Genomic DNA, 55,971 nt, shown 5'->3' with positions numbered 1-55,971 from the left:
CCCAATCCGTTCTATCAGATCTACGAAGGCGCGGCCCTGCTGGGTGGCGCCCAGCCGTACTACGTGCCCAGCGTGCCGTCGCGCAACTTCGCGGTGGACTGGGACAGCGTGCCGGAAGACGTCTGGGCCCGCACGCAGCTCATCTTCGTCTGCTCGCCCGGCAACCCGACCGGCGCCGTGATGCCGCTGGACGAGTGGAAAAATCTGTTCGAACTGAGCGACCGCCACGGCTTTGTGATCGCGTCCGACGAGTGTTACTCCGAAATCTACTTCCGCGACGAACCGCCGCTGGGCGGGCTGGAAGCGGCCGTGAAGCTCGGACGCACCGATTTCAAAAACCTCATGATGTTCACCAGCCTGTCCAAGCGCAGCAACGTGCCCGGGTTGCGCAGCGGTTTTGTGGCCGGCGATGCGGCGCTGATCAAGGCCTTCCTGCTCTACCGCACCTACCACGGCGGCGCCATGAGCCCGGCGGTGCAGGCTGCGAGCGTGGCCGCCTGGGGCGACGAAGACCATGTGATCGACAACCGCCGGCAATACCGAGAGAAGTTTGCCCAGGTCACGCCGCTGCTGGCCTCGGTGATGGAGGTGGCGTTGCCCGACGCGGCCTTCTACCTCTGGGCCGGCGTTCCTGAGGCCTTCAATCACCGGATTCCGGGTCTGAGCGCCGACGAAGCGTTCGCCCGCGAGTTGCTGGCTCAATACAATGTGACGGTTCTGCCCGGCAGCTACCTGGCTCGCGAGGCCCAGGGTGTCAATCCGGGCCGCGGCCGGGTGCGCATGGCCCTGGTGGCCGAACCCGCCGAATGCCTGGAAGCCGCCGGCCGCATCGTCGAGTTCCTCTCGCCGCGCGCCTGAGACCCCTTTCCGTTCCATCCCACTCTTTCTGACCGTTCGAGACAACATGACCCAACAACTGCAAACCCTGATCGACAACGCCTGGGACCAGCGCGCCGACCTGTCCCCCGCCTCCGCACCCAAGGAAGTGCTGGACGCCGTGGAACACGTGATCAGCGAACTCAACACCGGCAAGCTGCGCGTGGCCACCCGCGAAGGCGTGGGCCAGTGGACGGTGCACCAGTGGATCAAGAAAGCGGTGCTGCTGTCGTTCCGCCTGAAGGACAACGAGATGATGGGCAGCGGCGACCTGGCCTTTTACGACAAGGTGCCCACCAAGTTCGCCCACCTGAGCGAAGCCGAGATGAAAGCCACCGGCGTGCGCGTGGTGCCGCCGGCCGTGGCCCGCCGCGGCAGCTTCATCGCCAGGGGCGCGATCCTGATGCCCAGCTACGTGAACATCGGCGCCTACGTCGATGAAAACACCATGGTCGACACATGGGCCACCGTCGGCTCCTGCGCCCAGATCGGCAAGAACGTGCACCTGTCCGGCGGCGTCGGCATCGGCGGCGTGCTGGAGCCGCTGCAGGCCGGCCCCACCATCATCGAAGACAACTGCTTCATCGGCGCGCGCTCCGAAGTGGTCGAAGGCGTGGTGATCGAAGAAAACTCGGTGATCTCCATGGGCGTCTACATCGGCCAGAGCACCCCGATCTACGACCGGACGACCGATACCGTGAGTTACGGTCGCGTGCCGTCTGGCTCGGTGGTGATCAGCGGCAGCCTGCCCAAGGACGGCGGCAAGTACAGCCTGTACGCGGCCATCATCGTCAAGCGCGTGGACGCGCAGACGCGATCGAAGACCAGCCTGAACGACTTGTTGAGGGATTGAGTCCCCCCTGCGCCGCTTCGCGTCCCCCCCGGGGGACAACACCTGCGGCCCGGCAAAGCCGGTTCCGCGGTGTTCTGGCCTCAAAGCACGGTCGCCGATGAGATTTTTTTTTGAGTTCTTGAAAGGTCTGGCATGAGCAGCGGAACGATGGAGCGCATCCTGCGCCTGATGGCCGAAAAGAAGGCTTCGGACGTGTACCTGTCGGCGCACGCGCCGGCCATGATCAAGATCAACGGGCAGACGCTGCCGATCAACAGCCAGGTGATGCCTCCGGAGGCGCCGCTGAACCTGCTGTCCGAAATCGTGCCGCCCACGCGCATCGAGGAACTGCGGGAAACCGGTGAGCTCAACATGGCCGTGCCGCTGGAGGGTGTGGGCAATTTCCGCGTCAGTGCGATGCGCCAGCGCAGCACCTACGCTGTGGTCATGCGTTACATCCCGGGCGATGTGCCCTCGCTGGACTCCCTGAACGTGCCGCCCGTGCTGTCGGATCTGGTGATGGAGAAGCGGGGACTGGTGTTGATGGTCGGTGCCACGGGCGCTGGCAAGACCACCACGCTGGCGGCCATGATCGACCTGCGCAACGAACTGAATACCGGCCACATCCTCACCATCGAGGACCCGATCGAATACGTCTACCGCAACAAGAAGTCGGTCGTCAACCAGCGTGAAATCGGCCCCGACACCGCTTCGCTGCAAGTCGGCCTGAAGAACGCGCTGCGCCAGGCGCCCGACGTGATCCTGATCGGTGAGATCCGCGACCGCGAAACCATGTCGGCCGCCATCGCCTACGCGCAGTCGGGACACCTGTGTCTCGCCACGCTGCACGCCAACAACAGCTACCAGGCACTCAACCGCATCCTGAGCTTCTACCCGGTCGAAGTGCGTCCCACCATGCTCGGCGACCTGGCCGCCGCGCTGCGCGCCATCGTCTCGCAGCGCCTGCTGCGCACCCACACGGGCGGCCGTGTGCCCGCCGTGGAGGTGATGCTCAACACCGCCCTGATCGCCGACCTGATCCAGAAAGCCGATTTCTCCGGCGTGCGCGAGGCCATGGAAAAGTCACTGGCCGTGGGCTCGCAGAGCTTCGAGCAGGACCTGGCCCGACTGGTGCGCGACGGCATCGTCTCGCGCAACGAGGGTCTGGCCCACGCCGACTCGCCCAACAACCTGTTGTGGCGCCTGCAGAACGACTTCAACGCTTCCAAGTCCAACCTGGACGCCAAGCCGTCCGATGAGGACCAGAGCGACAACGCCACCTTCACCGAGTTCTCGCTCGACGTCAAATTCTGATGACCGCCACCCTGCGCCTGACCGAAGAACTGATCGCACGCCCCTCGGTCACGCCGCTGGACGAGGGCTGTCAAGCCCTGATCGCCGACCGCCTGCGAGCGCTGGGTTTTGTCTGTGAAACCATCGAAAGCGGCCCGGCCGATTTCCGCGTGACCAACCTCTGGGCCCGCCTGGGCACGGGCCAGCAGCCCACCCTGGTCTGGGCGGGCCACACCGACGTGGTGCCCACCGGTCCGCTGGACGCCTGGGGCAGCGATCCCTTCGTGCCTTCGCACCGCGACGGCAAGCTTTATGGCCGTGGCGCCAGCGACATGAAAACCTCGCTCGCCGCCATGGTGGTGGCCTGCGAAGAATTCCTGGCTTCCAACCCCCAGCCGCCCATCGACATCGCCTTCCTGCTGACCAGCGACGAAGAAGGCCCGGCCAACGACGGCACGGTGATTGTCTGCAACGAACTGCAGCGCCGCGGCGAACGCCTGGACTGGTGCATCGTCGGCGAGCCCACCTCGGTCGAGCGCACGGGCGACATGATCAAGAATGGCCGCCGCGGCACCATGAGCGGCAAACTCACGGTCAAGGGCATCCAGGGCCACATCGCCTACCCGCAACTGGCGAAGAACCCGATCCACATGGTCGCCCCGGCCCTGGCCGAACTCGCCGCGACGGTCTGGGACATGGGCAACGCCTACTTCCCGCCCACCAGCTGGCAGGTGAGCAACATCCACGGTGGCACGGGCGCGAGCAACGTGATCCCCGGCACCGTGGTGATCGACTTCAACTTCCGCTTCTCCACCGAGTCCACACCCGAAGGCCTGCAGCAGCGCGTGGTCGACATCCTGCAGCGCCACGGCCTGCAGACGGGCGCCGACCACGACCTCACCTGGACCATCGGCGGGCGACCGTTTCTGACCCAGCCCGGCACGCTGGTGGACGCCGTGCGCTCCGCCATCCAGACCGAGACCGGCATAGAAACCCAGCTGTCCACCACCGGCGGCACCAGCGACGGCCGTTTCATCGCCCAGATCTGCCCCCAGGTGATCGAACTCGGCCCGCCCAACGCCACCATCCACAAGATCGACGAACACGTGGCCGTGGCCGACATCGAGCCCCTGAAGAACATCTACCGCCGCGTGCTTCACAACCTCGCCCAACAGCAGGCCTGCGCGCGCTGAACCCATGACTCTGCAAGACCTGCTCGCCGGGGCCACGGCACGCCTCGAAGCCGCCCATCTGGCCTATGGCCACGGCACCACCAACGCCCGCGACGAAGCCGCCTGGCTCGTGCTGTGGCAACTTCACCTGCCACTGGACGGCGACCTGGAAGAGATGGCCGAAACGCCCGTCTCTGACGAAGATGCGCTGGCCGTGGCCGAGCTGATCACACGCCGCATTGAGACCCGCCAACCAGCCGCCTACCTCACGCACGAAGCCTGGCTGCAGGGGGTGCCGTTTTATGTGGATCAGCGCGCCATCGTGCCGCGCAGCTTCATTGCGGAGCTGCTCGCCGACGGTGGCTTCGACGCCTGGCTGGGCGAGCACACGATCCATGTGCTGGACCTGTGCACCGGCAACGGCAGTCTCGCCGTGCTGGCAGCCATGGTCTGGCCGCAGGTGCAAGTCACGGGCGCCGATATCTCCACCGATGCGCTGGCCGTGGCCCGCATCAACGTCGACCAGCACGGCCTGAAGGACCGCATCACGCTCATCGAATCCGACGGCCTGGCGGCCTGCCCCGGTCCGTACGACTTGGTGCTGTGCAACCCGCCCTATGTCAACGCACAGAGCATGAATGCGCTGCCCGCCGAATACCGCGCCGAACCCGCGCTGGCACTGGCGGGCGGCGCCGACGGCATGGATTTCATCCGCACCCTCTTGCAAGACCTGCCCTCGCGCCTGTCGCCCCACGGCGTGCTGGTACTCGAAATCGGCAACGAACGCGAACACTTCGAAACCGCGTTCCCGCAGCTTGAAACCGTGTGGCTGTCCACCAGCGCCGGCGACGATCAAGTCCTTCTTCTCACTTCCGATTCCCTTTCGGCGATGGCCCAGCGGCCAGCGCCCCGCCCATGATCACACTGAAAAACCTGGTCCTTCGTCGTGGCACGAAGGTCCTGCTCGATGGCGCTTCCGCCACCATCAACCCCGGCGAAAAAGTCGGCCTCGTGGGTCGCAACGGTGCCGGCAAGTCCAGCCTGTTTGGTCTGCTCAACAAGACGCTGCACGAGGACAAGGGTGACTTCTACGTTCCGGCCCAGTGGCGCATGGCCCAGGTCGCGCAGGACATGCCCGAGACCGACATGCCGGCCACGCAGTTCGTCATCGAAGGCGACGTGACCCTGCTCGCCGCGCAGCAGGAAGTGACCGCATCGGAAGAAAGCAACGACGGCGAGCGCATGGCCCACGCCTACATGGCGCTGCACGATGCGGGCGCGCACGATGCACCGGCCCGCGCGCAGGCGCTCATCCTGGGCCTGGGTTTCCGCACCGACGAGCTCGACAACCCGGTCAACAGTTTTTCGGGCGGCTGGCGCATGCGCCTGCAGCTCGCGCGTGCCCTGATGTGCCCCAGCGACCTGCTGCTGCTCGACGAACCCACCAACCACCTGGATCTGGACGCCCTGGTCTGGCTGGAAGCCTGGCTCAAACGCTACGAGGGCACCATGCTCGTGATCAGCCACGACCGCGAGTTTCTCGACGCGGTGACCGACGTCACCATCCACATCGAGCGCGCCCAGCTCACGCGCTACGGCGGCAACTACAGCAAGTTCGAAGACATGCGCGCCGAGCAGATGGCGCTGCAGGCCACGGCGTATTCCAAGCAACAGGAGAAAGTAGCGCACCTGCAGAAATTCATCGCGCGCTTCAAGGCCAAGGCCAGCAAGGCCAAGCAGGCGCAGAGCCGTGTCAAGGCGCTGGAGCGCATGGAAAAAATCGGCCCGGTGCTGGCCGACGCCGACTTCACCTTCGAGTTCAGCGAACCGCAGAACCTGCCCAACCCCATGCTGGCCATGAACGAGGTGAGCTTTGGCTATCCGCCGCCCGCAGCGGGCGGCGAACCGATCACCATCGTGCGCAACGTCAGCCGCTCGGTGCTGGCCGGGCAGCGCATCGGCATCCTGGGCGCCAACGGCCAGGGCAAGTCCACCGTGGTGAAGACCATCGCGCGCGACCTGAAGGCCATCAGCGGCGAGATCATCGAAGGCAAGGGCCTGAACATCGGCTATTTCGCCCAGCAGGAACTGGACGTGCTGCGCCCGGCCGACACCCCGCTGGAGCACATGATCCGCCTGGTGCGCGAGTGCACGGCGCAAAGCCGCCTGAGTGGCCAGGCCACGCGCGAACAGGACCTGCGCAGCTTTCTGGGCAGTTTCAACTTCACCGGAGACCAGGTGAAGCAGGCGGTCGGCAGCATGAGCGGCGGCGAAAAGGCGCGCCTGGTGCTGTGCATGATCGTCTGGCAGCGCCCCAACCTGCTGCTGCTCGACGAGCCCACCAACCACCTGGACCTCGCAACCCGCGAAGCCTTGTCGATGGCGCTCAACGAGTTCGAAGGCACGGTCATGCTGGTCAGCCACGACCGCGCCCTGCTGCGCGCCGTGTGCGACGAATTCTGGCTGGTCTCGCGCGGCGGCATTGCACCGTTCGACGGTGATCTGGACGACTACCAGCGCTACCTGCTGGACATGGCCAAACAGTCGCGGGAAGCCCAGCGCCAGGAGCAGAAAGACCTGCTGCGGGGCAATGTGGCGGCGCCCGCCGTGGTGGCCGTGACAGTGGCCGCGCCGGCACCATCGGTCAATCGCAGCTCCGAACAGCGCAAGCAGGACTCCCAGCGCCGCCAGCAGCTCACCGAGCAGCTGCGCCCGCTGAAGAAAGAGCTGGAGCAAAACGAAAAACGCACCGCCGCATTGAGCCAGCAGAAAAACCAGCTGGAGGCCCGCCTGAGCCAGCCCGCGAGTCCCAAGGACATGGCCGACGCGGGACGCGAACTGAAAGCGGTGAACGATCAGATTGAAACGCTGGAATTGCGCTGGCTGGAACTCACCGAACAGATCGAAGGCGCCAGCGCCAACGGGTGAGCGCCCCGCGCTCAGTCTGTGACATGCACGTTGCAGTGACGGCGTTCACAGGCAGGTGTGCTGCATGGTGGGAAGGGTGAGAGCGAAAAAGCGGGCTTGGCGCTACAGTGTGATCCCACACCTTGCTCAATCCGACACATCGAAAGGCAGCCCGCCCATGTCCATTCTGATCACACTCTTCATTGGCTTGATCGCAGGCTTCATCGCCCGCGCCATCAAACCCGGCGACGACAACATGGGCTGGATCATGACCGCCTTGCTGGGCGTGGCGGGATCGTTCCTCGCGAGCTATGGTGGCGCAGCGCTGGGGCTTTACGCTCCGGGCCAAGCGGCGGGATTCATTGCCTCGGTGATCGGCGCTTTGATCCTGCTCGTGGTCGTCGGCCTGATCCGGAAGAAATGAGCCATTGACCGGCAAGCGCGCCCCATCCAGGGTGTCGTCTGGGGCACTCGACATCAAACTGTCACCGAACGGGTAACGGGAGCACAAATGAAAAAGCCTGCTACCGAATCAGTAGCAGGCTTTTCAACTCCCGCGAAGGGAATCTGGTGGGACGTGCGGGGGTCGAACCCACGACAAACGGATTAAAAGTCCGCTGCTCTACCAACTGAGCTAACGTCCCAACATTCAAAAAACATCAACGGCGACCGGATGAGAGACCATCCAGATGCCAGCATCTGGTGGGGCGTGAGTGACTCGAACACTCGACCTACGGATTAAGAGTCCGCTGCTCTACCAACTGAGCTAACGCCCCATCTGGCCTTGCAAAGTTGGCTTTTACTACATCGCCAAGCCTCAAATTATAGCGTCATTTTCAACCTATTTTCAAGACTAGCAGGACTTTTTGAATCGCTCGCGATCGCGTTCATCAAAGCACCCGCGGCGGCCATGCCAAAACTGGCCGTCACACTCACCGCCGATCCATAACCGTGGCAATTCAACGATCCGTCTCCCGCGTCGGCCAGTGCGCACGAGGCGTCGGGTGGCGACACGGCTTCGCGGCTGAACACACAGCTCACACCCATGGGGCCGTTGCGTGCGCCGTCATGGTGTTTGCGCAACTGATAACGCAGTTGCGCCAGCAAGGGGTCGTGTGTGGTGAAGGCCAGATCGGCCACCTCCATGGCATGGGCCAGTCGTTTTCCACCCGCGGCTCCCACGGTCACGAAGGGCACGGCCTTTTTCACGGCCCAGGCAGCCAGCACGGACTTGGCCCGCATCTGGTCGCAGGCATCAATGAGGCCAGAGGGCCTCGCCCCAGCTTCAACCATCGTTTCACCCAAAAGTGCAGGCCAGTTCTCAGGCGTCACAAACTCCTCGATCACGTCAACCACACAGGTCGGGTGATACATCGAGATGCGCTCGCGCATGGCCTGTGCCTTGCTTTGTCCCAAGGTGATGTCCAGGGCATGAATCTGGCGGTTGATGTTGGATTCAGACACGTGGTCCAGATCAATCAGGGTGAGGCGCCGCAGACCGCTGCGGGCCAGGGCCTCGACAGACCACGATCCGACACCGCCAATGCCCACCACCACCACATGGGCATCAAAGATGCGTTGGGAGCCCTCTTGCCCGTAGAGTCGGCGCAAGCCACCGAAGCGGCGTTCGAAATCGGGCGTCATGACAGGCTCGCTGCCCTTGTCGTACTCACTCACGTTCCAGCAACCAGAGCTGGAAGCGCACACCGCCAACTGCGCCGAGCACGATGCCCGCTACCGCGATGGCACTGGTGAGACTCAGTGTGGACAGACCCGAAAGACCTTGGCCCACGGTGCAACCCAACGCGGTCACTCCCCCCACGCCCATGCAGAACGCACCACCCATGTGCAGGGCCGTGTCTTGCGTGCTGCGAAAGCCTTCCCAGCGAAAACTGCCATCCAGCCGTGCCTGGGCAAAAGCCCCGACCACCACACCCGCCACCGTGACCACGCCCAGGGTCAGCACGTTGGACTTGTCGCTGAAGAGGATCAGCCAGTCCAGGGCGTAGGCCATCGGTGCTGTGAAGGTCAGGGATTCCATGCGCCCGGTGTTGGTGGCGAGGTAAACCGATTCCAGTGTCTCCGGATGTTCGGCAACAAACGCCATGTGTCCACTGACCCACCACATGGCCGCAATCACAAGCCCCAGGCCCACACCACCCAGCAGGTTGTTGGCGTTGCGAAAATCGGCGTCCATCAGGGCCCAGATGACCAGCCCCCCTCCCAGGATCAATGCAGCCAGCAGACCAGCGTTGCCCGACTCCAGTCCCGCGGCCGCAACGATCCACATCGGCACGGTGCCGCCCGCCCCGATATCAAAGGCCACCAGATCGACGGTGTTGACGCGAAGCACCGCGAGCACGCCGCGCAAGGTCGCGTAGGCGGCAAAGCCCATGACAAAAAACACCACCAAGGACTTCAGGCTACCGGCACCGATGCGCACCAGCGTCTTGCTGCCGCACCCTGAAGCCAGCACCATACCAAAGCCAAACAGGGTTCCACCCACAACCGCAGACAGCCAGATGATCCGGCCTGACCCATAGATGGTCTGACTGGTATCGATCCAGCCCAGCCAGCCCATGGTGTAAAAGCCGATAGACGCCACCCCCACAGCCATGCCCCACATGCGCATGCGCGTCCAGGCGCCCATGTTGATGATGTCGCTGATGGCGCCCATGGTGCAGAACTGGGTGCGCTGGGCAATAAAACCAAACACCGCCGAGACCGCGAATGCGGCCCAGAGCACTTGGGTATGCAGTGTTTGAATATCGGCGATGTCCATCATGGCCGACATTGTAGGAGGAGCCCTCCGGTCACCCGGACTGGAAGGCCATGTCGACAAACCCGCCGCGATCAGCGCAGGCGGGCGAGACGCTCGCGTCCAGCCGCTGCGGCCTCGGACTGGGGATGGGCCTTGATCAGATTTTCCAGCGTGCGCCGTGCGGCCTTGCTGTCCTTGAGTTCGATCTGGCTGTTGGCCATGGCCAGAAGTGCCTCGGGCGTACGGGAATGGTCGGGAAACTGGCTCGCCAAGCGGCGATGACTCTCGATCGACTCCTTATAGGCGCGGTTGGCGTACTGGGCGTTGCCCAGCCAGTACAGAACGGAAGGCGTGTAGCCACTGCTGGGATAGCGACGCAGCAAACCCGCAAACCCCGCAGCAGCTGGTCCAAACTCTGATCGGCGCAGCAACTCCATGGTCGCATCGAAGTCGCGCTTCTCCTCGGGCGAAGCCGTGAACTCGCGGCCATCCAGAGAGACCGGCACTGGCTCCACCTGACGCAAACGGGCATCCACGCCGGCCTGTGCGTCTTTTTGTTGACGCTGAAGCTCTGAAACTTCACGGGCCAGCTGCTCGTTCTGCCCAAGCAGACGCGCAACCTCACCACGCAGCTGTTCGTTCTGGTTGGCCAGCTCCAGCAGACTGCGCTGGGTCGAGGTCTGGCTATCCCTCAACTCCTGGGCCATGCGAGACAATGAGTTGTCGGTCGACTGGCGATGGGTATCGAACTTGTTGCGCAGCTCGATGATGGCTTTGCGCGCCTCATCGTCGTCGAACAACGCATGCGCCTGCAAGGGCCAAAGGCTGCTGATCAGCAAGGCCGCTGCACTCAAGAGCGAGGGAACTGAACGGTTCATCAAGGACATTGGCTCAACGGTAGGTCAGTTCCACCCGCCGGTTCTTGGCGTAGGACTCTTCGTCCATACCCAATGCCGCAGGCTTTTCTTCACCAAAACTCACCGGCTCCATCTGCGACTCGCTCACACCCATCAGGGAGAGCGAGCGCCGCACGGCTTCGGCGCGCTTCTGACCGAGCGCGAGGTTGTACTCGCGTCCACCACGCTCGTCGGTGTGGCCTTCCAGTGCGATCTTGCGGCTGCTGTTGGCCTTCAGGTAACGTGCGTTGGCTTCCAGGGTTGCGGCGTATTCGCCACGCACTTCGAAGCTGTCGTAGTCAAAATACACCACGCGCGCCATGGCTTCGGGTTGCTGCGAATCCATGCCCGGCACCTCGACACCCGACACACCCCGAGGATCCACGCCACTGCCCGTGCCCCCCCCTGCACCAGCCTGCCCGGCCGCACCGCCGGTGCGGTCTTCAACGGGAACATCGTCGAGCTTGACGCTGGATCCGCAGGCAGCCAGGGAGGCAACCACCAGCAGACCCGCGAAGCGGGTCAGCCAAACACGTTGGCCACCTGTTGCGGTCGAATGGGTCGATTTAAGGTTGTTGTTCATGGGTGTATCCCTTTCTGGACAGGTTTGAATGGTTGAATGATGGCGCAGATCTGAAACAGTTCGCCGTCAGCGGGTGAATGGGCCCCATTCGGGCTCCCGAATGTCTCCCCCTGCGCTGGCAAGGCGGGTCTTGATGCGACCATCCACCGTGCTGGTCATGAGGGCCTCCTGTCCGCGTTCGCGGGTGGCGTAGATGATCAGGCGACTGTTGGGTGAAAAGCTGGGGCTTTCATCGGCGCTGGTCTCGCTGACGGCCGTGACATTGCCCGAGGCCAGCTCCATGACGTGAAGACGAAACGCCCCGCCAACACGCGAGATGAAGGCCAGCCAGCGTCCATCCGGGCTGGGCGCTGGCGAAATGTTGTAGTTGCCCGTGAAGGTCACGCGTTGCGGGTTCGCGCCCTGCACGCCCATGCGGTAGATCTGCGGCGAGCCGCCGCGGTCGCTGACGAAGAAAATGCTCTTCCCGTCGGCACTGAAAACAGGCTCGGTGTCGATGCTGCCCGACTGGGTCAGGCGGCGCGGCGCACTGCCGTTGGCGTCCATGGCATAGATCTGCGCGTTGCCGGAGATTGACAGGGTCGCCACCAGCTGGCGACCATCGGGCGACCACGTTGGGGCGCTGTTCGATCCCCGGAAGTTGGCGAGCAGGCGGCGCTTGCCCGTGGCCACGTCGTGCGAGTAAATCACGGGCTTGCGCGATTCGAACGACACATAGGCCAATTGGGCGCCCCCCGGAGCCCAGCTCGGCGAGATGATGGGCTCCGGGCTGGTCAACGTTGCACGGGCGTTTTCGCCATCGGAATCGGCCACCAGCAGCGTGTGCCGCTGCCCGGCCTTGGTCACATAGGCGATGCGTGTCGAGAAGACGCCTTTTTCACCCGTGAGTTTTTCGTACACGTAGTCGGCGATCCGATGCGCGGCGAACCGCAGATCCGTGGTGGACACCGGGTAACTCAGTCCACCCAGATCCTGACCGCGCACCACATCCCACAGACGGAACCGCACGTCAAATCGGCCATCGGCCAGACGCGAAACGCTGCCGGTCAGCACCGCGTCACTGCCCTTGCTGCGCCACGCAGCGAACTCAGGTCGCGAGGTTTCATCGAGCCGCGCCGGCAAAGGCTCGACAAAGCGGAACTGACCACTGCGCTCCAGATCGGCCCGGACAATGGCGGCCATGTCCTGGTTGACCACGCCGTTGTCGCGGAAGCTGACCGCCGATACCGGAATCTGGGTCACCCCGGCCCCGGAAACTTCGACGCGGAATTGGGCCAGTGCGTCTTGCAATGGCCAGGCCATCAGGGGAAGTGCGGTGGCCTGGGCCAGAAGGGACCGCCGCGAGGGCTGCCAGTCAGATCTATTCAATGCCTGCATTCGGTATGGGTTGGGTGATGTGGCTGGAAAGCGGATTGTGAAGCCCGTTTTCCAATTGCCAGCAGATAATACCGGAAGCACTTTCTGCACCCGTGACAAGTTGTGCTTTTTTTGTACAGGCTTTGCCCACGGGCACGCTGTACCCAGCCCAGCCACCCTACCCCGCCATCCAAGGCCGCGCAGACTTGACCGATTCCAACGCTTCCAGCAAGCAGCCAGCCAACACCATCATCCAGCGACTGCGCCAGTTCTGGCCGTATTTCCGCTCCGCCAAGAGTGGCATCGTGTTGGCCGCCATCTGCACCACCGTGGGGGCCTTGACCGAACCACTGATCCCCGCCTTGCTCAAGACCTTGCTGGACCGGGGCTTTGCCGAGGGCAACATCGACCTGTGGATGGTGCCCGTCGCACTGATGGGTCTGTTTGGCATACGTGGTCTGGCAGGGTTTCTGGCCCAGTATGCGTTGTCCTACACAGCCAGCCTGGGTCTGCTGAACCTGCGGCGAGCGATGTTTGTCCGGCTCAACGATGCCCAGATGACCTTGTTTGCCCGTCAAAGCGCCAGCAAGCTCTCGAACACCCTGGTCTACGAGGTGCAGACGGGGTCGACCATGCTGGTCAACGCCATGTTGAGCCTGACCAAGGACAGCCTGACGCTGCTGGCCCTGCTGGGCTATCTGATGTACCTGAACGGAAAGCTCACGCTGATCGTGCTGCTGCTGTTTCCTGGCCTGATTCTGGTGATGCGTGTGCTCTCGCGCCGTCTGTACCGCCTCACGCGTTCCAGCCAGCAGGCCACCGACGAACTGGCCTATGTGGTGGAAGAAAACGCGCTGGCCCACCGCATGGTGCGCCTGCACGGGGCCCAGCAACGCCAGACCCAGCGTTTCGACGGACTCAGCGTTTCCCTGCGGCGCCTGGCCCTCAAGTCCACCGTGGCCCACGCCGCCATGACCCCGCTGACCCAGATGCTCGCCGCCGCCGCGTTGTCGGCCGTGATTGCTGTGGCTCTGTGGCAAAGCACCAGCAGCGGTGTGACCGTGGGCAACTTTGTGGCCTTTGTCACCGCCATGCTGATGTTGATCGCACCGATCCGGCACCTGGCCGAAATCGCCGGCCCGATCACCCGGGGACTCGCCGCGCTGGAACGGGGTCTGGAACTCATCGATGAAACCCCGCCACAAACATCGGGCACCCACCGGGCCGATCAGGTGAAGGGCGCCATCACCCTGCGCGACGTCTGGGTGCGCTACCCGACGCGTGACGAGCAGCCGGACGACGGCCACATCAGCCGCAGCGCGCTGCGCGGCATCAACCTGAGCATCCAGCCGGGTGAAGTGCTGGCCCTGGTGGGCCCCTCGGGTTCGGGCAAGACCACGCTAGCCAATCTTCTGCCACGCTTTGTCGAAGTGGACCGCGGCGAAGTGCTGCTGGATGACGTGCCCCTGCCCAGCTGGGATCTGGCCAGCCTGCGGCGCCAGTTCGCCATGGTCAGCCAGGAAGTGATCATGCTCAACGACAGCCTGGCGGCCAACGTGGCGCTGGGGGCAGCCGACGACCAGATCGACGAAGAGCGCGTGCGCGCGGCCCTGGCCTCGGCCAACCTGCTCGATCTGCTGGAGCGCCTGCCCCGGGGCATGCACAGCACGGTGGGACACAACGCGGCCGAACTCTCCGGCGGCCAGCGCCAGCGGCTGGCGATCGCGAGGGCCATCTACAAGAACGCACCCATCCTGATCTTGGACGAAGCCACTTCAGCCTTGGACAACGAGTCCGAGCGGCTGGTACAGGATGCGCTGGCGCGGCTCATGAAAGGGCGCACCACCATCGTGATCGCCCATCGACTGTCCACCATCGAGCATGCCGACCGTGTCGTTGTACTGGCCGACGGGCAGATCAGTGAGATGGGTCGCCATGAAGAACTGCTCCGCAGCGACGGTCTGTATGCCCGTCTGCATGCACAAAAACTCACCCCCGAAGCCGATGCGTAAAAAAGCCGGAAGCACCTCCAGGGTGCTTCCGGCTTCCAGGGCATCCAGGGCATCCAGAGATGCCATCAACTTCAGAAGTTGTACTGCAGGCCCAGACCGAAGTAGTCGACGTTACCCCAGCGTGGGTTGTTGGATCCACGAAGCTTGTAGTGGTCCGCATCGCCGCGCAACATCAGGGTTTCGCTCAGCGCGTAGGTGAAGCCCAAACCCACAGTCGGTCGGGTCTGCGAGCTGGAATGGCTCGGCAGATCCGCAAACTGGCCACTGGTGTGTTTCACACTGGCCACACCCAGCTTGCCAAACAACCTCAGTTTTTCAGTCACGTTGCCACCAGCCGTCACACGTGCGCCAAACACCTTGGCCTTCGCGGACAAGTCCACGCCATTCAGCGCGGTGTACTCATGGCTCTTGCCAGCTTGGTAAAAAACCTCTGCGCCCAGGATGCGGTTGAATTGCAGACCAGCACCCATTTGCAGACCTATTTGACGATCACTGTCGCCAACGCTGATGCCGCCACCGGGAGCACGGTGTACCACGCTGTCATTGACGACGCCCAAAGTGCCGAACACGTAAGGCGTCATACGGGCAGCCGGTGGTGCGGGAGCCACCATGGGTTCGGCCACAGGGGCCGCTGCCATCGGCGCTGGAGCCGGCTCTGGTGCAGGTGCGGGAGCCATCGCGACCGGTGCGGGCGCAGGAGCAACCACTGGCAGCGGCACGGCGCGCGGCATCACGTCCGAGAAGCGGTTGTCGCACTTCGCCATGCTGGCGCGCACGGCCATACCTGAATTGTCAGCATAAAGATTGATGGGCATGTCGGGGCTGTAGGGCACGTACTTGCCAACCAGCGCCTTGGCCACACCATTGCGGCCGTTCGCGCGGCTCACGCCCACGTCACAGGCACCCAGCTGGTATTGCGGACCGAGATCGGACAGGCGCGCAGTGCGAACCGTCGCTTCACCCTTGCGCCGCAGTGGCGGCATGGTGGTCGATGCCTCATAGAAGCGGGCCTGGCCCGCCTGAACCGCAGCGTCGCACTCGGCAGCGGTGTCGTAACCTACATTCCCGTGGCTGTCATTGACCATACCAGCATGACCGAGCGAGGCCACCAACAAACCACCTGTCAGCAGAACCGAATTCAATGGTGTGAGTTTCATGATTTCTCCATATAAGGAAAGTTAAAAGAGCTTACGAAATGAAACATTGTTTGATGTAAATGCACCCATCTCTCGTCACAGGCGGATTATCAACGCATCAGCACGCCAACTCGGTAACGAGAGGCTTCAATACAACAATGTTCGTTATCGCACAGACAGACGTGCGAGAGCTTTTTCGGGTGTTTTCATCGGTCCACCGAGAGAGCATTAAAGCAGCACGATGTCGTATTGTTCCTGCGTCATTGAACTTTCGCTCTGCAGCGAAATGGGCTTGCCGATGAAGTCGGACAAGCCCGCAAGGTGGTGGCTTTCTTCGTCAAGGAAGAGCTCGACCACCTTGGCCGATGCGACCACACGGAACTCGCGCGGGTTGAAGGCTCTCGCCTCGCGCAGGATCTCGCGCAAGATGTCGTAGCAGACGCTGCGCGCGGTCTTCACCACACCTTTTCCGCTGCACGCCGGGCAAACTTCACTCAGCATGTGGGCCAGCGATTCACGCGTGCGTTTGCGCGTCATCTCCACCAGCCCGAGCTGGGAGAATCCACCCGTCATGGTTTTCACCCGATCTCGGGCAAGTTGTTTGCGGAATTCGGTCAACACCGAATCCCGGTGGTCTTCGCGCACCATGTCGATGAAGTCGACGATGACAATGCCGCCCAGGTTTCGCAGCCGCAGCTGGCGCGCAATCGTCTGCGCGGCTTCCAGGTTGGTACGGAACACCGTGTCATCAAAATTGCGCGCGCCCACGAAGCCGCCCGTGTTCACATCCACGGTGGTCAGCGCCTCGGTCTGGTCGATCACCAGATAGCCACCCGATTTCAGATCGACCCGGCGGCTCAGTGCCCGCACGATGTCTTCGTCAATGTTGAACAGGTCGAAAATCGGACGTTCACCGGTGTAGACCTGCAGCTTGGCTACCGTGTCGGGCATGAACTCGCTGGCAAAGGCCTGCAACAAGCCGAACTGTTCGCGCGAATCGATGCGGATCGACTGCGTCTGCGCGCTCACGAGATCGCGCAAGACGCGCTGCATCAGGTTCAGGTCCTCGTGCAGCAGCGTGGCCGCCGGCTGGCGCGTGGCGGCCTCCTTGATCCGTTGCCAGGTCTTGCGCAGGTAGGCGATGTCCTCGCTCAGTTCCTCGTCGGTCGCATCCTCGGCATTGGTGCGGAGGATGAAGCCCCCGGTCACGCTGCGATCCTGCGGCACGGCCAGTCCCAGCACACGCTGGCGCAGGGCCTCGCGCTGGGTGGGAGGAATTTTTTGTGACACCCCGATGTGGTTGTCTTGCGGCAGAAACACCAGCAACCGCCCGGCGATGCTGATCTGTGCCGTCAGGCGCGCGCCCTTGGTGCCGATCGGGTCCTTGAGCACCTGCACCATCAGCGCCTGACCCTCAAAGATCTGCCGCTCGATGGGCAACACCGGATCGGGCTTCAGCACCTGGTTGCTGGATCCGTTGTCGCCATTGAAGGCGCCTTCGACGCGGACGCTTTCACTGACCCCTTCCGCTGGCACTGAAGCCTGACTGCGTTCGCGGGGCGCTGCGTGCTTGGCGGCGATATTGGGCATCAGATCGGCCACATGCAGAAACGCCGCCCGGTCCAGGCCAATGTCGATGAAAGCCGACTGCATGCCTGGCAGCACGCGCGATATCTTGCCCAGGTAGATATTGCCCACCAGGCCACGCTCCAGCGTGCGTTCAAGGTGCACTTCCTGCACCGCGCCCTGCTCCACCACCGCCACCCGGGTTTCCTGGGGCGCCCAATTGATCAAGATGTCCTGGCTCATGGCGATCGTTTGTCTCGAATTCTGGAGGTTCGCAGTGTCAGAGCAGCCGCACACCGGCCTCACCGAGCACCTGTGCCGTCTCGTGCGCAGGCAGACCCATGATGCCCGAATAACTGCCACTGATGTGGCTGGTCCACAGCGCCGCATGGCCCTGGATTGCGTAGGCGCCGGCTTTGCCCATGGGCTCGCCGCTGTCGACGTAGCGGCGGATCTGTGTCGCGCTGAGCGGGGCAAAACTGACCCACGAGGTGGACAAAGCAGCCCACTGGCGAAGACCACGTCCCGCCGGTTTGCCCACCGCCACGGCCGTCAGCACCCGGTGGCGCCGTCCTGCCAGATCGGCGAGCATGCGGCATGCCTCGCCAGCGTCACCCGGTTTGCCCAGGATGCGCCGGCCCAGCGCCACGGTGGTGTCGGCGCACAGCACGGGCGCGGGCGGCAAGCCCCGGCGCTTGAGCCGGGCGAGCGAGGCCTGGAGCTTGAGCCCGGTCACCCGCTGCACGTAGCTGGCCGGCGCTTCGCCGGGCAACACCGCTTCGAGCGCCTCGACGTCTTCGTCCACATCGGGCAGCAGCAGTTGACAGCGCACGCCCCATTGCTCCAGCAACTGAAGACGGCGCGGGCTCTGGGAGGCGAGATAGATGAAATCGGTCATATCGGTTCGGGCAATGCGTTTCGCCGCAGGGCTGCCCCGGCCAGGCGCGGTCGTTCACTCGCGGTGATAAGGGTGATTGGCATTGACGGACCATGCCCGGTACAGCTGTTCGATCAGCAGCACCCGCACCATCGCGTGGGGCAAGGTCAGATCCGACAGACGGATGCGCTGGTGTGCCGCGGCTCGAAACGCCGGCTCCAGGCCATCGGGCCCGCCAATGACCAGGGCCACGTCATCGCCCTCCAGTTGCCATTGCTGCAACTGGAGGGCCAGGGCTTTGGTCGTGAAGGTGGTGCCGCGTTCGTCGAGCACCACCACACGGCAACCGCGTGGCAATGCCCCCTGAATGCGCTCACGCTCGGCAGCCAGCAGCGTCTCCAGGCTCTTGGAGCCGCGAGGCTCGGTCTTGACGGTCTTGATCTCCACCCGCAACTCGGGCGGGAAGCGTTTGGCGTAATCGTCGTAGGCGGTCTGGGCCCAGTCGGGCATGCGCTGCCCGACCGCGACGATCAGCAGCTTCATGCCTTTTTCTTGGGAGCCGCCTTGGTGGCCACAGGCGCGCGCTTGGCCACCGTCTTGGTCGCGCTCTTGGCCGCCGTTCGGGCAGTCTTGGGTTTGACCACCACGGTCTTCAACGGCGCCTTGGCGGGTGATGTCTTGGTCGCGGTCTTGCGGGCTGCCGTGGGAGCGACACGCTTGGCTGGGCTCTTGGCAGCGGTCTTGGCAGCTGTTTTGGCCGCGGTCTTGGCCACGGCTTTGACACCGGCCTGTGTGCCGGGCTTGGCGGCGGTCTTCGCGGGCGCAGCAGCGGCCGCAGCAGAAACCGCCTTGGCCGCCTTGCGGGCCACCGACTTCGCGTCAATCGGTTTCACTTCCTTCTGCACGCCCTTTTTGCTGGTCTTGCTCGTTGCCTTCTTGGCTGCGGTTTTGGCCACGGGTATGGCTTCCGCAACCTTTTCGGCGCCGTGTTTCAGGCGCACCGGCTTGGCACCCCAGATTTCTTCCAGGCGGTAGTACTGCCGGATGACCGGCTGCATCACGTGGGCCACGGCCGCGCCGCAGTCCACGATGATCCATTCGCCGTTTTCTTCGCCTTCGATGCGCGGCTTGTCAAAGCCTGCTTCACGCACGGCATCGCGCACGCTGGACGCCAGCGCTTTGGTCTGCCGGTTGGAGGTGCCGCTGGCGATGATCACCCGCTCGAACAAGGGCGAGAGGTGTTCCGTGTTGAAGACCACGATGTCCTGGCCCTTGACGTCCTCAAGCCCCTCCACAATGGCGCGCTGGAGTTTCTGGATGTCTTTTTTGGCGGTGGTTTCGCTGGTCATGAAGGCTCTTGATAAAGGTGATGGAGTGAAATATAGCTTGCGACGGCTTCGGGCACCAGAACCGACAGCAAGTTGCTGCGGTCTACGGGCTGGCCGACATGGGCGCGCACTGCGGTGGCGCTGATGTTCTGGAGGGGCATTTCAAGACGCCGGAAAGGCAGGTCCACAGAGGAAAGGTCCGCCTCAAGCGCATGCTCGCGCAAGGCATCGGCACCGATCTCTGCGGCCCGGTTCGCCACCGCCAGGGTGGCCAGCTCCAGCACTTCGGACCACCGAACCCAGCGCTTGAAAGCCAGCAACTGGTCAGCGCCCAGCACCAGGAACAGCTCGGCTCCCGGGTATTCGCCGGCCAGTTCGCGCAGGGTGTCGGCGGTGTAACTCGGGCCCTCGCGCTGGATTTCCCGGTGGTCAATGCGGGTGCGGGGCAAATCGCCGAAAGCCAGCTCACACATCGCCAGGCGGTGCTCGGCCGACGTCAACGAGCGCGACTTGTGCCAGGCCTGACCGGTAGGCAAGATGTGCAACACATCGAGCCCCAACTGAGTCAAAGCGGTTTCCGCCAGTATGCGGTGTGCCCGGTGCGGCGGGTCAAACGCGCCGCCGAACATGCCCACACGCAGGGGTTTGGCACGCTGTTCCGTCTTTTCAGCGGATTCTGGAATGAGCGTCAAACCCAGTCCTTGCGCACCAGGAAGTGGGTGTAGAGACGTGCTTCGGGCGAGGCCTTGGCGTTTTTGCGCTGGTACGACCAGCTCACCAACGGCGGCATGGACAGCAGGATCGACTCGCTGCGCCCGCCCGACTGCAGGCCAAAGTGTGTGCCGCGGTCCCAGACCAGGTTGAACTCCACATACCGCCCGCGGCGGTAGAGCTGGAAGTCCCTCTCCCGTTCGCCGTAAGGTGTGCCCTGGCGGCGGGCGACGATGGGCAGGTAGGCGTCCAGGAATGCATCGCCCACCGAGCGCAGCATGGAGAAGCTGCCATCGACCCCGAGTTCGGAAAAATCATCGAAGAAGACACCACCCACGCCACGCTGCTCGTCGCGGTGCTTGAGGTAGAAATACTCGTCGCACCACTTCTTGAAGCGTGGGTACTTGTCGACCCCGAAGGGGTCGAGGGCGGTCTTGCAGGTGCTGTGAAAGTGCACCGCGTCATCCTCAAAGCCGTAGTACGGTGTGAGGTCCATGCCACCACCGAACCAGCACACCGGCTCGCCTCCCTTGGGTGTGGCCGCGATCATGCGCACGTTCATGTGCACCGTCGGCACATAGGGATTGCGCGGATGGAACACGAGCGAAACGCCCATGGCCTCGAATGGCGCGCCTGAGAGCTCGGGCCGGTGCTGCGTGGCCGAAGGCGGCAGGCGCGGGCCGGTCACGTGCGAGAAGCCGCAGCCGGCGCGCTCGAACACCGCACCGCCTTCCAGGATCTGCGTGATGCCCTGGCCTTGCAGGGTTTCGCCGGCGGGCTTCTTCCACTGGTCCACCACAAACTGGCCGCCATCGACCAGTGCCACGGTAGAGGTGATGCGTTCTTGCAGGCCGGTCAGGTAGTCACGCACACGCTGTGTCTGTTTGCTCATGGGGTCTTGATGCTCAGAGGGCGCGGAAGCCGATGTCACGGCGGCATTGCATGCCGTCGAACTGGATGCCATTCACCACGCTGTAGGCGCGCTTCTGCGCGGCAGCCACGGTATCGGCCAACGCAGTGACGCACAGCACCCGGCCGCCCGAGACCGCCACCTGGCCGTTGGCATCGGCCGTGCCGGCGTGGAACACCATGCGGTCGACTTCGTCGGCGGGCAAGCCGGTGATCGGGTCGCCTTTGCGGGGATTCAATGGGTAGCCGGCCGCGGCCAGGACCACACCCAGCGCCACACGAGGATCCCAGTCCAGCGTCACCCGGTCCAGCTCGGCGCGGGTGGCCGACAGCAGCACCTGCGCCAGGTTGCTCTTGAGCCGCATCATGATCGGCTGGGTTTCCGGGTCGCCCATGCGGCAGTTGAATTCCAGCGTCTTCACGCGGCCATCGGGCGTGATCATCAGGCCGGCGTAGAGGAAGCCGGTGTAAGGAATGCCATCCGCCGCCATGCCGCGCAGCGTGGGCAGGATCACCTCGTCCATCGCGCGCTGGTGCACCGCAGGCGTGACCACCGGCGCGGGCGAATACGCGCCCATGCCGCCGGTGTTGGGACCCTGGTCGGCGTCGAGCAGGCGCTTGTGGTCCTGGCTGGTGGCCAGCGCGAGTGCGTTCACGCCGTCGCACAGCACGATGAAGCTGGCCTCTTCGCCTTCGAGGAATTCCTCAATCACGACGCGGGCGCCACCTTCGTTGTGCGCCACGCCCAGGGTGTTGTCCAGCAGCATGAAGTCAATGGCTTCGTGCGCCTCGGCCGGGCTCATGGCCACGACCACGCCCTTGCCTGCTGCCAGACCGTCCGCCTTGACGACGATGGGAGCGCCTTTCGCGTCCACATAGGCGTGCGCCTGCACAGGGTCGGTGAAGGCCTGGTACTCGGCCGTGGGAATGCCATGGCGCTGCATGAAGGCCTTGGAGAAGGCCTTGGAGCTTTCCAGTTGGGCGGCCTTCTGCGTGGGGCCGAAGATGGCCAGGCCGTGGGCACGGAATTCGTCCACCACGCCGGCCGCCAGCGGCGCCTCCGGGCCAACCACGGTCAGGCCGATGCCGTTGGCCTGCACCCATTCGCGCAACGCCACCTTGTCGGTGATAGGCAGGTTGGTCAGTTGCACATCGCGCGCTGTGCCTGCGTTGCCGGGCGCCACGAACACCTGCTCCACACCCTCGGACTGCTTCAACTTCCACGCCAGCGCGTGTTCGCGGCCTCCGCCGCCAATCACCAGGACTTTCATTCGTTGATCTCAGCGTTGTGAAAGACTTCCTGCACATCGTCCAGGTCTTCCAGGATATCAAGCAGCTTTTGCATGCGCGCAGCGTCTTCACCCGTGAGGGGAATGCTGTTCTCGGCACGCATCGTCACTTCGGCTACTTCAGGCTTCAAGCCTGCGGCCTCCAGCGCGTTTTTCACGGCTTCGAAATCCGTGTAAGCGGTCAGCACCTCGATGGCACCTTCCTCGTCGGTGATCACGTCTTCCGCACCCGCTTCCAGCGCCACTTCCATCACCTTGTCTTCCGAAGTGCCGGGCGCGAAGATGATCTGGCCACAATGCTTGAACTGGAACGCCACCGAGCCGTCGGTGCCCAGGTTGCCACCGTACTTGCTGAACGCGTGGCGCACTTCGGCCACTGTGCGCACCTTGTTGTCGGTCATGGTGTCCACGATGATGGCCGCGCCGCCGATGCCGTAGCCCTCGTAGCGGATCTCTTCCAGCGCCTGGCCCTCGAGGGCGCCCGAGGCCTTGTCCACGTTGTACTTGATGCGGTCGGCCGGCATGTTGGCGGCCTTGGCCTTGTCGATCGCGAGACGCAGACGCGGGTTCATCGCAGGGTCACCGCCACCGGTGCGGGCGGCCACCGTGATTTCACGGATGACGCGCGTCCAGATCTTTCCCCGCTTTTCGTCCTGGCGACCCTTGCGGTGTTGAATATTTGCCCATTTGCTGTGTCCGGCCACGAAAGATTCCTTATCCCCGTTTCGGGTTTGATCTAATAAGCAGTCGATTTTACGTTTTCACCCACCTTGCCCCCGGAAGGACCACATCCATCATGGCCGAACCGATGCTGATTGCCCAGAACGCCACCACCCAGTGTTACCTGCTGCCGGGCCTGGCCAACCGACACGGCCTCATCACCGGCGCCACCGGCACCGGCAAGACCGTGACCCTGCAGACCCTGGCCGAGCAGTTCTCCAACATCGGCGTGCCGGTGTTCATGGCGGACGTGAAGGGCGACCTCACCGGTATCAGCCAGATGGGCAGCTTTGGCGAGAAGATCAGCGCCGTTCTGAAGGACCGCGGCATCACGCTGCCCACCTCGCAAGCCTGTCCCACCACGCTGTGGGACGTATTTGGCGAACAGGGCCACCCGGTGCGCGCGACGGTGAGCGACATGGGCCCGTTGCTGCTGGCTCGCATGCTGAACCTGAACGACACCCAGGCTGGGGTGCTCAACCTGGTGTTCAAGATTGCCGACGACAACGGCCTGCTGCTGCTGGACATGAAAGACCTGCGCACCATGTTGCAGCATGTGGGGGACAACGCCAAGCAGTTCACCACCGAATACGGCAACATCAGCGCGGCCAGCATCGGCGCCATCCAGCGCGGGCTGATGCAGGTGGAGCAACAGGGCGGCGACCAGTTCTTTGGCGAGCCCATGCTCGACATCAGTGACTTCATGCAGACCGTGGACGGCAAGGGGGTGGTCAACGTGCTCGCGGCCGACAAGCTGATGAACTCGCCCCGGCTCTACGCCACCTTCCTGCTGTGGATGCTGTCCGAGCTGTTTGAGCAGTTGCCCGAGATCGGCGACCCCGAAAAACCCAAGCTGGTGTTCTTCTTCGACGAAGCCCACCTGCTGTTCAACGAAGCGCCGAAAGTGCTGGTCGAGCGCATCGAGCTGGTGGTGCGCCTCGTGCGATCCAAGGGCGTGGGCGTGTATTTCGTGACACAGAACCCGCTGGACATCCCTGACAGCGTGCTGGGCCAGTTGGGCAACCGCGTGCAGCACGCGCTGCGCGCATTCACCCCGCGCGACCAGAAAGCCGTGAGGGCAACGGCAGAGACCATGCGCCCCAAGGCCGGCCTGGACATCGAAGCCGCCATCACCGAACTCGCCGTGGGTGAAGCGCTGGTGAGCCTGCTCGATGCCAAGGGCCGCCCGAGTGAAACCGAACGTGTGTACGTGCTGCCCCCGGGCAGTCAGCTCGGCCCCATCAGCTCCCAGCAACGCCAGAGCCTGCTGCAGGGCTCGCTGGTGGCCGGGGTGTATGAGAAAGACGTGGACCGCGAAAGCGCCCACGAAATCCTGCGTGCCCATGTCGACGCACGCACCCCCCAGGCGGAGCCGGAAGTTGCCGGCACGCCAAAAATCCCGCGCATCCCGGGGTTGGCGAAACAGCCTGTCGAGGCAGCAGGAGGTGGTGGCATCGGCGGCATGTTGAACGAAGCCCTGTTCGGGCGCACGGGCCCGCGCGGTGGCCAGTACGACGGTCTGGTACAGACCATGGCCAAAACCGCCGCCCGCAGCGTGGCCAGCGGAATTGGTCGGCAGATCGTACGGGGGGTGTTGGGTGGTTTGCTGGGCGGCAAGCGCTGAGCCGGTGGCTTCACCGTCCATTCCCGCAGTCTTGCCTGTTTGCCGCGTGGGACTGCTCAAAGCGCTGCTGTACGCCCTGCTCGTCCTGGTCGTTCTGGTCCCGATCGGCGCCGGGTTCGGCTGGCTCAGCGGTGATCCGCCTTCCGACCTCGGTGTGATGCAGGGACGCCTGAAGCCGCCGTCCCTCACACGCAACAGCGTCTCCAGCCAGGCCGGCCTGTACCCGGACCACCCGCAGCGGGCCCACGCGTTCATACCACCCCTGCCCCTCAAGCATGGCGACGCCACGGCCTCGCTGCGCACGCTGGCCACCGTGTTGCAGACGCTGCCCGGCGTCACGCTGGTGGAGCAGCGACCGGACTACCTCTACGCACAGGCCCAGACGCGCTGGCTCAGGTTCGTGGACGACCTCGAGTTCTGGTTCAACCCGGCGCTGGGCGCGATCGAAGTGCGCAGCGCAAGCCGCCTGGGTCGCGAGGACACCGGCCTGAACCGGCGGCGCATGGAAAACATCCGTGCGGCCTATCTGCGTCAATGAACCTCTTGCGAAGCCGATTCCCATCGGCAACCCGATCAAACGACTTTTCCGGATGCTTCATGCCTCGAAAAATGACCCCATCCCGTGCCGCCTTGCTGGTGCTGACCGCGGTGCTCAGCGCCTGCGGCGGCGGCGACTCTGACGACGCCTCGGGTGACGCCACGACAGCGCTCAGAGTCGCGAGCTGTGGTCGCGAGGGTGGCGCGCTGCGCATCATGCCCCTGGGCGATTCGATCACCCAGGCCGAGGCGGGGCACAACAGCTACCGCCGGGTGCTCTGGCAACGCCTGAACGCCGCAGGTTGTTCGGTGGACCTGGTGGGCAGCCGCTCCGGCGTCTCCAGCGGCTACCGCGACAGCCCGCAAACCAGCGCCCCCGACCCCGATTTCGACCCCGATCATGAGGGCTACTGGGACTACCGGGCCCACGAGCTGGCACCCCAGGTGGCCGCCAAGGTCGGCGGCGCCCGCCCCGACATGGTGCTGCTCCACCTGGGCACCAACGACGTGCTGGATGGCCAAAGCGCTGCGGGCATCATCGGGGAACTCGGGGGCGTGATCGATGCCATCCGCGCCGGCAAGGCCGACACCTACATCGTGCTGGCCAAGATCATTCCCGCCGCCCCGGACACGGCGGGAACCGCGGCCCTGAACAGGGGCATCGATGGCCTGGCGGCCTCCCGCAACACCGCGCTCTCACCCATCGTCGTGGTGAACCAGGCTGCGGGCTACTCGGTCGCAGACAACTACGACGGTGTGCACCCGAACGCCACCGGTGAGGCCAAGCTCGGCAACAAGTGGGCCGAGGCCGTGCTGGCCTGGCGCACACGCTGACCGGTTGACGGCGGTCTTTCTGCAAGAAAAAAGGCCCGGATGTCCGGGCCTTTTTGGTGTCTGCCAAGTAGAACTGCCTCAACCCGCCGTGGCTTCCTCGGGCTTCGCCTTGCCTTCCTTCTTCGGCAACGGCTGAATGTCGAGCTTGACTTCCTGGGTTTCCTTGCCGTCCTCGCCGGTCTTGGTTTCCAGGTCCACCGTCAAGCGCCCGCCATCGGTGAGGCGCCCAAACAGCAGTTCGTCGGCCAGGGCCCGGCGGATCGTGTCCTGGATCAGGCGCTGCATCGGACGCGCACCCATGAGCGGATCAAAGCCCTTCTTGGCCAGGTGTTTGCGCAGCGCATCGGTGAAAGTGACCTCCACCTTCTTCTCGGTCAGCTGGCCTTCCAGCTGCAGCAGGAACTTGTCCACCACGCGCATGATGACGTTCTCGTCCAGCGCCTTGAAGCCCACGATGGCGTCCAGGCGGTTGCGGAACTCCGGCGTGAACAGGCGCTTGATGTCGGCCATCTCGTCGCCGGCTTCGCGCGGGTTGGTGAACCCGATCGTGGCCTTGTTCATGGTCTCCGCACCGGCATTGGTCGTCATGATGACGATGACGTTGCGGAAATCGGCCTTGCGCCCGTTGTTGTCGGTCAAGGTGCCGTGGTCCATGACCTGCAGCAACACGTTGAAGATGTCCGGGTGCGCCTTCTCGATCTCGTCGAGCAGCAGCACGCAATGCGGCTTCTTGGTGATGGCTTCGGTCAGCAGGCCACCCTGGTCAAAACCCACGTAACCCGGAGGCGCACCGATCAGGCGACTCACGGCATGGCGCTCCATGTACTCCGACATGTCGAAGCGGATCAGGTCGATGCCCATGATGTAGGCCAGCTGCTTGGCGGCTTCGGTCTTGCCCACGCCGGTGGGGCCGCTGAACAGGAAGGCACCGATGGGCTTGTCGCTTTTGCCCAGGCCCGAACGTGCCATCTTGACACTGGAGGCCAGCACTTCAAGGGCCTTGTCCTGACCGAACACCACGCTCTTGAGGTCGCGCTCCAGGGTCTGCAGCTTGCCGCGGTCGTCGTTGGACACGTTCGCGGGCGGGATGCGCGCGATCTTGGCCACGATCTCTTCGACCTCGGTCTTGCTGATGGTCTTCTTGCGTTTGGACGCGGGCAGGATGCGTTGCGCCGCACCGGCCTCATCGATCACGTCGATGGCCTTGTCGGGCAGGTGGCGGTCGTTGATGTACTTGGCGCTGAGTTCGGCCGCAGCCTGCAGGGCCGCCAGGGCGTACTTGACATTGTGGTGCTCTTCAAAGCGCGACTTCAGCCCTTTGAGGATGTCCACGGTCTGCTCCACCGTCGGCTCGACCACGTCGACCTTCTGGAAGCGGCGGCTGAGCGCGGCGTCTTTTTCGAAGATGCCACGGTATTCGGTGAAGGTGGTCGCGCCGATGCACTTCATCTGGCCACTGGACAGCGCGGGCTTGAGCAGGTTGGACGCATCCAACGTACCGCCCGATGCCGCGCCGGCACCGATCAGGGTGTGGATCTCGTCGATGAAAAGGATGGCGTTGGGCTTGTCCTTGAGCGACTTGAGAACACCCTTCAGACGCTGTTCAAAATCGCCGCGGTACTTGGTGCCGGCCAGCAGCGCGCCCATGTCGAGCGAATACACTTGGGCTTCGGCCAGGATTTCCGGCACGTCGTTCTGGGTGATGCGCCAGGCCAGGCCCTCGGCGATGGCGGTCTTGCCCACGCCGGCTTCGCCGACGAGCAGCGGGTTGTTCTTGCGGCGGCGGCACAGGATCTGGATCACGCGCTCGACCTCGTAGTCGCGCCCGATCAGCGGATCGATCTTGCCGTCTTTGGCGAGCTGATTCAGGTTCTGGGTGAACTGCTCCAGCGGCGACGCCTTTTCATTCTGCTTGGCTTCGCCAGCCTCTTCGTTTTCGGCCGCACTCTCCCCCGGCTTGCTCGCCTCGGGTGGATCGCTCTTGCGGATGCCGTGGGCGATGAAATTGACCACGTCCAGCCGGGTCACACCCTGCTGGTGCAGGTAGTACACGGCGTGGGAGTCCTTTTCGCCAAAGATCGCCACCAGCACGTTGGCGCCTGTGACTTCCTTCTTGCCGTTGCCGGTGGACTGCACGTGCATGATGGCGCGCTGGATCACCCGCTGGAAACCCAGCGTGGGCTGCGTGTCCACCTCGTCGGTGCCGGCGACCTGCGGCGTGTTGTCCTTGATGAAATTCGTCAGGGACTTGCGCAGGTCGTCCACGTTGGCCGAGCAGGCGCGCAGCACCTCGGCGGCGCTCGGGTTGTCGAGCAGGGCGAGCAGCAGGTGCTCCACCGTGATGAATTCGTGTCGCTGTTGCCGGGCCTCGACGAAGGCCATGTGCAAGCTGACTTCAAGTTCCTGGGCAATCATGGACACATCCTTTGGGCTGGTGGTGGTTTGAAACGCTGGGGTCCGGGTACGTAAGGTGTATCGGGTGGATGGCCATCAAATGGGGCGGATCTGGCGTTATTCAATCGGCTCGCTCAAACACTGCAACGGATGCCCCGCGTTCCGGGCAGCCTGCGACACCTGGTCGACTTTGGTGCTGGCCACATCGCGCGTGTATATCCCGCAAATGCCTTTGCCTTCGAGGTGTATCTTGAGCATGATCTGGGTCGCGGTTTCACGGTCCTTGCTGAAATATTCCTGAATGACGTGCACAACGAACTCCATGGGGGTGAAATCGTCGTTGAGCAGCACCACCTGAAACATCTGAGGGGGTTTGGTGCGCTGCGCACGCCGCTCAAGCACCACCGAATCGTCATTGCCCACACTGGGGGGAGCGACGGGGTTTTCGGGTTTCTTGGGGTTCTGGGTGGCCATGAAAATGATTCTAGCGGGGTGCGCGCGTCCCTATGGGCTGCTCGGGATATGTATTTACCGTGACAACATGGCGTTGTTGACCGCCCTGTCGGAGAAGGGGCGGCATTGGCAGGGACACAGGCACGGCGCGGCATGACCCATTGTGTCGTTTCGACGCAAAAGAAAACCGCCGAGGAAGGCTGCTTCCGGGCGGTTTTTCCAATGGTTCTGCCCGGCACCGGCTTCGTAGGCCCGGCACCGCGCGGAAATGGCGTTTACATATTGTCGATCATGACCTGCCCAAATCCCGAGCAGCTCACCTGGGTGGCACCGTCCATCAGGCGGGCGAAGTCGTAGGTGACTTTCTTGCTGGCGATGGATTTTTCGATCGAACTGATGATCAGATCGGCCGCTTCCGTCCAGCCCATGTGGCGCAGCATCATTTCAGCCGACAGGATTTCGGAACCCGGGTTCACATAGTCCTTGCCGGCGTACTTCGGCGCGGTGCCGTGGGTGGCTTCAAAGCAGGCCACGGAGTCCGACAGGTTGGCACCCGGGGCGATGCCGATGCCACCGACCTGGGCGGCCAGGGCGTCGGAGATGTAGTCGCCGTTCAGGTTCAGCGTGGCCACCACCGAGTACTCGGCCGGGCGCAGCAGGATCTGCTGCAGGAAGGCGTCTGCAATGCTGTCCTTGATGACGATGTCCTTGCCGGTCTTCGGATTCTTGAACTTGCACCACGGGCCACCGTCGATCAGCTCGGCGCCAAACTCTCGCTGGGCCAGCGCGTACGACCAGTCGCGGAAGCCGCCTTCGGTGTACTTCATGATGTTGCCCTTGTGCACGATGGTCACGTTGGGCTTGTCGTTGTCGATCGCGTACTGGATCGCCTTGCGCACCAGGCGCTCGGTGCCTTCACGCGACACCGGCTTGATGCCGATGCCCGAGGTGTTCGGGAAGCGGATCTTGGTCACGCCCATCTCTTCCATCAGGAACTTGATGAGCTTCTTCGCCTTGTCGGACTCGGCCTCGTATTCGATGCCGGCGTAGATGTCTTCCGAGTTCTCACGGAAGATCACCATGTTGGTTTTCTCGGGCTCTTTCACGGGTGAAGGCACGCCCTTGAAGTACTGCACCGGGCGCAGGCAGACGTAAAGGTCGAGTTCCTGGCGCAGCGCCACGTTCAGCGATCGGATGCCGCCCCCCACGGGGGTGGTCAGCGGGCCCTTGATGGACACCACGTATTCGCGCAGCGCCGCCAGGGTTTCTTCGGGCAGCCACACGTCGGGGCCGTACACCTGGGTCGACTTCTCGCCGGCAAACACCTCCATCCAGTGAATTTTTTTCTTGCCGCCGTAGGCTTTGGCCACGGCGGCATCGACCACCTTGAGCATCACCGGGGTGATGTCCAGACCGGTGCCATCGCCTTCGATGTAAGGAATGATCGGTTCATCCGGCACGTTCAGGGACATGTCGGCGTTGACGGTGATTTTTTCACCCTGGGCTGGAACCTTGATGTGCTGGTACATGGAAACGGGTCTCCGTATGGGATGCATTGTCGAACGCTTCTGAATCCAGTGTGCCCGGGCATGGCGCCGGGATGGACCTCAAGAATTCTAGTCCTGATCGAGCGGCTCGGCCGCCGGATCTATCCGTGGAAATCGCCGATCACGGACCTGTGCACGGCGCTTGACGGACAATGCGTTTTTCACCCGATCACATCGTCTGCCCATGAACCGACTGCTCGTTTGCCTGTCCTGCCTGCTGGCCCTGATGACAGGGCCTGCGTGGTCCCACGATGCACCCCAGCTCCAGCTGCCCCGCGTCACCCTCACGGCGGGTATGCACCTGATCCAGGCCCAGGTGGCCGCCACCCCGGAACAGCGCTCCATCGGGCTGATGTTCCGCGAGGACATGCCTGGCGGTGAAGGCATGCTGTTTGTCTTCGAGCAACCCGCGGGCCAGTGCTTCTGGATGAAAAACACCCTGCTGCCCTTGACCGCCGCCTTCGTGGCCGATGACGGCACCATCGTCAACCTGGTCGACATGAAGCCGCAGACCCTGGACTCGCATTGCTCCGCCAAGCCGGTGCGTTTTGTGCTGGAGATGAACCAGGGCTGGTTTGCCAAGCGGGGCATCCAGGCCGGCTCCCGGCTGAGCGGTGCACCGTTCGACGGACGCAAGTAAGTTCGTCGCCGATCCGCCGGCCCCTGCAGGACCGGCGCTCAGACAACAAAAAAGCGACCCGGACAGCTCGCGCCGTCTGGATCGCTTCGGGGTGTCGAAGCCTGACGAGTGGGATGCTCAGCCTTGAGCAGCGGCCAGCACCGCATTCAGCGTCTGGCTGGGACGCATCACCGCGGCCAGCTTCTCGAAGTCCGGCAGGTAATAGCCCCCGATGTCGACCGGTTTGCCCTGCACAGCCGCCAGTTCGGCAACGATGGTTTGCTCGTTGTCGGCCAGTTGCTGGGCCAGCGGCGCAAAACGGGCAGCCAGGGCCGCATCGTCGGTCTGGGCCGCCAGGGCCTGGGCCCAGTACATGGCCAGGTAGAACTGGCTGCCGCGGTTGTCGAGCTGACCCGTCTTGGGCGACGGGTTCTTGTTGTTCTCCAGCAGCTTGCCGGTGGCGGCATCCAGCGTCTTCGCCAGGATCTTCGCTGCGTTGTTGCCGGTCTTCAGACCCAGATCTTCCAGCGACACAGCGAGCGCCAGGAACTCACCCAGCGAGTCCCAGCGCAGGTGGTTTTCTTCCACCAGCTGCTGCACGTGCTTGGGCGCCGAACCGCCGGCTCCGGTTTCGTACATGCCACCGCCCGCCATGAGTGGCACGATGGAGAGCATCTTGGCCGAGGTGCCCAGTTCCATGATGGGGAACAGGTCGGTCAGGTAGTCGCGCAGGATGTTACCGGTGGCGCTGATGGTGTCCAGGCCACGGATCACGCGCTCCAGCGTGTAACGCATGGCACGCACCTGGCTCATGATCTGGATCTCCAGACCGGCGGTGTTGTGCTCGTGCAGGTACATCTTGACCTTGGTGATCAGCTGCGCTTCGTGAGGACGGTACTGGTCCAGCCAGAACACCACCGGCATGCCGGAGTTGCGCGCGCGGTTCACGGCCAGCTTCACCCAGTCGCGGATGGCGGCGTCCTTGACCTGGCACATGCGCCAGATGTCGCCCTTCTCCACGTTCTGCGACAGCAGCACTTCGCCGGTGGCGAGGTCGGTGATGTTGGCCACGCCGTCTTCGGTGATCTCGAAGGTCTTGTCGTGCGAGCCGTATTCCTCGGCCTGCTGGGCCATCAGGCCGACGTTGGGCACCGTGCCCATGGTCTTGGGGTCGAAGGCGCCGTGCCACTTGCAGAAGTTGATCATCTCCTGGTAGATGCGGGCGAAAGTCGATTCGGGCATCACGGCCTTGACGTCCTTCAGGCGGCCGTTGGCGTCCCACATCTTGCCGCCGTTGCGGATCATGGCGGGCATGGAGGCGTCCACGATCACGTCGTTGGGCGAATGGAAGTTGGTGATGCCCTTGGCCGAGTCCACCATGGCCAGCTCGGGACGGTGCTCGTGACAGGCGTGCAGGTCGCGCTTGATCTCGTCCTGCTTGCTCTGCGGCAGGGTGGCGATCTTGCCGTACAGATCGGCCATGCCGTTGTTGACGTTCACGCCCAGCTCTTCAAACAGCTTGGCGTGCTTCTCGAACGCTTCCTTGTAAAAGATCTTCACGCAGTGGCCGAACACGATCGGGTGCGACACCTTCATCATGGTCGCCTTCACGTGCAGCGAGAACATCACGCCGGTCTTGCGAGCGTCTTCAATCTCTTTTTCGTAGAAAGCCTCCAGGGCTTTCTTGCTCATGAACATGCTGTCGATGACTTCGCGGTCCAGCAGCGACACCTTGGGCTTCAGGACGATCGTCTGGCCACTCTGGGTGATCAGTTCCATCTTGACGTCACGGGCTTTGTCCAGGGTGATGGACTTTTCACCGTGGTAGAAGTCGCCATGGTGCATGTGCGAGACGTGCGAGCGCGAGGCCTGGCTCCACTCGGCCATGCTGTGCGGGTTCTTGCGCGCGTATTCCTTCACGGCGCGCGGCGCGCGGCGGTCGGAGTTGCCTTCGCGCAGCACCGGATTCACCGAGCTGCCGATGCAACGGGCGTAGCGGGCGCGGATGGCTTTCTCTTCCTCGGTTTTCGGCGCTTCGGGGTAGTCGGGCAGCGCGTAGCCCTTGGACTGCAGTTCCTTGATCGCGCTGACCAGCTGGCCGACAGAGGCGCTGATGTTGGGCAGTTTGATGATGTTGGCTTCGGGCTTCAGCGTCAGCTTGCCCAGTTCGGACAGGGTGTCGGGCACACGCTGCGCCTCGGTCAGGCATTCAGGAAACGTGGCCAGCACGCGGGCAGCCACTGAAATGTCGCTGGACTCGACATTGATGCCGGCGGGTGCGGTGAAGGTGCGGATGATGGGCAAAAAGGCGCTGGTCGCCAGCAGCGGGGCTTCGTCGGTCAGCGTGTAGATGATGGTGGGCTGCTGGGTGCTCATGTGTTTGCTCCGTAGATCGTTGTAGGAATCCCGCTGATCGGTAGGTGCCAACCGCAGAACCGCCGGATAGTCTGGGATTTTGCTTTCATCGCTCTGACCCAGACACCATTTTTTGAACTCTTATCTTGCAATGTGAAAATTGCAGACAAAATTTCTGTCTTTTTTTTATGTCTGCGAGTCTGCCCCCGACTGTTCTCGCACGGAACCATCGGCCCCAAGCGCTCAACAGCCTGGGTGACGCGCCACAAAAAGAAGCACCGTGGACGCACCAACAAAAAAGGCCCGAAGGCATGGCCTTCGAGCCCTTGTGCGGCGATCAGGAGGACCGCTCAGGCGAAATTGGCTTCGGCGAACGACCAGTTCACCAGCTTGTCGAGGAAGGTCTCGACGAACTTCGGACGCATGTTGCGGTAGTCGATGTAGTAGGCGTGTTCCCACACGTCGACGGTCAGCAGGGCTTTGTCGCCCGTGGTCAGCGGGGTGCCGGCGGCGCCCATGTTGACGATGTCGACCGAACCGTCGGCCTTCTTCACCAGCCAGGTCCAGCCCGAACCGAAGTTGCCCACGGCGCTCTTGACGAAGGCTTCCTTGAAGGCGGCATAGCTGCCGAACTTGGCGTTGATGGCCGCGGCCAGCGCGCCGGACGGCTCACCGCCGCCATTGGGCTTCATGCAGTTCCAGAAGAAGGTGTGGTTCCAGATCTGGGCCGAGTTGTTGTAGATGCCACCGCTGGACTTCTTGATGATGGACTCCAGGTCCATCGCTTCGAACTCGGTGCCCTTTTGCAGGTTGTTCAGGTTGACCACATAAGCGTTGTGGTGCTTGCCGTGGTGGAACTCCAGCGTTTCCTGGGAGTAGTGCGGCGCCAGGGCGTCGATCGCGTAGGGCAATGCGGGCAGGGTGTGTTCCATGGGGTTCCTCGTTCGGTTGGCGTTGTGGGAAGGCGGGTGGCTGAAGGCGATCGCCGGCAGCCCGAAACCGCGCCATTGTAGGCAGGGACGCTATGGTTTGTGCGTTCAGGGTTTCTTGGCCCACCGCCTCATCTTCTCAGCGGTTGACCGTGAGTTCCAGCTCACCATCGGCCAGACGGGCCCGCACCGACTGGCCAGGCTGGGTCTGGCTGCACCGGGTGATGGCAAGACCCTGGGTGTCGGTGAGGTAGGTGTAACCCCGCTCCAGCACGAGCTGGGGGTCCAGATGCCCCAGGGCGCTTTCGCACCGCTGCAGGCGCTGGGCGTGCTGCGCCACCGCGCGACGCAGCGCCTGGGGCATCAGGCTTTGTAGACCCTGCAGGCGGCTGTCCGCGCGCTGGGCCGCCAGGAGCAGCGCGCCGCGCAGCCGGTGCTGCAGGCCGGTGAGCTGCTGGCGGCTGTCGTGCACACGAACGGAAGGCCGCCCCAGGCGCTGACCCAGCCGGTCCAGCCGTTGCGCGCGCTGGTCAATACCGCCCAGAACCGCCTCGCTCAGCCGTTCCTGCAAATAGGCCAGTTCACCCACCCGCACCTCGCGCGCGGGCGCGCACAACTCGGCGGCAGCCGTGGGCGTGGGCGCTCGCAGATCGGCCACAAAATCAGCCAGGGTGAAGTCGGTCTCGTGACCCACCCCGCAAACCACCGGCATCGGCGACTGCGCCACGGTGCGCACCAGCGTCTCGTCGTTGAACGACCACAGGTCTTCCAGCGAGCCTCCGCCCCGCACCAGCAGCAGCACCTCGCTCTCACCGGTGGTCGCATGGCGCCGGTAGGCGGACTGCAAGGCCGCACACAGCTCGGCCGGCGCCTGGGCACCCTGCACCGCCGCCGGGTAGATCACCACCGGCACGTGGGGCACACGCCGACGCAGCGCCGTGACCACATCGCGCAGGGCGGCTGCGCCGAGCGAAGTCACCACACCAATGCTGCGTGGCTGGGCTGGCAACGGGCGTTTGCGCGCCGCGTCGAACAGCCCTTCCGCTTCCAGTCGGGCTTTCAGGCGCAGGAACTGTTCGAACAAGGCCCCTTGGCCCGCCGGCTTGAGGCTGTCGACGATGAGCTGCAGATCACCGCGGGGCCCATAGACGTCGAGCTTGCCCAGCGCCTCGACCACCTGGCCATCGCGCGGCGCAAAGTCCAGCTGGTCGGCCGAACGGCGAAACAAGGCGCAGCGCACCTGGCCGGTATCGTCCTTGAGTGAAAAATAACAATGTCCGCTGGCCGCGCGGGAGAAACCCGAAATCTCGCCCCGGACGGTGACCGGATTGAAACGCGCGGCCAGGGTGTCAGCAATCGCGCGCATGAGCGGACCAACCGCCCACACACGCCGCGCCGATGGGGTTTCGGCATCCAGAAATGGCTCAGACACAGGGCTCTCCAGACCCAATCTGTCCACAAGCCGCGAAATTTCTGGGCTTGTAGCCTGAAAGACCCCATGGCGCATGGGCTGAACGCCAAGCGCTTGATTTCAATGCGTTTTGCACTGCCTGTTTTCTCATCGAACTGTCGGGAGCCGCGACCACAGCGGGCTGGCGGGCGTTGGGATACCGGTTCTTCACAAAGTTATCCACAGAATCTGTGCATCGGGCTGGACAGGTAGATGGATCCCTGGTGGAGGTTTTCCGGCCGTTCACCACCGGATGGTGAGACATAATCCGGGAGATTGCACTCTGGCCGCCAAGCAGGCGGCTTTTGTCTGGAGCCCTGATTTGTTTTCCATCATACAAGCCGCTGGCTGGCCGATCTGGCCCCTGATCATCTGTTCCGTCCTGGGCATGGCCCTCGTCATCGAGCGCTTCATCAGCCTCAAAACCGTCAAGATCGCACCACCGAAACTGCTCGACGAAGCCATCATGGTGTCGCGCAACGGGGTGCCCGGTGCCGATGTGGTCAACCAGCTGGAGCAAAACTCGGCACTCGGCGAAGTGCTCGCCAGCGGTTTCCGCGCGCTCAACAGCAACCCACGGGTCAGCGAAGACGACCTGCGCTCCAGCCTCGAGGGTGCAGGACGCCAGACGGCCGCCAAACTGCAGCGCTACCTGGGTGCGTTGGCCACCATCGCGTCCGCCGCCCCGCTGCTGGGCCTGCTTGGAACGGTCATCGGCATGATCGAAATCTTCGGCTCGCAAGCCGGTGATGGTGGCATGGGCACGGTCCCCGGCGGGGGCAATCCCGGCCAGCTGGCGCATGGCATCTCGATCGCGCTGTACAACACCGCCTTTGGCCTCATGGTGGCCATCCCGGCCCTGATCTTCTGGCGTTACTTCCGCGCCCGGGTCGATGATTACCTGCTGATCATGGAAATCGCTTCCGAGCGTTTCACCCGTCACCTGCTGACCTTGCGCAAATGACGCTTCACACCCCCTTTCACACGCGCGGCGCAGCGCGGCCTGCCCGGGAGGCCACATGAACTTCCGGCCCGGCTCCCGCGATGAACCCGAGATCAACCTGATCCCGTTCATCGACATCCTGCTGGTGGTGCTGATCTTCCTGATGCTCACCACGACCTACAGCAAATTCACGCAGCTGCAGGTCAACCTGCCGGTGGCCGATGCCCAGGCGCAGCGCACCGAACCCAAAGAAGTGATCGTTTCCGTCAGCAGCGACGGTCGCTACGCGATCAACAAGGACGTGCTCGAAGGCTCGGGTGTGGAGATGCTGACCCGCGCACTCACACAAGCGTCGCAGGACAACCGCGAGGTGGTCATCGTCATCAGCGCGGACGCCGCCGCGACCCACCAGTCGGTCATCAACGTGATGGACGCCGCCCGCCGTGCCGGCCTGGTGCAGATCACCTTCGCCACCCAGCAGTCGGGCTCCCAGCGCGCGCGCAGCAAGCCCTGACCGTGCCCGCTGCCCAGCCACAGCACCTCGACAAAGGGCAGGCCCGCTGGCAGGGCATCTGGCGGACCCGCGGTCCGCTGGCCCATCTGCTCTGGCCTGTTTCGATCCTGTATGGATGGCTGACCGCCCTGCGCCGCCGGCTCTTTGCCGCCGGCGTGCTGAAGACCGTTCGCCTGCCGGTGCCGGTCATCGTGGTGGGCAATGTGGTGGTGGGCGGCGCCGGCAAGACGCCGACCGTGCTGGCCCTGCTGCAACATCTGCAACAGCGTGGCTGGCAACCAGGCGTGGTGTCACGCGGACACGGTCGCCGTGGCACTGGCGTGCTGGAAGTGCATCCCGACACGCCAGCCACCGACAGCGGCGACGAGCCCGCCCTGATCCGGCGCAGTGCTGGCGTGCCGGTGTTCGTGGCGGCCCGTCGCTCCGAGGCCGGCCAAGCCCTGCTCGCAGCGCACCCCGGGGTAGACCTGATCGTCTGCGACGATGGCCTGCAGCACCTGGCGCTGGGCCGCGACCTGTCGATAGCCGTGTTCGACGACCGCAGCACCGGCAACGGATGGTTGCTGCCCGCAGGGCTGCTGCGCGAGCCCTGGCCGCCCGGGAAGGGCAACCCCTTTCGACCGGACCTGGTGTTGAATCAGCGCAGCGAATCCCCCGCCGTGGTCCCGTCGACCTCCCCGCTGGAAAGGCCGTGCAATCTGCCCGTTTTCGAAGCCACGCGACGCCTGGCCGATCACGCCGTCGGACCGCAGGGGCAGCGCCGCCCCTTGCGCGATTTCCAGGACCAACCCGTCACGGCGCTGGCCGGCATCGCACGCCCCTCGGTTTTTTTCGACATGCTGCGCGCCCGCGGGCTCACCCTGGCAGCAACCGTGGCGCTGCCCGATCACGCAGGTCAACAGGCCTATGCAGAACTGCTGGAGCAGAGCACAGGCCCGCTGCTGTGCACCGAAAAGGATGCTGTCAAGCTGTTCGCCTGCAGGCCTGAGCCGGCCTCAGGCGATGCCCGTCAGGCCTGGGCGGTCCCACTGGAGTTGCGTCCCGAAGCGGCCTTCTTTGAGGCGCTGGACCGTCGCCTCGCGTCAATCCAGCGCATCCGCTGACCATCTGCCGACTATCATTCCCGCATGGACACCAAACTGCTTGAATTGCTGGTCTGCCCGGTCACCAAGGGCCCGCTGATCTTTGATCGTGAGAAACAGGAACTGATCTCCCGCAGTGCGCGGCTGGCCTACGCCGTGCGCGACGGTATCCCTATCCTGCTGGAGCACGAGGCCCGCCCGATCACTGAAGAAGAAGCGGCCCGCCCGCCCCGCCCTTCACCGGCCCCATGAGCCTGGACGTGGCTCCAGGTGCGTTCACCGTGCTGATTCCGGCACGGCTCGCTTCGAGCCGCCTGCCCGACAAGCCGCTGGCCGACATCGGTGGCCTGCCGATGGTGGTGCGCGTGGCGCAGCGCGCACAGCAGAGTCGCGCCAGCCGCTGTGTGGTCGCTGCAGACGACGCACGCATCGTCGCAGCCTGTGAAGCGCACGGCATCACCGCCCTGCTCACACGCACCGACCACGCGTCCGGCAGCGACCGGCTGGCCGAAGCCTGCGAACAACTGGGCCTGGCGGATGACGCCGTGGTGGTCAATGTGCAGGGTGATGAGCCGCTGATGGACCCGTCGCTGATTGATGCCGTGGCACTGGACCTCCAGCGCCGCACAGACTGCGTGATGAGCACCGCGGCGCACGCCATCGATCACATGGCCGACTTCCTCAACCCGAACGTCGTCAAGGTAGTGCTCGACCGCGCACAGACCGCGTTGTACTTCAGCCGTGCGCCCATTGCCTGGTGGCGCGATGGCATGGCCGATGCGTCCCACCGCAACACCCTGCCCTCGCCCGCGCCTTTGCGCCATATCGGCATCTACGCCTACCGCTCCGGCTTTCTGCGCCGCTTTCCGGCGCTGGAGCCCGCGCCCATGGAGCGGACCGAATCGCTGGAACAGTTGCGTGTGCTCTGGCATGGCGAACGCATCGCGGTCCATGTGAGCACGCAGGCCCCCGGGCCGGGGGTCGACACCCCCGACGATCTGGAGCGCGTGCGCGCGCTCTTTGCCCTCGGCTGACTGCTGTTTTCAGCGCTTTTTGACTTGCCCACGCTGTAAGCCAGCGTCTGGTTAGCGCGTGCTATCCTCGAACGGTCGCCCCCGGATCCCGGACCCGGGCGCTGCCGCGTGAGGTCAGCGGCCCTCCATTTGAAACTCTGAAAAAGGACAACGATGAGACTGATTCTGTTGGGCGCACCCGGCGCCGGCAAAGGCACGCAAGCCGCGTTCATCTGCCAGAAATATGGCATTCCCCAAATTTCGACCGGTGACATGCTGCGTGCCGCCGTGAAGGCGGGTACCCCGCTGGGCATGCAGGCCAAGGCCGTGATGGAATCGGGCGGACTGGTCAGCGACGATCTCATCATCAACCTGGTCAAGGAACGCATCGCTCAATCGGACTGTGCCAACGGCTTCCTGTTCGACGGCTTTCCCCGCACCATCCCTCAGGCCGACGCCATGAAGGCGGCTGGCGTGAAGCTCGACTACGTGCTGGAAATCGACGTGCCGTTCGAAGCCATCATCGAACGCATGAGCGGCCGACGCTCGCATCCGGCCTCTGGCCGCACCTACCACGTCAAGTTCAACCCGCCCAAGGTGGACGGCAAAGACGACGTGACCGGTGAACCGCTGATCCAGCGCGACGACGACAAGGAAGAAACCGTCAAGAAGCGTCTGGAGGTGTACAGCGCCCAGACGCGCCCGCTGGTGGACTATTACGGCAACTGGGCCAAAGCCGATGCCGCCGCTGCGCCGAAGTACCGCGCCATCAGCGGCATGGGCTCGGTCGATGACATCACCGCGCGCGCCTTCGAGGCCCTCTCGAAATAATCCGGCTCCGCAACCCACAGGAACCCGGCCGCCTGCCGGGTTTTTTGTGTCCGGGCGGTTCAGGCCGGACTGGACCTCAAGCCATAGGTCTTGCCGTCCAGAAAGACGTATTCGGCCCGCAGGACAGCGCCGCCCTGTTCGTCCTTGAAGGTGAAACCAACCATCGACACAGCGGCCCCGGTCCTGATTTCGGGCATCTGCCACTGGCCCAGGCGAAACAGCGGCGCGAATTCGATGTCCCAGCGCCGGTCGCGCCGCGTGGGCAGGACTGTCTTGGCCAGCAAGGCGGGTCCGTCCACATTGGCGGTCTGCGCCGGCAAGGGCCGCTGAGCAAGATCCTTCGGCAAGGCCAGGGTTTCGGGCAGTTCCAGCACCAGTTCGACATGGGGGTTGCGCCATTTCACCTCCACAGCCCGACCCTCCAGGTAGATGGGGCGGTTCTGGTCAAAGCTGCTCCAGCCGTGGTGGGCCCATGTGGCGGCGCTCAAGCCGGAAAGACCCAGCCAGGTACCGGTCTGGATGAAGAGTCGTCTGCGCATCGCTGTCTCCTTCACACGTAGCCAATCCAGCGCCCACAGGTCAGCACCGACAACCAGATGGCGGTGGAGACCCCCATGAGCGTGCGTGCGGTGCCGTCGAGCCGCTGCAGCGAGCCCCGGGCGTGAAACCAGGCGGCATTGCACGCTGCCAGCAGCAACAACAGCATCTTGGCTGTGAACACCCGATTGCCCAACAGTTCCCCGGCCTGGGTGGAAAACATCAGCAGACCCGAGGCAGCCGCCAGGCAGAAGCCCAGACCCACCAGCGTGAGACTCAGGCGGGCCAACGCAAGCACCGGCAACGCCGCACCCCAGCCGAACACCCGCAGCTCCAGCAAGATCAGGTTGCCCAGCAGCAACGCAATGCCCAGGATGTGCGCCACCTCCAGCATGGGGTAGGCCCAGGGATGGGCACCCAGCGCCTGGAACATGACTCAGTCCTCCAGCAACTCCAGCGCCAGCGCAATACGCGCCTTGACCGGTGTGAGGCTGCGGGCATCCGACAACAACTGCCCCGGATGCGTCAACAAAGGCCCATGCGCACAACGGCTGGTTCGAACCACACGCACGCCCTTGGCCTGCGCTTCCAGCAACGCGGCCTCCAGCGCATGGTGCACCGTGCCGTTCCCAGTACCGGCCACCACGATGCCTCGCACGGCTGGGCCTGGAGCTGCATCGCTACAGGACAACAGGGCGCGCACCAGCGTGCCATCGGCGTCGGCGTGGCTGGTGAGCACGACCACCGGCGGCAAAGCCTGAGCCGACTGGATGCGCTGCAATGCAACCGGGTCCCAGAACCCGGTTTCAGAGGCCAATGGCCAGGGTCGGAACAGCCTAACCCGGCCTTCTTCCACGCAACCCAGCGGTCCGGCATCACCCGAGTCGAACGCATCCACCCGGTAAGTGTGCACCTTGCTCACGTCGGCCGCGCTGTGGATCTGCCCCGCGCACACCAACACGACGCCTTGCGCCCCGGGATGGCTGGCCACAGCCAGCGCGTCGACCAGATTCTGTGGCCCGTCCGGCACCAGCGCCGTGGCCGGTCGCATCGCGCAGGTGAACACCACCGGCTTGGCCGGTCGCAGCACGGTTTGCAGGAAGAACGCGGTCTCTTCGATGGTGTCGGTGCCGTGCGTGATCACGACCGCGTCCACCTCGGGCCGGCTGAGGTGAAAGGCCAGCCGGGTGGCCAGTTGCTGCCAGAGTGCAAAGCCCATGTCCTTGCTGTCCACCTGGGCCACCTGCTCCACTTCCAGCGGCAATCCCGCCATGGACGGAATCGATGCCAGCAGGTCCTCAACACGGACCTGACCCGCCACGTACCCGACGCCATCCCCGGGTCGGATGGCCCGGCCGGCGATGGTGCCACCCGTGCCCAGAATGACGCACCGCCGGGTTTCCATTGCATCTGCCACTTGCCAAGTCTCCAAAACTGGTTAAAAATACAGCCACTGGATAAGAAAACAGCTTGTTGATCTGACCAGTCCCGGTCGCGAGTCTCACCAGAGTGAGTTCCTCCCCGCATCTTCACGAGGTCCCCATGATCGAGTCGCCGCTTTACCCGCCCAAGCTCACCGCCCGCCAGCAACAGATTCTGGAACTCATCCAGAGTGCCATTGCCCGCACCGGTTCTCCGCCAACGCGTGCGGAAATCGCCCATGAGCTGGGTTTCAAGTCCGCCAACGCAGCCGAAGAACATCTGCAGGCCCTGGCGCGCAAGGGCGCCATCGAGCTGGTGAGCGGCACCTCGCGCGGTATCCGCCTGCGCAACGAAGACCTCCAATCCATCAACGAGTCGCGGGGGCGCCAGCTTACACTGCCGCTGCCCAGCCTGTCGCAGCTGATGCTGCCCCTGATCGGGCGTGTGGCCGCCGGCTCGCCCATCCTGGCCCAGGAACACGTGGAGCAGACTTACCACGTCGAGCGCAGCCTGTTCCAGCGCACGCCCGACTACCTGCTCAAGGTGCGCGGCATGTCCATGCGGGACGTCGGCATCATGGACGGTGACCTGCTCGCCGTGCAATCCACCAAGGAAGCCAAAAACGGCCAGATCGTGGTGGCCCGCCTGGGCGACGACGTGACCGTCAAGCGCTTCATGCGGCGCCAGCATCTGATCGAACTGCATGCAGAGAACCCGGACTACAAGACCATCGTCGTCGAACCGGGAGAGCCCTTTGAAATCGAAGGCCTGGCGGTGGGGCTCATCCGCAACAGCTTCCAGCTCTGACCCTTCGGGTCTGCGTCGCCTCAGCAGGTGGCGGGCGTTTGGTCTGGTGCGTGATACACGCGCACCAGGCACATCCCTGCGCTGGCGACTTCATCCGCAATCCTGCCTGTGTTCAACCCCTTTTGGAGTTTCGCATGGGAATCCGCTTCAACACCAACACCTGGCGCGCGCCGCTGCTGCTCATCGACAGCTGGCTGCCTCCCTCATTTGAACGGGTGGGCGCCGCTCGCTCGCTTCCGAAAATCCTGCACCGCTTTGTCCGTGCCGGCTGGTTGACCCTTTCCCCAAAGAGCCCTGCGGACAGCCGCACGGGCGTCATCACCGGGCACCGGGTCACCAACCATGCCATGGTCCGAGCCTGCCATGTGCGGGTGCTGAGGACCATGGACACTTCAGGCAGTCCGCGCGCCGATGGGCGGCTGGTGATCTCCGGTCGCATCAACGATGTGTGCGCAGAGCTTGAACGCCTGGCGGCACTGGAACTCCAGTCGGAGCCCCCGCAACTGCGCGCCTGAACCCACCCGGCTGTGCCGCACGGCCGGGAACAACCAGCCGCGACAAATGGATCGCGGTGGTCCTGCGGGCACAATAGAGGCCATGAATATTGTGATCCTTGACGACTACCAGGATGTGGTCAGAAAACTGCCCTGTGCCAGCAAACTGGCACCCTATCCCGCCAAGGTTTTCACCAACACCGTCAAGGGCGTGGGCCAGCTTTCGGTCCGGCTGCGCGATACCGATGTGCTGGTTCTGATCCGCGAGCGCACCCAGATCACGCGGCAGCTTGTTGAAAAGCTGCCGCGCCTCAAACTGATCGTGCAGACGGGCCGCGTCGGGCCCCACATCGACGTCAATGCCTGCACCGAGCGCGGCATTGCGGTGGCTGAAGGCGTCAGTTCACCGATCGCCGCCGCTGAACTGACCTGGGCGCTGATCATGTCGTCCATGCGCCGGATTCCACAATACGTGGCCAGCCTCAAACACGGTGCCTGGCAACAGTCCGGGCTGAAGGCGGCATCGATGCCGGCCAACTTTGGGCTGGGCATGGTGCTGAGTGGCAAAGTGCTGGGCATCTGGAGCTACGGTCGCATCGGCAAGCTGGTCGCGTCCTATGGCCGCGCTTTCGGGATGCGCGTGATCGTCTGGGGCAGCGAGCCAACCCAGGCACAGGCGGCGGCCGACGGCTACGAGCTCGCCACCAGTCGTGAGGCGCTGTTCGAGATGTCGGATGTGCTGAGCCTGCACCTGCGGCTCGGAGAACAAAGCGCCGGCTGCGTCACGCTGGAAGACCTCTCCCTCATGAAACCGACGTCGCTGCTGGTCAATACATCGCGCGCCGAGATTCTGGAATCTGATGCCTTGCTGGCAGCGCTCAACCGGGGCCGTCCCGGCATGGCCGCCATCGACGTGTTTGAGTCCGAACCCATACTGCAGGGGCACGCCCTCCTGCGGCTGGAGAACTGCATTTGCACTCCCCACATCGGCTATGTGGAACTCGACAACTACGAGATCCTGTTTTCATCGGCCTTCGACAACGTGGTCAACTTCATCAAGGGCACGCCCACGCACATCCTGAATCCGGGCGCGTTGCAGGTTCGCCGCTGAAACGATCCATCCTCAGGCAAACAAAAAAAAAGTGCCCGGAAGAACCTTCCGGGCACTTTTTTTTGCGTGGCCTGGCAGGCTGTTCAGCCACCCTTCTTGGACGGGGCGTTGTCCTCATCCCCATCAGGCGGCATCAAGTCCAGCACTTCTAAATCGATCAGGTTGCCCTCTTCCTGAACCGAAGAGTGCGGCGATGGCACCGGCTTGGCCGTTGGCTCCACCGGTACAGAGACCTCAGGCAGTGAGGCTTCGAACGCTGAAATCTCTGACAATGCGTCCAGATCGACGTCCAGTCCCAGGCGTGGTGAGGCGGGGGGAATGTCATCCAACGGCTGAGTGACACGCCCCTCCAGCGATGCCGCGGCCACTGCGGCCGCGAGCCCTTTGTTGCCCACTGCCTTCAGTGGTTTGATCGCGGTGTGCTGGAAGTCGACCTGTGATGCACTGTCGACCATGTCGCGCTTGACCAGATCCTTGGCGATGGCATGCAGCAACAGCAGTTCCCGATATGCCTCCAGATCAAAGACCTCGGCGTCGCCTTCGTTCGCTTCGCGAAAAATCGACTGTTCAATGACATCGAGCACACGAGGCTGCGGCCAGAGCGCCTGAATGCGGCTGAACGCCGTTTCATAGGCTTCCAGGCCCTGGCTGTCGTCCGAATACTGATCAAAGGGGGGCGCGTCGGCGTTGAAGAGATGGTTGAACTCAACACGCAAGGCTTCGTATTCGGCACGGCGGTTCAGCTCGTGGTACAGCTTGAACAGGTCGAGGTAAGCCAGTGCGCTCGGTTCCTGGCTGTCGGCCAGATGTGTCGGCGCCGATCCAAATTTGAGCCACCGTGCCGACTGAATATTGAGCCAGGGGTGGAAGCCGACTTTTGTGGGGTCGGCTGTGGATAAGTGTAGGTGCTGTCCTGGTTCGGCGATCTCCTTGTTGTTGTGTTGAAGGCGCTGTGCAAGCCGCGCAGGGCGTAGCCTGTAGCGGCTTGCACAGCACGGCACTTGCTCAGAATGGGTCGGGCTCAGCCTGCGTCGAGGTATTCTTTCGCGCCTGCTCGCGGGCCTTGATACGCTTCTTGGCTGCAGCTGTGCTGCGACTGAAACGGATCGACTCGTTGCCTGTCTCCACGATGTGGCAGTGGTGAGTGAGACGGTCCAGCAGCGCGGTGGTCATCTTCGCGTCGCCGAACACGCTGGACCATTCTGCGAAGTCCAGGTTGGTCGTGATCATCACGCTGGTGTGTTCGTACAGCTTGCTCAGCAGGTGGAACAGCAACGCCCCGCCGGCCTGGCTGAACGGCAGATAGCCCAGCTCGTCCAGAATGACCAGGTCCATGCGCAGCAGGCTGGCTGCGATGCGCCCGGCCTTGCCTTGGGCCTTCTCCTGCTCCAGTGCGTTGACCAGATCGACCGTGGAGTAGAAGCGCACCCGCTTGCCGTGCCGGGTGATGCCCGAGACGCCCATGGCCGTGGCCAGATGGGTCTTGCCTGTGCCCGGCCCGCCCACCAGCACCACGTTGTGCGCCTCGTCGGTGAAGGCCGTGGTGGCCAGAGTCTCCACCAGCTTGCGGTCCACCGGCGAGACCTCGAAGTCAAAGCCCGCCATGTCGCGGTGCACCGGGAACTTCGCCGCGTGCATCTGGTGGCTGACCGAGCGCATCGCGCGGTCCGTGCCCTCGGCCTGCAACAGGTGCTCGATCAGCCAGCGCGAGGACTCGATGCCCACACCGCCTCCCTTACCACCCCCTTGCTCGACCAGATCGGCCCACGCCCCGGCCATGCCGTGCAGGCGCAGTGCCTTGAGTTCGACCAGCACATCAGTCTTCATGGCCGGCTCCTTCGGTGGTCACTCCCACAATGTTGCCCACGGTGTCCGAACGCAGGCTGTCGTAGCGAGCCGTGTTCGCCAGCGGCGGCGTGCTCACCTTCAACAGTGTGGCCGCCGTGGGCGGTATCGGCTGCGCGTTGAGCCGGTTCAGCACGTTGACCACATGCTCCACGCTGACCTTGCCCGGTGGACCGCTCTCCAGTGCCAGCTCGATGGCCACCAGCACCGCGTCCAGACCGGCGCTGAGCACAATGGCCAGCACCTGCGCCATCACCCGGTCGCCACCCGGGTTGCGCAGCAGCCCTCGGCGCAGCCGCTGCAGGGCCTCGGGCATGTCGGCAAAGGGCGCGCCGTTCCTCAGGGCACCGGGCTTCCTCTGCAGCAGCGGGATGTAGTGCTGCCAGTCGTACCGGGTCTCGCCCGCGTTGCTCAGCCGCTCGTGGCGCGCCACGATGGTGTCGTCGGCCACGATGGCCACGCTGCCCGGGTACAGCCGTGTGCTGACCAACTGGCCGACCCGTTCGCACGGCACGGAATATCGGTTGCGCGCCACCGACACCAGGCAGGTGCTGGAGACCCGCGCGGGTTTCTCGACGTAGCCGTCGAACGGCACCGGCATGGGCATGAGGTGCGCGCGCTCGTGTTCGAGCATCTCGGCCACGCTGAACTGGGTGTGCTCGGGGTGGCGCACCTCGTCCCACAGCGCGCGGCAGCGCTGGCCCAGCCAGGCGTTGAGTTCGGTGAAGCTGCCGAACTTGATCTTGGCCGCGTCGATCCAGATGCGCCGACGGCTGTCCTGCACGTTCTTCTCCACCACCCCTTTCTCCCAGCCGCTGGCCACGTTGCAGAAGTCCGGGTCGTACAGGTAGTGCGCGCACATGGTGGCAAAGCGCTCGTTGACGATGCGACCCTTGCCCTTCTTGACCTTGTCTACAGCGGTCTTCATGTTGTCGTAGATGCCGCGTCGGGCCACACCGCCGAGTGCCGCGAACGACCGGGTGTGGGCATCGAACAGCATCTCGTGGCCCTGGCTGGGGTAGGCCACCAGCCAGAAGGCCCGTGAAGCACACAGCTTCATGTGTGAGACCTGCACCCGGTAGTAGATGCCACCGATCACCATGCCTTCCTCGCTCCAGTCGAACTGGAAGGCCTCGCCCAGCTCGAAGGTCAGCGGCACGAAGGCGTTGCCCGCAGACCCCTGACCCTCGCTCTGGCGCCATGCCCGGATGAAGTCGGTCACTCGCGTGTACCCGCCCTCGTAGCCCGCGCGCCTGATCTCGGCGTACAGCGCCTTGGCCGTGCGCCGCTCGTGCTTGGGCCGACGTGCATCGGCCTTCAAGGCCTGCCTGAGTGCGTCATGGAACGCCGTGAGTTTGCTGGGCTGTTCGCCGCGCCGGTACTTCGGCGGGCCGTCCACCTCGCCGTGCAACCACTTCGCCACCGTGTTGCGCGAGAGCCCTGTCATGCGCGATATCTCGCGCTCCGATTTGTTCTTCCGGGCATGCAAATGCCGGATCCTGCCAATCATGTCCATGGTGATCACTCCTTGTCCTCTGCTGCACATAAAAACAGCAGAGTAGGTTGTTCACCTGGCTCAGTTTTGGGTCGGCACTACCCTCAAAAGTGGCTCAGTTTTCGGTCGGCGCCAACACACCAGACCGAGATGCATTCGAAGAGACTGTTTTCTCCCATGTTGGGCAGGCTCTTCTGCAGATTGGTCATGGTTCGCAAGTGCAGCGGCGTATCGAGAATGGCACGCACGGCGCGGATCATGTCTTCCTGCTCGGACGGTGAGTACTTGTCCTTTCTACACAAGGTCTGCACCAGTTCGACCAGGAACTGTTCGTTCTCCGGCGTGTTCTCGCATTGCAGGGGGTTGAACCCGGTCGGGCGCCCTTTTTCAAGTGTGAAGTAGCGACCTCCGCAAGCCCGGATAAAGATCTCCGCGCCACGATCTTTGTCAAAAAAGAAAATCGTGGGCTCGGGCTGGATTTTCTGCACCTGCGCGATCAGGAAATTGATCAGAGCCGTCTTGCCAGTGCCGGACTTGCCAATGACCATGGTGTTGGCAATGGCCTTTTCACCGAGCGAATATTCGTGAGGCTTGGTGGCGTGGAAATTGAAATGGTATGCCTGATTGTTCAGCGTTTGCAAAATGCTGACGGATGGGCCCCACGGGTTGAAATGAGGTTTTCCGGTAGCAAAGTTGTGTAATGGGCATAAACCGAGGAAATTGAGCGAACTCAGGTTTGCAATTCTCGGCCGGAAGCGCCAGTTACAAGGCAGCTGGGCATAAAACGCGGCCGGAATCGCCACATCTTCCTTGACGGTCACGAAGCTCGCGCCCGACAACTGAGCCCGCCCTTGAGAAATGTTGTTATACAACTCCTCTTGGCCCGATGCAAAGACAGCCATGTTGAAATGATATTGCCCCAGAACAAAGTTCCCGGAAGCCAGCTGATCCATCGCAAAATCCAGCTCCACAATCTGGCTCACCGCTTTGTCCTCGGATGAAAGCATCGCACCTTTGGTGCGTTCCAGCGCTTTCATGGATCCGTAACGACTCATGGGTGTGAAGGAGTGCGTGACGATGTACTCAAACTCCAGATACTTCAAGCCATTCAGAATGCCCGGCCAAGAGCTGTCTGCGTATTCCTTGATATTGAGAATCGCGCCATAGTAGTTTTCACCGTTGGCTGTGCGAATCGCAAAATCGCCACTGCCGGTTGAAAACATGTGTTTGCTCGTGGGCAGGTAGTCGTAGATCGGTGCGGGCAACACAGGTACCGGCTCATCGACGTGATTTACCAGATAACCAAAAAATTCCAGATTTTCGGAGAACACCTGTTTGTGGATGCTTTCGTACAAGCCCAGCCGGTACGGTGAATAGTCCTGCAACAGCGCCTCAACATTGCCCACCAGTTCGTAGATCTTTTCGAGGTAGGCCTTTTCCTCGCGGCGCAGGACTTCCACGTCCCTGGAAATGGCCGCAAATCGCTTTCCACTGACCACTGGACGGTAAATCATCGTCAGATACAGCTCGTTCTGCATCAGGCGTTTGCTGGACAAGCGCTCCATGTAGCTCTCGTGAAGTGCCTGACTGAACCGGTGTGGGAAGCTGGCCTCGGCCTTGATCGGCCGGCGCCGACGCACGTCGTGCGCCCAGAAAGCGATGTTCTCGAAATCCGGGGCGCGCAGGCTTTGCAACAGACTGTTGAACGTCTTGTGACGGTGCTCCAGCTCCCAGTCCTCCCGGCCCACGAACGGAAACCCGCTCAGGAGCCAGGTGATCATGTAGTCCCCCTCTCGCGACTTCACCACGTGGGTATCCACGTGGGTGCTGAAGGGGATGAAATTGCTGTAGTCAGCGTCGGGAGAAAACATATCTGGGTTTGATTCAACTACAAATGAATTTGATCATGATGGCCACAGCGTTTCAGTCCTCATAGCCACGCACTTTGGCTGCATTCTTGGAATACTTTGATGGTCCGAATACCCAGGCACCAATATTTTCCTGTTGATTTTTTGGAGAAAACCTAAAAGCCAGATTCAACCCGATCAGGCGAAAAATCATTTCATCCTTTTTCGTCATGAAACGCATGATGAAAATACTGATGGGAATCAACAACAAAAGATACAATGAAAAATACATGGACAATAAAAGCGGAAACCCTGCACCCACGAGAAATGGCACATACGGAACGCCCAAAATCATCGCAGGGCGGGTGCACCCCCGGAACAAGACATCTTTTTTCAAATCAAATCCAATAAGTGCTTGCTCAAGGAATATGCAACCAAAAATCAGCAAGCAGTTGCACCACCAGTCCACCCCGCGGTAAACCAACCGGCGATAGCTGCCGCTCCACCGATCAAAAGGCCGCCAATAAGGACGGGGGCAACATCGGAAAGTCGTTTGTGAGCGAACGCAATTTGATACCCGGCAAACACAATCGCAACGGTAACCACCAACACCGAAACGGCCTTCAACAAGGTTTCAAAGTTTTGAAAAAACAGCACCACGTTGTCACAAGCCCCCTTAAAGCCACCGGTGCCACCCGGAGCCGCCTGCGCATACACATCAGCGGAAAGCATCATCACCACGAAAAAAAACACCAGCGAAAGCACTGTTTTGCTTTCGATTTCCTGTTGGTTAAATTTCCAATTCACGGTTTACTCCTGATTAAAAAACGAAAGACTTGTCTGAAGATGATGGTTTGCTCTGCAACCCGGGACTGACGTCACCGACCCGTGAGGGACCGTCAACAGCGTTTTCAGGTTTCCCTGAAGACTCGGAGGCGTGCAACAAGCTGCCGCCTTTTCGGGGGGCCACGGCGTTGGTTGCACTGAATTTTTGAGGCTTGCTTGTGCCACCCGCTCCAGGTGCCAAAGGGACATTCAAATCGGGCAATGGAAGTTGTTCTGCGGGCAAGCTCGCACTGGCGGACGGCAGCAATCGCGTTTGGTAGGGATCGCCATTGACGCCCACCAATTGGGTCGGGATGTTGTTCAGGCCGCCCGATGACGGCTTTGTCGCGCCCACCATGACGGCGCCCTGTCCAGGGACGGGTATGGCAGGACGGCTTTCTGCTGTTTCGATGCCGGTGCCGCTGGTTGGCAATCGCTGCGAGGGCGCCTGGGCGTTGGCCAGCGCCGCCGCCGTCACGGACAACGGCGTCGAAGGCTGGTATTTGCGGATGTTGTACGGCTCTGGATAAACAGTTGTGAACGGCTGTCAGTTTCCGCGTAAATCTGGTGTCGGGAGCAAGCCAGACGCGTTCACCCGCTTCAGTCAGCTGAATGCCTTGAACTTCCTTTGAGTTGAATGGGGGGTGCCCGTTCTGCAGGGCACTGAGGTGTGCCGGGGGGGGGGCGTGCCTGCTTTGGCCGTGGCATGGCGGGCATGAGTCAGCGCAGGGGTATGGCGCAGCGCTGGTGTTTTGCGTTACATATCGCCTACCCGTGTAAGAAGCAGGCGCGACAGTGACAGTCACTTTCCGGTAAACCCACTGTCGCGCCCCGAGACCCACCGCTTTGGAGGGCGCCGTTGCCGCTGTCAGTATTTCACGAAGCGGGCGTGGCTGTCCATAGCATGGGCTCACGCATGGGAATGGAGCGCCCATGCCCACTGCCCAGCCCGCGCCGTCACCACCGCCCAGACGCTTTGTGTGCGCCCTGTGCCGCTGCCCTGTGCTCATCTGCAGCCACTGCGACCGCGGCCAGCGCTACTGCAGCGCGGCCTGCTCGCACCAGGCCAGAAGTGGCGCCCAGCGCGCAGCCGGCAAACGCTACCAGGACAGCCGCAAGGGCCGTCACGCTCACGCCAGACGCCAGGGGCAATGGAGGGCGCGCCAGCAAACAGTGACGCATCAGGGTAGCCCACCACCGCCCTGCACTGATGTACTCCCACCCGGCGAAACAACCGCTCTGATCCCAGACGCAAGTCAACGCTGCAAGTGCCAGTTTTGCGGCCGTTCGGTCTCGAATTTTGTACGCCTGGACTATTTGCGTTGCCGCTTTCGTCGCCCATCGAAACCATCCGTATGGAGTACCGACTCACATGGCCATTTCACCTGAACTCACGGCGCAGATCCTGCGCTACCACCACGCCGAGCACTGGCCGGTGGGAACGATCTCGTCCCAGCTGGGCGTGCACCGCGAGACCGTCATGCGCGTGCTCACCCAGGCCGGCGCCGCCCCCATAGTGCCCGCACAACGCACCTCGGGCGTGAGCCCCTACCTGCCCTTTATTGAAGAGACCCTGAAGCAGTTCCCCAACCTCACGGCCAGCCGGTTGCACACCATGGTCGCCGAGCGCGGTTACGAGGGACGCCCCGACCACTTTCGCCACATCGTCGCCAGGCACCGTCCACGCCCCCCAGCACAGGCCTACTTGCGCCTGCGCACCTTGCCCGGTGAACAGGGGCAATGCGACTGGGGCCACTTCGGCCACATCCAGATCGGGCAAGCCAGGCGACCCCTGATGGCCTTTGTGATGGTCCTGTCCTGGTCCAGACGCATCTTCCTGCGCTTCTTCCTGGGCGCGCACATGGAGAACTTCCTGCGCGGCCACGTCCAGGCCTTTGAATCCTGGGAGTCCGTTCCCAGGGTCGTCTTGTACGACAACCTCAAGAGCGCGGTGCTCGAACGCAGGGGGCAGGCCATCCGCTTCAATCCCACCTTGCTGGCACTCTCGGCGCACTACCGCTTCGAGGCCAGGCCCGTGGCCCCGGCCCGGGGCAATGAGAAGGGCCGCGTGGAGCGGGCCATCCGCTACATCCGCACGGCCTTCTTCGAGGGACGCACCTTTGACGGCCTCGACGATCTCAATGCCCAGGCCGATGCCTGGGTGAACGGGGCAGCCAGCGCTCGGCGCTGCCCCGAGGACTCCCAGCTGTCGGTGCAGCAGGCCTTTGACCAAGAGAAGGCGCACCTGATGGACATCCCGGTCACACCGTTTTGTTGCGATGAGATCCGCGGCGTGACAGCGGCCAAGACACCCTATGTTCGCTTTGACCTGAACGACTATTCCATCCCCCACACCCACGTACAGCGCAGCCTGAGCGTGCACGCCAGCCTGCATGAGGTGCGTATTCTGGACGGCCAGCAGGCACTGGCCACGCACCCGCGTTGCTGGGACAAGGCTCAGCAGATCGAGATCGAGGCCCATGTGCAGGAACTGGTGCAGCACAAGCGAGCCGCGCGAGCCCATCGCGACACGGACCGCCTGGTGCACGCGCTGCCTCAGGTGCAGGATTTGCTGACAGAGGCGGCCAAGCGGGGTGAGCCGCTGGGACGCATCGCCCGTGAGTTGCAGGAACTCCTGGATGTGCATGGACGCACGCAGATGACGGCCGCCGTCGCCGATGCCATGAGCCGCGGTGTGCCGCACCCCCATGCGGTTCGTCTGGCGCTGCAACACCAACGCCAACGCCAGCGCCAGCAGCAAACCCCGCCCCCGCTGGGCGTGGCCCTGTCCGCGCAGGTGCGCGCGCGCGACATCGCCGTGCGCCCCCACAGCCTGGACAGCTATGACCGTCTCACGCAGGAGAGTGACGATGCCAGCAACTGATTCGGCCACACTCAAACACCGCGCCCAGGCGTTGCAACTGCACGGGGTGCTGGCCAACTGGAGTACCTGCTGCACCGAACCCTGGGTGGGCACATTGCTGGACTGGGAAGAGCAGGAGAGAACCCGCCGATCCATGGAGCGGCGCCTGCACAGTGCGCGCATCGGGCGCTTCAAGCCCTTGGTGGATTACGACTGGCGCTGGCCCGAGCAGATTGACCAGGCCAGCGTGAGCGAGCTGATGACGCTGCAGTTCCTGCAAAACGCCAGCAACGCCATCCTGGTGGGGCCCTCCGGGGTCGGCAAGACCACGATCGCGCAGAACATTGCGCACCAGGCGGTGTTGCAGGGACACACCGTCCTGTTCACCACCGCCGGCAAGCTGCTGGGCGAGCTGGCCAGTCTGGACAGCGATTCGGCACTGCGCACCCGGCTGCGCCACTACGCCAGGCCAGAGCTCCTGGCCATTGATGAGGTCGGGTATCTGTCGTATTCCAGCCGCTATGCCGATCTGCTGTTCGAGTTGATCAGCCGGCGCCACGAGCACAAGAGCACGCTGATCACCACGAACAAATCGTTTGCCGAGTGGGGTGAAGTGTTCCCCAACGCGGCCTGCGTGGTCGCACTCGTGGACCGCCTGGTCCACCACGCCGAAATTGTCGGTATCAAGGGCCAGTCGTACCGGCACAAGGAGGCACAAGAACGCGCCCGGGCGCGCACCGCAAAGCGCAAACCGTCGAAGGAAACAGCATGAAGCCGTGGCACCCGCCTTCAGGACTGCACCATGGGCTGCCCTTCACGGTGGACGACACCTGGACACCAGAGCAGGCCTTGGCGGTGATGGAGTTGCTTGATGATCTGCGCGATCGCGTCTGGACCCATTACGGCCGGGTCATCCAGAACCTGCTGCGCGAGCAGCGCGTGACACAGTGAATCGCTGGACGACTTTGACCCGGAGTTGCCGTTCTGAACAACGACGAATCTCCCACGCCAACAGCAAGGGCCCCTGACGGGGCCCTTGCTGTTGGTGGCGCACTCAGCACCGAAAGCCGCCACCAGAATCCGCCGCCACAAATGACCACCGGATTCCGTCACCATTTACCGCCGCCAGATTTACGCGGGTTTAGATCGCCGCTAACAACAGTGGCCTGCCCGGAGACTGCTGCGGTTGCCGCACTTGCGCTGCCCAGGGGCACGTTGTCGTCCCGGGCTGGTTTTCGCGGGTTGTTGCTGTAGGGAATGATCCTGACCGGTTCGGCTTGTGCCACAAGGGCAAACTGAACCTTGCGCATGGACGCAAAGATCTTCTGTACGTAGCCGTGTTCAAACCCGGTAGCGAAGTTGCCTGAGTAGTAGCAGCTGAACGCCTTGCCCCAGTCCTGGGCGCGGTCATAGCACTCGCGGAGAATGCGGGAACCCGCCTTGAGGTTCGAGCAAACATCGAACGCTTCAGCGTAGGTATTCAAGCCGTATTTCGCCAGGTTGTAGCGATTGACCTGAGCAATACCGACCGAGAAGTTGTAGCCTTCTTCTTTCAGCTGCCGAACCGCCGCCAGTGCCTCTACAAGGCTTTTGGGCTGACTGGCAAGATACCCACCCACGACGCCGATGGCGAAAGGATTGCGTGACGACTCCACGTGGACCACGTGCAGCATCACTTCATGGGGTACCGACAGATCGGGGCAATCCAGCATGGGAACCAGCAACGGCAACGCACCGCGCCCTGAATCAGCGCACTGCCGCGCAGGTGTCGGCAATGATGACCAGAGCGAACGCCGGGGTGCGGCCGTTTCCTCCTGAAATCAGTTTTATTGCTGGTTATTGTAACTTGTGTATTATAACAATCCGATCAACAAGAAAAATTCAGACACTTTAGTTGTATCATTTTGTAAACTACAACTTGAGGATGATTCAGAAAAGCGGTGCTTTTGAGGCCTGCATGGCGGCCCACACCGCCAACACATCGCCGGTTTCCCGCACATCGTGTACTCGAACCACACGTCCTCCCCTGTCCACGGCCAACAAGGCCGCCGCCACGCTGGCCGACACGCGCTCGGCAGGCACGTCTCGCCCGGTGACCGCACCCAGCGAGGACTTGCGCGACCAGCCGGCCAGCAGGGGGTAGCCCTCGACGAGCAACGCCTGCTGGCGTGCGAGCAGGCTGAAGTTTTGCTCGACAGTCTTGCCAAATCCGATGCCGGGATCGAGAACGATGCGCTCGGCAGCCACATTCAGGGTGCGCAGTGCATCCACACGTTGCCGCAGGAAGGCCACCACCAGCGGCACCACATCCCCCTGCATGGGCGCGACCTGCATGGTCTGCGGATCGCGGTGCATGTGCATCAGGCACACGCCACA

Annotated in this window: 55 protein-coding genes and 2 tRNA genes (2 of these 57 cut by a window edge); 24 read left to right on the top strand and 33 right to left on the bottom strand. The window is 63.2% G+C overall.

Annotated elements, in window-relative coordinates:
• From dapC to AC23D4_RS03700, 7 genes are all read left to right on the top strand, one after another.
• Positions 1-858: the 3' portion of a succinyldiaminopimelate transaminase gene (gene dapC / locus AC23D4_RS03730; RefSeq protein ID WP_472887965.1), read on the top strand. Its footprint begins 366 nt before the window's first position; only the last 858 of its 1,224 coding nucleotides appear in the window; the start codon falls outside the window, past its left edge; the stop codon is at positions 856-858.
• A gap of 46 nt (positions 859-904) precedes the next feature.
• Complete coding sequence (gene dapD, locus AC23D4_RS03725; RefSeq protein WP_472887966.1) at positions 905-1,729, top strand: 2,3,4,5-tetrahydropyridine-2,6-dicarboxylate N-succinyltransferase; 825 nt, start codon at positions 905-907, stop codon at positions 1,727-1,729.
• 132 nt (positions 1,730-1,861) lie between these two features.
• Positions 1,862-3,022, top strand: coding sequence for a PilT/PilU family type 4a pilus ATPase (locus tag AC23D4_RS03720; RefSeq protein ID WP_472887967.1), 1,161 nt, complete (start codon positions 1,862-1,864; stop codon positions 3,020-3,022).
• Positions 3,022-4,194, top strand: a complete 1,173-nt coding sequence (gene dapE, locus AC23D4_RS03715; protein WP_472887968.1) for a succinyl-diaminopimelate desuccinylase — start codon at positions 3,022-3,024, stop codon at positions 4,192-4,194. Before AC23D4_RS03720 ends, dapE begins: the two co-directional genes overlap by 1 nt.
• Before the next feature lie 4 nt (positions 4,195-4,198).
• A complete protein-coding gene (prmB, locus tag AC23D4_RS03710; protein WP_472887969.1) occupies positions 4,199-5,092 on the top strand; it encodes a 50S ribosomal protein L3 N(5)-glutamine methyltransferase in 894 nt (297 codons plus the stop codon).
• Positions 5,089-7,101 carry an ABC-F family ATP-binding cassette domain-containing protein gene (locus AC23D4_RS03705; protein ID WP_472887970.1) on the top strand — a complete coding sequence of 671 codons (2,013 nt, stop codon included), beginning with the start codon at positions 5,089-5,091 and terminating at the stop codon, positions 7,099-7,101. Before prmB ends, AC23D4_RS03705 begins: the two co-directional genes overlap by 4 nt.
• Before the next feature lie 157 nt (positions 7,102-7,258).
• Positions 7,259-7,504 carry a GlsB/YeaQ/YmgE family stress response membrane protein gene (locus tag AC23D4_RS03700; protein ID WP_472887971.1) on the top strand — a complete coding sequence of 82 codons (246 nt, stop codon included), beginning with the start codon at positions 7,259-7,261 and terminating at the stop codon, positions 7,502-7,504.
• A 144-nt stretch (positions 7,505-7,648) separates the two neighbouring features.
• On the opposite strand, the gene AC23D4_RS03695 is transcribed toward AC23D4_RS03700, so the two are convergent.
• The 7 genes from AC23D4_RS03695 to tolB form a co-directional block, all read right to left on the bottom strand.
• Positions 7,649-7,724: transfer RNA gene (locus tag AC23D4_RS03695), tRNA-Lys, on the bottom strand.
• Positions 7,725-7,780: 56 nt separating this feature from the next.
• Positions 7,781-7,856: transfer RNA gene (locus AC23D4_RS03690), tRNA-Lys, on the bottom strand.
• Between the two features lie 46 nt (positions 7,857-7,902).
• Complete coding sequence (locus AC23D4_RS03685; RefSeq protein ID WP_472888007.1) at positions 7,903-8,724, bottom strand: tRNA threonylcarbamoyladenosine dehydratase; 822 nt, start codon at positions 8,722-8,724, stop codon at positions 7,903-7,905.
• A gap of 25 nt (positions 8,725-8,749) precedes the next feature.
• Positions 8,750-9,865, bottom strand: a complete 1,116-nt coding sequence (locus tag AC23D4_RS03680; protein WP_472887972.1) for a YeeE/YedE family protein — start codon at positions 9,863-9,865, stop codon at positions 8,750-8,752.
• Between the two features lie 68 nt (positions 9,866-9,933).
• Positions 9,934-10,728 carry a tol-pal system protein YbgF gene (gene ybgF, locus AC23D4_RS03675; protein ID WP_472887973.1) on the bottom strand — a complete coding sequence of 265 codons (795 nt, stop codon included), beginning with the start codon at positions 10,726-10,728 and terminating at the stop codon, positions 9,934-9,936.
• A gap of 4 nt (positions 10,729-10,732) precedes the next feature.
• Positions 10,733-11,320 carry a peptidoglycan-associated lipoprotein Pal gene (pal, locus tag AC23D4_RS03670; RefSeq protein ID WP_472887974.1) on the bottom strand — a complete coding sequence of 196 codons (588 nt, stop codon included), beginning with the start codon at positions 11,318-11,320 and terminating at the stop codon, positions 10,733-10,735.
• A gap of 66 nt (positions 11,321-11,386) precedes the next feature.
• A complete protein-coding gene (gene tolB, locus AC23D4_RS03665) occupies positions 11,387-12,622 on the bottom strand; it encodes a Tol-Pal system beta propeller repeat protein TolB (protein WP_472887975.1) in 1,236 nt (411 codons plus the stop codon).
• Between the two features lie 260 nt (positions 12,623-12,882).
• On the opposite strand from tolB, the gene msbA reads away from it, so the two are divergent.
• A complete protein-coding gene (msbA, locus tag AC23D4_RS03660; RefSeq protein WP_472887976.1) occupies positions 12,883-14,688 on the top strand; it encodes a lipid A export permease/ATP-binding protein MsbA in 1,806 nt (601 codons plus the stop codon).
• A 71-nt stretch (positions 14,689-14,759) separates the two neighbouring features.
• Here the strand turns inward: msbA and AC23D4_RS03655 are convergent, their stop codons facing one another.
• The 9 genes from AC23D4_RS03655 to AC23D4_RS03615 all read right to left on the bottom strand — a co-directional run bounded on the left by AC23D4_RS03655 (position 14,760) and on the right by AC23D4_RS03615 (position 23,208).
• Entirely contained in the window at positions 14,760-15,845 is a 1,086-nt protein-coding gene (locus AC23D4_RS03655; RefSeq protein ID WP_472887977.1) for an outer membrane protein, read from the bottom strand.
• Between the two features lie 207 nt (positions 15,846-16,052).
• Complete coding sequence (locus tag AC23D4_RS03650; RefSeq protein ID WP_487623690.1) at positions 16,053-17,633, bottom strand: Rne/Rng family ribonuclease; 1,581 nt, start codon at positions 17,631-17,633, stop codon at positions 16,053-16,055.
• Positions 17,634-17,670: 37 nt separating this feature from the next.
• Positions 17,671-18,288: a Maf family protein gene (locus tag AC23D4_RS03645; protein WP_472887979.1), complete on the bottom strand. Its 618-nt coding sequence runs from the start codon at positions 18,286-18,288 to the stop codon at positions 17,671-17,673.
• A 54-nt stretch (positions 18,289-18,342) separates the two neighbouring features.
• Positions 18,343-18,810: a 23S rRNA (pseudouridine(1915)-N(3))-methyltransferase RlmH gene (gene rlmH / locus AC23D4_RS03640; RefSeq protein ID WP_472887980.1), complete on the bottom strand. Its 468-nt coding sequence runs from the start codon at positions 18,808-18,810 to the stop codon at positions 18,343-18,345.
• The gene (gene rsfS, locus AC23D4_RS03635; RefSeq protein ID WP_472887981.1) at positions 18,807-19,616 is read right to left on the bottom strand and encodes a ribosome silencing factor; all 810 of its coding nucleotides are present in this window, start codon (positions 19,614-19,616) and stop codon (positions 18,807-18,809) included. Before rsfS ends, rlmH begins: the two co-directional genes overlap by 4 nt.
• Positions 19,613-20,287: a nicotinate (nicotinamide) nucleotide adenylyltransferase gene (gene nadD / locus AC23D4_RS03630; protein ID WP_472887982.1), complete on the bottom strand. Its 675-nt coding sequence runs from the start codon at positions 20,285-20,287 to the stop codon at positions 19,613-19,615. Before nadD ends, rsfS begins: the two co-directional genes overlap by 4 nt.
• Positions 20,284-21,198 carry an oxygen-dependent coproporphyrinogen oxidase gene (hemF, locus tag AC23D4_RS03625; protein WP_472887983.1) on the bottom strand — a complete coding sequence of 305 codons (915 nt, stop codon included), beginning with the start codon at positions 21,196-21,198 and terminating at the stop codon, positions 20,284-20,286. The genes nadD and hemF overlap by 4 nt, the downstream gene beginning before the upstream one ends.
• A 13-nt stretch (positions 21,199-21,211) precedes the next feature.
• The gene (purD, locus tag AC23D4_RS03620; protein ID WP_472887984.1) at positions 21,212-22,486 is read right to left on the bottom strand and encodes a phosphoribosylamine--glycine ligase; all 1,275 of its coding nucleotides are present in this window, start codon (positions 22,484-22,486) and stop codon (positions 21,212-21,214) included.
• Complete coding sequence (locus AC23D4_RS03615; protein WP_472887985.1) at positions 22,483-23,208, bottom strand: YebC/PmpR family DNA-binding transcriptional regulator; 726 nt, start codon at positions 23,206-23,208, stop codon at positions 22,483-22,485. The genes purD and AC23D4_RS03615 overlap by 4 nt, the downstream gene beginning before the upstream one ends.
• Before the next feature lie 92 nt (positions 23,209-23,300).
• Here AC23D4_RS03615 and AC23D4_RS03610 point away from each other — a divergent pair, with 92 nt between their 5' ends.
• The 3 genes from AC23D4_RS03610 to AC23D4_RS03600 all read left to right on the top strand — a co-directional run bounded on the left by AC23D4_RS03610 (position 23,301) and on the right by AC23D4_RS03600 (position 26,219).
• The gene (locus AC23D4_RS03610; RefSeq protein ID WP_472887986.1) at positions 23,301-24,848 is read left to right on the top strand and encodes a helicase HerA-like C-terminal domain-containing protein; all 1,548 of its coding nucleotides are present in this window, start codon (positions 23,301-23,303) and stop codon (positions 24,846-24,848) included.
• Between the two features lie 46 nt (positions 24,849-24,894).
• A complete protein-coding gene (locus tag AC23D4_RS03605) occupies positions 24,895-25,386 on the top strand; it encodes a DUF1499 domain-containing protein (RefSeq protein ID WP_472887987.1) in 492 nt (163 codons plus the stop codon).
• Between the two features lie 71 nt (positions 25,387-25,457).
• Positions 25,458-26,219 carry an SGNH/GDSL hydrolase family protein gene (locus AC23D4_RS03600; protein ID WP_472887988.1) on the top strand — a complete coding sequence of 254 codons (762 nt, stop codon included), beginning with the start codon at positions 25,458-25,460 and terminating at the stop codon, positions 26,217-26,219.
• A 78-nt stretch (positions 26,220-26,297) separates the two neighbouring features.
• Here the strand turns inward: AC23D4_RS03600 and clpA are convergent, their stop codons facing one another.
• The 3 genes from clpA to icd form a co-directional block, all read right to left on the bottom strand.
• Positions 26,298-28,634: an ATP-dependent Clp protease ATP-binding subunit ClpA gene (gene clpA / locus AC23D4_RS03595; RefSeq protein ID WP_305722688.1), complete on the bottom strand. Its 2,337-nt coding sequence runs from the start codon at positions 28,632-28,634 to the stop codon at positions 26,298-26,300.
• 96 nt (positions 28,635-28,730) lie between these two features.
• Positions 28,731-29,087: an ATP-dependent Clp protease adapter ClpS gene (gene clpS / locus AC23D4_RS03590; RefSeq protein ID WP_210824528.1), complete on the bottom strand. Its 357-nt coding sequence runs from the start codon at positions 29,085-29,087 to the stop codon at positions 28,731-28,733.
• Positions 29,088-29,341: 254 nt separating this feature from the next.
• Positions 29,342-30,595, bottom strand: coding sequence for an NADP-dependent isocitrate dehydrogenase (gene icd, locus AC23D4_RS03585; protein WP_472887989.1), 1,254 nt, complete (start codon positions 30,593-30,595; stop codon positions 29,342-29,344).
• A 244-nt stretch (positions 30,596-30,839) separates the two neighbouring features.
• Here icd and AC23D4_RS03580 point away from each other — a divergent pair, with 244 nt between their 5' ends.
• Entirely contained in the window at positions 30,840-31,253 is a 414-nt protein-coding gene (locus AC23D4_RS03580; protein ID WP_472888008.1) for a DUF192 domain-containing protein, read from the top strand.
• Positions 31,254-31,370: 117 nt separating this feature from the next.
• Here the strand turns inward: AC23D4_RS03580 and AC23D4_RS03575 are convergent, their stop codons facing one another.
• The 3 genes from AC23D4_RS03575 to xseA form a co-directional block, all read right to left on the bottom strand.
• Positions 31,371-33,608 carry an NADP-dependent isocitrate dehydrogenase gene (locus AC23D4_RS03575; RefSeq protein WP_472887990.1) on the bottom strand — a complete coding sequence of 746 codons (2,238 nt, stop codon included), beginning with the start codon at positions 33,606-33,608 and terminating at the stop codon, positions 31,371-31,373.
• A gap of 329 nt (positions 33,609-33,937) precedes the next feature.
• The gene (locus tag AC23D4_RS03570; RefSeq protein ID WP_177134370.1) at positions 33,938-34,519 is read right to left on the bottom strand and encodes a superoxide dismutase; all 582 of its coding nucleotides are present in this window, start codon (positions 34,517-34,519) and stop codon (positions 33,938-33,940) included.
• Between the two features lie 136 nt (positions 34,520-34,655).
• Entirely contained in the window at positions 34,656-35,882 is a 1,227-nt protein-coding gene (xseA, locus tag AC23D4_RS03565) for an exodeoxyribonuclease VII large subunit (RefSeq protein WP_472888009.1), read from the bottom strand.
• Between the two features lie 406 nt (positions 35,883-36,288).
• On the opposite strand from xseA, the gene AC23D4_RS03560 reads away from it, so the two are divergent.
• The 6 genes from AC23D4_RS03560 (at position 36,289) to adk (ending at position 40,349) form a co-directional block, all read left to right on the top strand.
• Positions 36,289-36,930: a MotA/TolQ/ExbB proton channel family protein gene (locus AC23D4_RS03560; protein ID WP_472887991.1), complete on the top strand. Its 642-nt coding sequence runs from the start codon at positions 36,289-36,291 to the stop codon at positions 36,928-36,930.
• Between the two features lie 55 nt (positions 36,931-36,985).
• Positions 36,986-37,423, top strand: a complete 438-nt coding sequence (locus AC23D4_RS03555) for an ExbD/TolR family protein (protein WP_472887992.1) — start codon at positions 36,986-36,988, stop codon at positions 37,421-37,423.
• A gap of 2 nt (positions 37,424-37,425) precedes the next feature.
• Positions 37,426-38,526 carry a tetraacyldisaccharide 4'-kinase gene (lpxK, locus tag AC23D4_RS03550; RefSeq protein ID WP_472887993.1) on the top strand — a complete coding sequence of 367 codons (1,101 nt, stop codon included), beginning with the start codon at positions 37,426-37,428 and terminating at the stop codon, positions 38,524-38,526.
• 24 nt (positions 38,527-38,550) lie between these two features.
• Positions 38,551-38,757 (top strand): Trm112 family protein, encoded by a 207-nt coding sequence (locus AC23D4_RS03545; RefSeq protein ID WP_305362738.1) that lies wholly within the window; start codon positions 38,551-38,553, stop codon positions 38,755-38,757.
• A complete protein-coding gene (kdsB, locus tag AC23D4_RS03540) occupies positions 38,754-39,539 on the top strand; it encodes a 3-deoxy-manno-octulosonate cytidylyltransferase (protein ID WP_472887994.1) in 786 nt (261 codons plus the stop codon). The genes AC23D4_RS03545 and kdsB overlap by 4 nt, the downstream gene beginning before the upstream one ends.
• 153 nt (positions 39,540-39,692) lie before the next feature.
• Complete coding sequence (adk, locus tag AC23D4_RS03535; protein ID WP_472887995.1) at positions 39,693-40,349, top strand: adenylate kinase; 657 nt, start codon at positions 39,693-39,695, stop codon at positions 40,347-40,349.
• A 59-nt stretch (positions 40,350-40,408) separates the two neighbouring features.
• Here the strand turns inward: adk and AC23D4_RS03530 are convergent, their stop codons facing one another.
• From AC23D4_RS03530 to AC23D4_RS03520, 3 genes are read right to left on the bottom strand one after another with little or no spacing between them, the layout of a single operon-like run.
• A complete protein-coding gene (locus AC23D4_RS03530) occupies positions 40,409-40,888 on the bottom strand; it encodes a DUF6152 family protein (protein WP_472887996.1) in 480 nt (159 codons plus the stop codon).
• Positions 40,889-40,899: 11 nt separating this feature from the next.
• Positions 40,900-41,319, bottom strand: coding sequence for a hypothetical protein (locus AC23D4_RS03525; protein WP_472887997.1), 420 nt, complete (start codon positions 41,317-41,319; stop codon positions 40,900-40,902).
• Positions 41,320-41,322: 3 nt separating this feature from the next.
• Complete coding sequence (locus AC23D4_RS03520; protein ID WP_472888010.1) at positions 41,323-42,291, bottom strand: asparaginase; 969 nt, start codon at positions 42,289-42,291, stop codon at positions 41,323-41,325.
• 137 nt (positions 42,292-42,428) lie between these two features.
• Between AC23D4_RS03520 and lexA the strand changes: the two genes are divergently transcribed.
• From lexA to AC23D4_RS03505, 3 genes are all read left to right on the top strand, one after another.
• Positions 42,429-43,115 carry a transcriptional repressor LexA gene (lexA, locus tag AC23D4_RS03515; RefSeq protein ID WP_472887998.1) on the top strand — a complete coding sequence of 229 codons (687 nt, stop codon included), beginning with the start codon at positions 42,429-42,431 and terminating at the stop codon, positions 43,113-43,115.
• 134 nt (positions 43,116-43,249) lie between these two features.
• Positions 43,250-43,630, top strand: coding sequence for a hypothetical protein (locus tag AC23D4_RS03510; RefSeq protein WP_472887999.1), 381 nt, complete (start codon positions 43,250-43,252; stop codon positions 43,628-43,630).
• Positions 43,631-43,712: 82 nt separating this feature from the next.
• Complete coding sequence (locus tag AC23D4_RS03505; protein WP_472888000.1) at positions 43,713-44,720, top strand: D-2-hydroxyacid dehydrogenase family protein; 1,008 nt, start codon at positions 43,713-43,715, stop codon at positions 44,718-44,720.
• Between the two features lie 83 nt (positions 44,721-44,803).
• Here AC23D4_RS03505 and AC23D4_RS03500 read toward each other — a convergent pair whose 3' ends face one another.
• From AC23D4_RS03500 to AC23D4_RS03475, 6 genes are all read right to left on the bottom strand, one after another.
• Positions 44,804-45,721, bottom strand: a complete 918-nt coding sequence (locus AC23D4_RS03500) for a hypothetical protein (RefSeq protein WP_472888001.1) — start codon at positions 45,719-45,721, stop codon at positions 44,804-44,806.
• Between the two features lie 4 nt (positions 45,722-45,725).
• Positions 45,726-46,547: an IS21-like element ISThsp19 family helper ATPase IstB gene (istB, locus tag AC23D4_RS03495; protein ID WP_487623626.1), complete on the bottom strand. Its 822-nt coding sequence runs from the start codon at positions 46,545-46,547 to the stop codon at positions 45,726-45,728.
• Positions 46,537-48,081 carry an IS21 family transposase gene (istA, locus tag AC23D4_RS03490; RefSeq protein WP_487623627.1) on the bottom strand — a complete coding sequence of 515 codons (1,545 nt, stop codon included), beginning with the start codon at positions 48,079-48,081 and terminating at the stop codon, positions 46,537-46,539. The genes istB (AC23D4_RS03495) and istA (AC23D4_RS03490) overlap by 11 nt, the downstream gene beginning before the upstream one ends.
• Before the next feature lie 83 nt (positions 48,082-48,164).
• Entirely contained in the window at positions 48,165-49,841 is a 1,677-nt protein-coding gene (locus AC23D4_RS03485; protein ID WP_472890607.1) for a VirB4 family type IV secretion/conjugal transfer ATPase, read from the bottom strand.
• Between the two features lie 142 nt (positions 49,842-49,983).
• Positions 49,984-50,355, bottom strand: coding sequence for a VirB3 family type IV secretion system protein (locus AC23D4_RS03480; protein ID WP_472890606.1), 372 nt, complete (start codon positions 50,353-50,355; stop codon positions 49,984-49,986).
• Positions 50,349-50,714: a TrbC/VirB2 family protein gene (locus AC23D4_RS03475; RefSeq protein WP_472890605.1), complete on the bottom strand. Its 366-nt coding sequence runs from the start codon at positions 50,712-50,714 to the stop codon at positions 50,349-50,351. The genes AC23D4_RS03480 and AC23D4_RS03475 overlap by 7 nt, the downstream gene beginning before the upstream one ends.
• Before the next feature lie 1,390 nt (positions 50,715-52,104).
• Here AC23D4_RS03475 and istA (AC23D4_RS03470) point away from each other — a divergent pair.
• The 3 genes from istA (AC23D4_RS03470) to AC23D4_RS03460 are packed head-to-tail and all read left to right on the top strand — an operon-like array spanning position 52,105 to position 54,546.
• Complete coding sequence (gene istA / locus AC23D4_RS03470; protein WP_472890610.1) at positions 52,105-53,616, top strand: IS21 family transposase; 1,512 nt, start codon at positions 52,105-52,107, stop codon at positions 53,614-53,616.
• Entirely contained in the window at positions 53,603-54,367 is a 765-nt protein-coding gene (gene istB / locus AC23D4_RS03465; protein WP_472888557.1) for an IS21-like element helper ATPase IstB, read from the top strand. The genes istA (AC23D4_RS03470) and istB (AC23D4_RS03465) overlap by 14 nt, the downstream gene beginning before the upstream one ends.
• Complete coding sequence (locus tag AC23D4_RS03460) at positions 54,364-54,546, top strand: hypothetical protein (protein WP_305335885.1); 183 nt, start codon at positions 54,364-54,366, stop codon at positions 54,544-54,546. The genes istB (AC23D4_RS03465) and AC23D4_RS03460 overlap by 4 nt, the downstream gene beginning before the upstream one ends.
• Before the next feature lie 158 nt (positions 54,547-54,704).
• Here the strand turns inward: AC23D4_RS03460 and AC23D4_RS03455 are convergent, their stop codons facing one another.
• A complete protein-coding gene (locus tag AC23D4_RS03455; RefSeq protein ID WP_472887118.1) occupies positions 54,705-55,307 on the bottom strand; it encodes a lytic transglycosylase domain-containing protein in 603 nt (200 codons plus the stop codon).
• Between the two features lie 217 nt (positions 55,308-55,524).
• Positions 55,525-55,971, bottom strand: the 3' portion of a protein-coding gene (gene folP, locus AC23D4_RS03450) for a dihydropteroate synthase (protein ID WP_472887119.1). It continues 399 nt past the right edge of the window; the window shows 447 of its 846 coding nt (coding positions 400-846); its start codon lies off the right edge, out of view; the stop codon is at positions 55,525-55,527.

Source organism: Hydrogenophaga sp. L76 (genome assembly GCF_057654755.1).
Note: the sequence above shows the minus strand (reverse complement) of the source record. Positions and strands in the feature narration are given on the sequence as shown.

Bases quoted from the DNA above. Each gene is read 5' to 3' on its own strand.
- dapD (WP_472887966.1), top strand. From the start codon at position 905: ATGACCCAACAACTGCAAACCCTGATCGACAACGCCTGGGACCAGCGC.
- AC23D4_RS03720 (WP_472887967.1), top strand. From the start codon at position 1,862: ATGAGCAGCGGAACGATGGAGCGCATCCTGCGCCTGATGGCCGAAAAG.
- dapE (WP_472887968.1), top strand. From the start codon at position 3,022: ATGACCGCCACCCTGCGCCTGACCGAAGAACTGATCGCACGCCCCTCG.
- prmB (WP_472887969.1), top strand. From the start codon at position 4,199: ATGACTCTGCAAGACCTGCTCGCCGGGGCCACGGCACGCCTCGAAGCC.
- AC23D4_RS03705 (WP_472887970.1), top strand. From the start codon at position 5,089: ATGATCACACTGAAAAACCTGGTCCTTCGTCGTGGCACGAAGGTCCTG.
- AC23D4_RS03700 (WP_472887971.1), top strand. From the start codon at position 7,259: ATGTCCATTCTGATCACACTCTTCATTGGCTTGATCGCAGGCTTCATC.
- AC23D4_RS03685 (WP_472888007.1), bottom strand. From the start codon at position 8,724: ATGACGCCCGATTTCGAACGCCGCTTCGGTGGCTTGCGCCGACTCTAC.
- AC23D4_RS03680 (WP_472887972.1), bottom strand. From the start codon at position 9,865: ATGATGGACATCGCCGATATTCAAACACTGCATACCCAAGTGCTCTGG.
- ybgF (WP_472887973.1), bottom strand. From the start codon at position 10,728: ATGTCCTTGATGAACCGTTCAGTTCCCTCGCTCTTGAGTGCAGCGGCC.
- pal (WP_472887974.1), bottom strand. From the start codon at position 11,320: ATGAACAACAACCTTAAATCGACCCATTCGACCGCAACAGGTGGCCAA.
- tolB (WP_472887975.1), bottom strand. From the start codon at position 12,622: ATGGCCTGGCCATTGCAAGACGCACTGGCCCAATTCCGCGTCGAAGTT.
- AC23D4_RS03655 (WP_472887977.1), bottom strand. From the start codon at position 15,845: ATGAAACTCACACCATTGAATTCGGTTCTGCTGACAGGTGGTTTGTTG.
- AC23D4_RS03650 (WP_487623690.1), bottom strand. From the start codon at position 17,633: ATGAGCCAGGACATCTTGATCAATTGGGCGCCCCAGGAAACCCGGGTG.
- AC23D4_RS03645 (WP_472887979.1), bottom strand. From the start codon at position 18,288: ATGACCGATTTCATCTATCTCGCCTCCCAGAGCCCGCGCCGTCTTCAG.
- rlmH (WP_472887980.1), bottom strand. From the start codon at position 18,810: ATGAAGCTGCTGATCGTCGCGGTCGGGCAGCGCATGCCCGACTGGGCC.
- rsfS (WP_472887981.1), bottom strand. From the start codon at position 19,616: ATGACCAGCGAAACCACCGCCAAAAAAGACATCCAGAAACTCCAGCGC.
- hemF (WP_472887983.1), bottom strand. From the start codon at position 21,198: ATGAGCAAACAGACACAGCGTGTGCGTGACTACCTGACCGGCCTGCAA.
- purD (WP_472887984.1), bottom strand. From the start codon at position 22,486: ATGAAAGTCCTGGTGATTGGCGGCGGAGGCCGCGAACACGCGCTGGCG.
- AC23D4_RS03610 (WP_472887986.1), top strand. From the start codon at position 23,301: ATGGCCGAACCGATGCTGATTGCCCAGAACGCCACCACCCAGTGTTAC.
- AC23D4_RS03600 (WP_472887988.1), top strand. From the start codon at position 25,458: ATGACCCCATCCCGTGCCGCCTTGCTGGTGCTGACCGCGGTGCTCAGC.
- clpA (WP_305722688.1), bottom strand. From the start codon at position 28,634: ATGATTGCCCAGGAACTTGAAGTCAGCTTGCACATGGCCTTCGTCGAG.
- clpS (WP_210824528.1), bottom strand. From the start codon at position 29,087: ATGGCCACCCAGAACCCCAAGAAACCCGAAAACCCCGTCGCTCCCCCC.
- icd (WP_472887989.1), bottom strand. From the start codon at position 30,595: ATGTACCAGCACATCAAGGTTCCAGCCCAGGGTGAAAAAATCACCGTC.
- AC23D4_RS03580 (WP_472888008.1), top strand. From the start codon at position 30,840: ATGACAGGGCCTGCGTGGTCCCACGATGCACCCCAGCTCCAGCTGCCC.
- AC23D4_RS03575 (WP_472887990.1), bottom strand. From the start codon at position 33,608: ATGAGCACCCAGCAGCCCACCATCATCTACACGCTGACCGACGAAGCC.
- AC23D4_RS03570 (WP_177134370.1), bottom strand. From the start codon at position 34,519: ATGGAACACACCCTGCCCGCATTGCCCTACGCGATCGACGCCCTGGCG.
- xseA (WP_472888009.1), bottom strand. From the start codon at position 35,882: ATGCGCGCGATTGCTGACACCCTGGCCGCGCGTTTCAATCCGGTCACC.
- AC23D4_RS03555 (WP_472887992.1), top strand. From the start codon at position 36,986: ATGAACTTCCGGCCCGGCTCCCGCGATGAACCCGAGATCAACCTGATC.
- AC23D4_RS03545 (WP_305362738.1), top strand. From the start codon at position 38,551: ATGGACACCAAACTGCTTGAATTGCTGGTCTGCCCGGTCACCAAGGGC.
- kdsB (WP_472887994.1), top strand. From the start codon at position 38,754: ATGAGCCTGGACGTGGCTCCAGGTGCGTTCACCGTGCTGATTCCGGCA.
- adk (WP_472887995.1), top strand. From the start codon at position 39,693: ATGAGACTGATTCTGTTGGGCGCACCCGGCGCCGGCAAAGGCACGCAA.
- AC23D4_RS03530 (WP_472887996.1), bottom strand. From the start codon at position 40,888: ATGCGCAGACGACTCTTCATCCAGACCGGTACCTGGCTGGGTCTTTCC.
- AC23D4_RS03525 (WP_472887997.1), bottom strand. From the start codon at position 41,319: ATGTTCCAGGCGCTGGGTGCCCATCCCTGGGCCTACCCCATGCTGGAG.
- AC23D4_RS03520 (WP_472888010.1), bottom strand. From the start codon at position 42,291: ATGGAAACCCGGCGGTGCGTCATTCTGGGCACGGGTGGCACCATCGCC.
- lexA (WP_472887998.1), top strand. From the start codon at position 42,429: ATGATCGAGTCGCCGCTTTACCCGCCCAAGCTCACCGCCCGCCAGCAA.
- AC23D4_RS03510 (WP_472887999.1), top strand. From the start codon at position 43,250: ATGGGAATCCGCTTCAACACCAACACCTGGCGCGCGCCGCTGCTGCTC.
- AC23D4_RS03505 (WP_472888000.1), top strand. From the start codon at position 43,713: ATGAATATTGTGATCCTTGACGACTACCAGGATGTGGTCAGAAAACTG.
- istB (WP_487623626.1), bottom strand. From the start codon at position 46,547: ATGAAGACTGATGTGCTGGTCGAACTCAAGGCACTGCGCCTGCACGGC.
- istA (WP_487623627.1), bottom strand. From the start codon at position 48,081: ATGGACATGATTGGCAGGATCCGGCATTTGCATGCCCGGAAGAACAAA.
- AC23D4_RS03485 (WP_472890607.1), bottom strand. From the start codon at position 49,841: ATGATCACCTGGCTCCTGAGCGGGTTTCCGTTCGTGGGCCGGGAGGAC.
- istA (WP_472890610.1), top strand. From the start codon at position 52,105: ATGGCCATTTCACCTGAACTCACGGCGCAGATCCTGCGCTACCACCAC.
- istB (WP_472888557.1), top strand. From the start codon at position 53,603: ATGCCAGCAACTGATTCGGCCACACTCAAACACCGCGCCCAGGCGTTG.
- AC23D4_RS03460 (WP_305335885.1), top strand. From the start codon at position 54,364: ATGAAGCCGTGGCACCCGCCTTCAGGACTGCACCATGGGCTGCCCTTC.
- AC23D4_RS03455 (WP_472887118.1), bottom strand. From the start codon at position 55,307: ATGCTGGATTGCCCCGATCTGTCGGTACCCCATGAAGTGATGCTGCAC.